This is a genomic window from Microcoleus sp. B3-D7 (assembly GCF_036705305.1).
In the GTDB taxonomy this organism is placed as follows: domain Bacteria; phylum Cyanobacteriota; class Cyanobacteriia; order Cyanobacteriales; family Microcoleaceae; genus Microcoleus.
Genome location: NZ_JAUBUE010000027.1, coordinates 1 through 57,671, shown reverse-complemented (window position 1 = coordinate 57,671; position 57,671 = coordinate 1). Strand labels below are relative to the sequence as shown.

At 46.9% G+C, this 57,671-nt stretch carries 47 protein-coding genes; 20 read left to right on the top strand and 27 right to left on the bottom strand.

Annotated elements, in window-relative coordinates:
• Positions 1–146 precede the first annotated feature (146 nt).
• The 5 genes from QUB25_RS18415 to QUB25_RS18395 all read right to left on the bottom strand — a co-directional run bounded on the left by QUB25_RS18415 (position 147) and on the right by QUB25_RS18395 (position 3,605).
• A complete protein-coding gene (locus QUB25_RS18415; protein WP_333061204.1) occupies positions 147–611 on the bottom strand; it encodes a hypothetical protein in 465 nt (154 codons plus the stop codon).
• 49 nt (positions 612–660) lie between these two features.
• The gene (locus tag QUB25_RS18410) at positions 661–1,584 is read right to left on the bottom strand and encodes a hypothetical protein (RefSeq protein ID WP_333061201.1); all 924 of its coding nucleotides are present in this window, start codon (positions 1,582–1,584) and stop codon (positions 661–663) included.
• A gap of 406 nt (positions 1,585–1,990) precedes the next feature.
• Positions 1,991–2,338 carry a DUF1036 domain-containing protein gene (locus QUB25_RS18405; protein WP_333037567.1) on the bottom strand — a complete coding sequence of 116 codons (348 nt, stop codon included), beginning with the start codon at positions 2,336–2,338 and terminating at the stop codon, positions 1,991–1,993.
• Positions 2,339–2,379: 41 nt separating this feature from the next.
• Positions 2,380–2,760: a hypothetical protein gene (locus QUB25_RS18400; RefSeq protein WP_333061199.1), complete on the bottom strand. Its 381-nt coding sequence runs from the start codon at positions 2,758–2,760 to the stop codon at positions 2,380–2,382.
• 113 nt (positions 2,761–2,873) lie between these two features.
• A complete protein-coding gene (locus tag QUB25_RS18395) occupies positions 2,874–3,605 on the bottom strand; it encodes a helix-turn-helix transcriptional regulator (protein ID WP_333184922.1) in 732 nt (243 codons plus the stop codon).
• A gap of 411 nt (positions 3,606–4,016) precedes the next feature.
• Here QUB25_RS18395 and QUB25_RS18390 point away from each other — a divergent pair, with 411 nt between their 5' ends.
• The 5 genes from QUB25_RS18390 to QUB25_RS18370 all read left to right on the top strand — a co-directional run bounded on the left by QUB25_RS18390 (position 4,017) and on the right by QUB25_RS18370 (position 8,734).
• Entirely contained in the window at positions 4,017–5,339 is a 1,323-nt protein-coding gene (locus QUB25_RS18390) for a 3-isopropylmalate dehydratase large subunit (protein WP_333184919.1), read from the top strand.
• A 281-nt stretch (positions 5,340–5,620) separates the two neighbouring features.
• Positions 5,621–5,761, top strand: a complete 141-nt coding sequence (locus tag QUB25_RS18385; protein ID WP_333061193.1) for a hypothetical protein — start codon at positions 5,621–5,623, stop codon at positions 5,759–5,761.
• Positions 5,762–6,314: 553 nt separating this feature from the next.
• Positions 6,315–7,073, top strand: coding sequence for a DNA-binding protein (locus tag QUB25_RS18380; protein ID WP_333061192.1), 759 nt, complete (start codon positions 6,315–6,317; stop codon positions 7,071–7,073).
• Positions 7,074–7,418: 345 nt separating this feature from the next.
• Complete coding sequence (gene aqpZ / locus QUB25_RS18375) at positions 7,419–8,117, top strand: aquaporin Z (RefSeq protein ID WP_333061191.1); 699 nt, start codon at positions 7,419–7,421, stop codon at positions 8,115–8,117.
• Between the two features lie 128 nt (positions 8,118–8,245).
• Complete coding sequence (locus QUB25_RS18370) at positions 8,246–8,734, top strand: gluconokinase (protein WP_333037532.1); 489 nt, start codon at positions 8,246–8,248, stop codon at positions 8,732–8,734.
• Between the two features lie 325 nt (positions 8,735–9,059).
• Here the strand turns inward: QUB25_RS18370 and QUB25_RS18365 are convergent, their stop codons facing one another.
• A complete protein-coding gene (locus tag QUB25_RS18365) occupies positions 9,060–10,037 on the bottom strand; it encodes a carbohydrate kinase (protein ID WP_333184913.1) in 978 nt (325 codons plus the stop codon).
• Between the two features lie 443 nt (positions 10,038–10,480).
• On the opposite strand from QUB25_RS18365, the gene QUB25_RS18360 reads away from it, so the two are divergent.
• The 7 genes from QUB25_RS18360 to QUB25_RS18330 all read left to right on the top strand — a co-directional run bounded on the left by QUB25_RS18360 (position 10,481) and on the right by QUB25_RS18330 (position 16,008).
• Entirely contained in the window at positions 10,481–10,756 is a 276-nt protein-coding gene (locus tag QUB25_RS18360) for a photosynthetic electron transport-dependent transcriptional regulator PedR (RefSeq protein WP_006633901.1), read from the top strand.
• 34 nt (positions 10,757–10,790) lie between these two features.
• Complete coding sequence (locus tag QUB25_RS18355) at positions 10,791–11,072, top strand: hypothetical protein (protein WP_333061263.1); 282 nt, start codon at positions 10,791–10,793, stop codon at positions 11,070–11,072.
• Positions 11,073–11,202: 130 nt separating this feature from the next.
• Entirely contained in the window at positions 11,203–12,477 is a 1,275-nt protein-coding gene (gene hisS / locus QUB25_RS18350; RefSeq protein ID WP_333184910.1) for a histidine--tRNA ligase, read from the top strand.
• A gap of 138 nt (positions 12,478–12,615) precedes the next feature.
• Positions 12,616–13,365, top strand: coding sequence for a Uma2 family endonuclease (locus QUB25_RS18345; protein WP_333184907.1), 750 nt, complete (start codon positions 12,616–12,618; stop codon positions 13,363–13,365).
• A 96-nt stretch (positions 13,366–13,461) separates the two neighbouring features.
• Positions 13,462–14,607, top strand: coding sequence for a DNA cytosine methyltransferase (locus QUB25_RS18340; protein WP_333184904.1), 1,146 nt, complete (start codon positions 13,462–13,464; stop codon positions 14,605–14,607).
• Positions 14,608–14,702: 95 nt separating this feature from the next.
• Positions 14,703–15,221, top strand: a complete 519-nt coding sequence (locus QUB25_RS18335) for a deaminase domain-containing protein (protein WP_333184901.1) — start codon at positions 14,703–14,705, stop codon at positions 15,219–15,221.
• Between the two features lie 139 nt (positions 15,222–15,360).
• A complete protein-coding gene (locus tag QUB25_RS18330; RefSeq protein ID WP_333184898.1) occupies positions 15,361–16,008 on the top strand; it encodes a hypothetical protein in 648 nt (215 codons plus the stop codon).
• Positions 16,009–16,059: 51 nt separating this feature from the next.
• Here the strand turns inward: QUB25_RS18330 and QUB25_RS18325 are convergent, their stop codons facing one another.
• Entirely contained in the window at positions 16,060–17,295 is a 1,236-nt protein-coding gene (locus QUB25_RS18325) for a class I SAM-dependent methyltransferase (RefSeq protein WP_333184895.1), read from the bottom strand.
• A 232-nt stretch (positions 17,296–17,527) separates the two neighbouring features.
• Entirely contained in the window at positions 17,528–18,712 is a 1,185-nt protein-coding gene (locus QUB25_RS18320) for an NAD(P)H-quinone oxidoreductase subunit H (RefSeq protein ID WP_333037518.1), read from the bottom strand.
• Between the two features lie 57 nt (positions 18,713–18,769).
• Here QUB25_RS18320 and rsmH point away from each other — a divergent pair, with 57 nt between their 5' ends.
• The 3 genes from rsmH (at position 18,770) to QUB25_RS18305 (ending at position 22,827) form a co-directional block, all read left to right on the top strand.
• Entirely contained in the window at positions 18,770–19,672 is a 903-nt protein-coding gene (gene rsmH, locus QUB25_RS18315) for a 16S rRNA (cytosine(1402)-N(4))-methyltransferase RsmH (protein ID WP_333184892.1), read from the top strand.
• 562 nt (positions 19,673–20,234) lie between these two features.
• Positions 20,235–21,908 carry a SpoIIE family protein phosphatase gene (locus QUB25_RS18310; protein ID WP_333184890.1) on the top strand — a complete coding sequence of 558 codons (1,674 nt, stop codon included), beginning with the start codon at positions 20,235–20,237 and terminating at the stop codon, positions 21,906–21,908.
• 496 nt (positions 21,909–22,404) lie between these two features.
• Entirely contained in the window at positions 22,405–22,827 is a 423-nt protein-coding gene (locus QUB25_RS18305; RefSeq protein WP_006633914.1) for an ATP-binding protein, read from the top strand.
• Between the two features lie 347 nt (positions 22,828–23,174).
• Here the strand turns inward: QUB25_RS18305 and QUB25_RS18300 are convergent, their stop codons facing one another.
• A complete protein-coding gene (locus tag QUB25_RS18300; protein WP_333037513.1) occupies positions 23,175–23,609 on the bottom strand; it encodes a nuclear transport factor 2 family protein in 435 nt (144 codons plus the stop codon).
• Between the two features lie 17 nt (positions 23,610–23,626).
• Here QUB25_RS18300 and QUB25_RS18295 point away from each other — a divergent pair, with 17 nt between their 5' ends.
• The gene (locus tag QUB25_RS18295) at positions 23,627–23,854 is read left to right on the top strand and encodes a hypothetical protein (protein ID WP_333184885.1); all 228 of its coding nucleotides are present in this window, start codon (positions 23,627–23,629) and stop codon (positions 23,852–23,854) included.
• A 102-nt stretch (positions 23,855–23,956) separates the two neighbouring features.
• Here the strand turns inward: QUB25_RS18295 and QUB25_RS18290 are convergent, their stop codons facing one another.
• A complete protein-coding gene (locus tag QUB25_RS18290; protein WP_333061169.1) occupies positions 23,957–24,919 on the bottom strand; it encodes an orange carotenoid protein N-terminal domain-containing protein in 963 nt (320 codons plus the stop codon).
• A 279-nt stretch (positions 24,920–25,198) separates the two neighbouring features.
• Between QUB25_RS18290 and queG the strand changes: the two genes are divergently transcribed.
• Together queG and QUB25_RS18280 are read left to right on the top strand one after the other, a co-directional pair.
• Positions 25,199–26,164 carry a tRNA epoxyqueuosine(34) reductase QueG gene (gene queG / locus QUB25_RS18285; protein ID WP_333061167.1) on the top strand — a complete coding sequence of 322 codons (966 nt, stop codon included), beginning with the start codon at positions 25,199–25,201 and terminating at the stop codon, positions 26,162–26,164.
• 174 nt (positions 26,165–26,338) lie between these two features.
• Entirely contained in the window at positions 26,339–26,977 is a 639-nt protein-coding gene (locus QUB25_RS18280) for an HAD-IA family hydrolase (protein WP_333061165.1), read from the top strand.
• A gap of 151 nt (positions 26,978–27,128) precedes the next feature.
• Here QUB25_RS18280 and QUB25_RS18275 read toward each other — a convergent pair whose 3' ends face one another.
• The 3 genes from QUB25_RS18275 to QUB25_RS18265 all read right to left on the bottom strand — a co-directional run bounded on the left by QUB25_RS18275 (position 27,129) and on the right by QUB25_RS18265 (position 33,321).
• Positions 27,129–27,956 carry an SWIM zinc finger family protein gene (locus tag QUB25_RS18275; protein WP_333061164.1) on the bottom strand — a complete coding sequence of 276 codons (828 nt, stop codon included), beginning with the start codon at positions 27,954–27,956 and terminating at the stop codon, positions 27,129–27,131.
• 219 nt (positions 27,957–28,175) lie between these two features.
• Positions 28,176–32,921 carry an SNF2-related protein gene (locus QUB25_RS18270; RefSeq protein ID WP_333184879.1) on the bottom strand — a complete coding sequence of 1,582 codons (4,746 nt, stop codon included), beginning with the start codon at positions 32,919–32,921 and terminating at the stop codon, positions 28,176–28,178.
• Positions 32,922–33,099: 178 nt separating this feature from the next.
• Entirely contained in the window at positions 33,100–33,321 is a 222-nt protein-coding gene (locus tag QUB25_RS18265) for a hypothetical protein (RefSeq protein ID WP_333184876.1), read from the bottom strand.
• 61 nt (positions 33,322–33,382) lie between these two features.
• Here QUB25_RS18265 and QUB25_RS18260 point away from each other — a divergent pair, with 61 nt between their 5' ends.
• The gene (locus QUB25_RS18260; protein WP_333037503.1) at positions 33,383–35,536 is read left to right on the top strand and encodes a polyribonucleotide nucleotidyltransferase; all 2,154 of its coding nucleotides are present in this window, start codon (positions 33,383–33,385) and stop codon (positions 35,534–35,536) included.
• A 359-nt stretch (positions 35,537–35,895) separates the two neighbouring features.
• Here the strand turns inward: QUB25_RS18260 and QUB25_RS18255 are convergent, their stop codons facing one another.
• From QUB25_RS18255 to QUB25_RS18215, 10 genes are all read right to left on the bottom strand, one after another.
• A complete protein-coding gene (locus QUB25_RS18255) occupies positions 35,896–37,206 on the bottom strand; it encodes a Rid family detoxifying hydrolase (RefSeq protein ID WP_333184873.1) in 1,311 nt (436 codons plus the stop codon).
• Positions 37,196–37,321: a hypothetical protein gene (locus QUB25_RS18250; RefSeq protein ID WP_333184870.1), complete on the bottom strand. Its 126-nt coding sequence runs from the start codon at positions 37,319–37,321 to the stop codon at positions 37,196–37,198. The genes QUB25_RS18255 and QUB25_RS18250 overlap by 11 nt, the downstream gene beginning before the upstream one ends.
• 148 nt (positions 37,322–37,469) lie before the next feature.
• Positions 37,470–42,782: a response regulator gene (locus QUB25_RS18245; protein WP_333184867.1), complete on the bottom strand. Its 5,313-nt coding sequence runs from the start codon at positions 42,780–42,782 to the stop codon at positions 37,470–37,472.
• A gap of 60 nt (positions 42,783–42,842) precedes the next feature.
• Positions 42,843–42,959: a helix-turn-helix domain-containing protein gene (locus QUB25_RS29850; RefSeq protein WP_445251963.1), complete on the bottom strand. Its 117-nt coding sequence runs from the start codon at positions 42,957–42,959 to the stop codon at positions 42,843–42,845.
• 22 nt (positions 42,960–42,981) lie between these two features.
• A complete protein-coding gene (locus QUB25_RS18240; RefSeq protein WP_333184864.1) occupies positions 42,982–43,737 on the bottom strand; it encodes an HNH endonuclease in 756 nt (251 codons plus the stop codon).
• A gap of 57 nt (positions 43,738–43,794) precedes the next feature.
• Positions 43,795–46,890: a methyl-accepting chemotaxis protein gene (locus QUB25_RS18235; protein WP_333184861.1), complete on the bottom strand. Its 3,096-nt coding sequence runs from the start codon at positions 46,888–46,890 to the stop codon at positions 43,795–43,797.
• Between the two features lie 147 nt (positions 46,891–47,037).
• Complete coding sequence (locus QUB25_RS18230; protein WP_039887356.1) at positions 47,038–47,571, bottom strand: chemotaxis protein CheW; 534 nt, start codon at positions 47,569–47,571, stop codon at positions 47,038–47,040.
• Positions 47,571–47,735: a hypothetical protein gene (locus QUB25_RS18225; RefSeq protein ID WP_333184858.1), complete on the bottom strand. Its 165-nt coding sequence runs from the start codon at positions 47,733–47,735 to the stop codon at positions 47,571–47,573. The genes QUB25_RS18230 and QUB25_RS18225 overlap by 1 nt, the downstream gene beginning before the upstream one ends.
• A gap of 534 nt (positions 47,736–48,269) precedes the next feature.
• A complete protein-coding gene (locus QUB25_RS18220) occupies positions 48,270–49,508 on the bottom strand; it encodes a response regulator (RefSeq protein WP_333037496.1) in 1,239 nt (412 codons plus the stop codon).
• Between the two features lie 220 nt (positions 49,509–49,728).
• Positions 49,729–50,019, bottom strand: a complete 291-nt coding sequence (locus QUB25_RS18215) for a hypothetical protein (protein ID WP_333184855.1) — start codon at positions 50,017–50,019, stop codon at positions 49,729–49,731.
• Between the two features lie 1,116 nt (positions 50,020–51,135).
• Between QUB25_RS18215 and hmpF the strand changes: the two genes are divergently transcribed.
• Positions 51,136–52,884 (top strand): pilus motility taxis protein HmpF, encoded by a 1,749-nt coding sequence (gene hmpF, locus QUB25_RS18210; protein ID WP_333184850.1) that lies wholly within the window; start codon positions 51,136–51,138, stop codon positions 52,882–52,884.
• On the opposite strand, the gene tilS is transcribed toward hmpF, so the two are convergent.
• From tilS to QUB25_RS18190, 4 genes are all read right to left on the bottom strand, one after another.
• Positions 52,881–54,026, bottom strand: a complete 1,146-nt coding sequence (gene tilS, locus QUB25_RS18205) for a tRNA lysidine(34) synthetase TilS (RefSeq protein WP_333184848.1) — start codon at positions 54,024–54,026, stop codon at positions 52,881–52,883. The two genes, hmpF and tilS, sit on opposite strands and share 4 nt — an antisense overlap.
• Before the next feature lie 127 nt (positions 54,027–54,153).
• Positions 54,154–54,579, bottom strand: a complete 426-nt coding sequence (locus QUB25_RS18200; RefSeq protein ID WP_333184845.1) for a KGK domain-containing protein — start codon at positions 54,577–54,579, stop codon at positions 54,154–54,156.
• A 272-nt stretch (positions 54,580–54,851) separates the two neighbouring features.
• Positions 54,852–55,922 (bottom strand): c-type cytochrome biogenesis protein CcsB, encoded by a 1,071-nt coding sequence (ccsB, locus tag QUB25_RS18195; RefSeq protein ID WP_333184842.1) that lies wholly within the window; start codon positions 55,920–55,922, stop codon positions 54,852–54,854.
• Between the two features lie 144 nt (positions 55,923–56,066).
• Positions 56,067–57,671, bottom strand: a 1,605-nt coding sequence (locus tag QUB25_RS18190) for a CHAT domain-containing protein (protein WP_333184839.1), incomplete at its 5' end; no start/stop codon positions are given.

Sequence of the window (57,671 nt, the reverse complement as noted above, 5' to 3'; positions counted from 1 at the left end):
TTTTTCTGACATGAATTTCTACTTTTTTTGATGCTGACTCGACTTATTTAGGACTTACGCAAAAGAGCAATTTTTACATTATTTGTGGGGTAAGGTGCGGTGTGCTGCGCCCTACAGATACACTTTGTGCGTAAGTCCTGTGCTGTTTACTCGGCTAATTTGCTAATTTGATGGTAAAGTTCGTCATCTAACCGTCCTTCTCCTGTCTGGATCAGCCATTTTTCTAAAGTACGGTTTTTATCGGTAAATTGTTGGGATTTACCATTGCGTCTAGCCACGATAAATCCATTACAAATCACAATTTCCCGATCGCCCTCTACCTCTTCACCACTTTCTCGGACAATCAAACCACGATACCCCAATCCTTCATTAACAGCTCCTTCTCCTTGATGTGTAGACAATGATTGAAGTCGTTGTGTAAACTGCTGAGATTCTTGCACTGTCAATTCCCAATGTGGGTTTGGTCTGCCACTAAACATATCCACTTCTACTTGCATCTTTTTGTCTCCTAAAGCTGTGACCGAACATCCAAGCAAAGTCACCAAAAACATTAAAAAACCCAAGCCAATTATCCTTTCTAGATATGTTGTGAGTGAATAAGCCCGTTGCATGGTCTTCTTCTCCAGTGTGGGGAACCCACATTCCGCAGTGCTATAGATTCTATTTAATCTTTTGGCTCTTACAAGTGTAAAAGTAGCCACAGAAGATGGTGTAAGGCCCACGGTTACAGGTAGCTGGGTTAGTGATGACTACGCCGCTGTTATCTGTATTCCGAGCCGCTGTCGAACCCGGTTTGTGACCCCAAAATCCTTCTCGCATTTTGCGATACCAGTGGAAATCAACAAAGCCCGGACCAGGGGCAATAACCAGTGCTACTAAATAGCGAGGGGCTTGTGAGGCGGGGAAACAATCGTAGCGTTTGTGCAATCCATCGCACAGAGAAGCTTTGGTAACTTCTACGCAATTAATTGCAGTGTACTGATGTCCGCATCCTTTTCCTGGTTGGGCAAAAGTATCTGTGCGCTTATTGCTCGCATAGTTATAGCAGTTGTTGTTCTGCCGGATTACGGGGTTGTTGTTCCAGAAGCCGGGGTTATAGGGCGAAGTATCATAAAAGCAGGTAGCAGCCACTTCACTTGAGGTTTCTACCGCCATGTTTGGTAAGTCTTCAACATCAGAGACTGAAAGTCGGCTGCTGGTTTCCAGTTGTTGTTGCAAGAAATTCTGCAACATTTCATCTAAAGGTAGTTCTTCTCCGAAAGCCGATGCTTCTGGAGATGATTCAGCACTGCTCATTAAGCCGATCAAACGCTCAGCAATCTCGTTCGCTTTATCGCTAGCAGCACTCGCACCTGCTGCCATATACATACTAGCGGGTAGTTCAAAGTCTTGGGCAAGCTCGTCAGAGAGGGGTTCAATGGTGAAACCGCGAAACCCTAATCCAGCATCAGCAGAAGCTGCTTCGGCTACAATGCTACGATTGTTAGCAATCTCTTTGAGCGTAGTTCGAGCTTCTTCCTCGTCCGTAATAATCCACTCTGGAGCGGGTCTTCCGGAAAATATATCGGCAGTAATCCGTAACATACTTAACCTCTTTTTTGAGTAGTTTTCAGCAAACAAACTCCACCTTAAAGTTGTTTAATAGCTAGAGAAGACAACCTTGGTCGTGAGTGTTATTTAAGCTGAGTTTCAAAACGGGATAACAGCTTTTGATCTAATAGTCCTCAAAATAAACTTGGAGAGCAATACGACGATCCGCGTATAGGATTATGAAGATATTGCAACAAAATTCCATAGAATAACCGCAACTTTTATCAAGAGATGTTGCTCCTTTTCTGTTATAGCAAGTAAAAAAAAATCCCATAAATGGGAGTCCGTGCAATAATATTGAGTAAATTCGAGTTAATAGTCGATTAATTCCGCTCCTATGTGGATTAAGTTGTCACGTTAAATTTAGAATTAAAATTTAACTTGACAACGCCACTCAGATTTATGCTGTCAAATTCAGCGTGAAATTGTCGTAACTGTTAATATCAAGCAACCGGAAGCCTACATTAGTTGCTTGGGTGCTGCTTGTCCACTCACACCAGTCAAATGCTTGTGGAGGGACAGGCCTCACGTAAGGCCCTGCCCAATTTGCTCCGTTATCAGCCTCAGCATAGTAGCAGTAGTAGCGATTCAGACTACGCAAACTACCCCCATATACCACTTTGCATTCGCCAGGATTGAGCCGCCACCAACCTTTTTTTGCCCAATTTCCACCATCTGGACAGTTGGGGCGATAGTACATAATAGCTACCCAAACACCAGATGTATATTTGTTGCAAATTGTGAGCATATTCCACCTCTTACAATGAGTAATTGCCAATGAATACGGTTCTATGTCTCTGTATTGGAACGGGTAAATTCAGGTAAAACTTCTTTGTTTTCTACAGAGGAGATTGATGATGCACGTAGTGTGTGAAGGAATGTTTGATTTTCGATGCCCGGTTTAGCATCAGATTGACCTTCGCGAGCTACCGAATCTTGTTTTATTGCACTGACATCCACAAAATCGACTGTTGCATGTTCTTGGCTTTTTTGAGGTAAAACTTCTTTGTTTTCCACAGAGAACATCGATGATGCGCGTAGCGTGTGAAGCAAGGTTTCATTTTCGATGCCCGGTTTAGCATCAGATTGACCTTCGCTAGCTGCCGAATTCTGTTTCTGAACACCGATATCGACAAAATCGACCGTTGCATCTACATTATTGGTTTCCATTTTTACCTCCGTAGTGGATTTTTGTTTGGCACAGTTTACAGACTCCGTATAGCGTTTGATCTCATAGTCCTCAAAATAAACTTGGAGAGCAATACGACGATCCGCGTATAGGATTATGAAGATATTGCAACAAATTCCCCGTTGAACAACCCCAATTTTTCCAGAGCAACCATCACAGCAGCCGTCCGGGTTTGTACGCTTAGTTTCCCGTAAAGATGCTCCAGATGTTTTCGCACTGTTCCTTCACTGCAACCGAGCACTTTAGCGATTCCTGCATTGCTTTTATCTTTGGCAATCCAGAATAAAACCTCCGCCTCGCGTTTGGTGAGTCCTAGCGATTCCAGGGTCGAAATAGAGAATGATTGCAGTTCTTCTTCCTCCAACAGCAAGAGATATTGCTGGTTGATTGGATCTGGAATCAGACGGACGATCAACTGTCTTCCTGCTTGCTGAATGTACAATGGTAAACAGCTAGATGGAATATCGCCGTTGAATGTGAGTCGCGATATCTGTTCCTTGAACCAATGTTGTAAGAGTTCTGGCAATGAGTGCGGGGCGCGGGATAAAAAATACTGGTTCAACAGTTGTTCGGCGCGTTGAGTCATGAATTGCACCTGCCCTGCAATCTCCACAACTATGGCTCCTACCCGATCCAAGATTTGCTTGACTAATACCTTAATGAAATTATCTGACTCTTTGTTAGTGCGATCGCCTAAAACTTCGAGAGTATAATGTTGGTAGCAATTTTCGTAACTTTTGGTATCAGCGTTTGTTGCTGGGAATTTATCAATACCTTCAGATGTCAACATAACTGCGCGCTGACGCTTTGGTGTCTGTGAATTCATGGGAAGTATCTCCATTGGCATACAGGGTGAGAATGACGAAACCAGATACCCTTGCGGTGGGGGTATCTAGCTCATTTCACTGTTGTTAAGATATACAAGTGTAGAAATGCACTCTGAGATTTTTTGACATTCCCTGATTTAAATTGCTTTTCTTAAGTAATCACTAACAATAACAGTCACTAGCTGTTAGTTACCAGTCGCATAATCGAGTGACTTGCATAAATTTTATTTTTGTGTTAATCGAAGTAGAGGCTATTGTAGAGATTAGTGGCGAAAAAGAAAGTGAAAGTCAACCGATTTGAGATTTGAGATTGAAGAAAAGGTTTAGTTGATAAATTACCTGTCAACATCAGGCGATGTTTCGCTTACAATTACACTATGTAGCATCTAACAAAAAAGAGCGATCGCACTATGGGAATGACTCTGACCGAAAAAATATTAGCCAAAGCATCAGGGCGCACTAAAGTCGAGCCCGGAGAAAACATCTGGGTAGAAACAGACGTATTGATGACCCACGATGTCTGCGGGCCCGGTACCATCGGCGTTTTCAAACGCGAATTCGGTGAGAATGCTAAAGTCTGGAACCCAGACAAAATCGTCCTCATTCCCGACCACTACATTTTCACCAACGACGAACGCGCTAACCGCAACGTCGATATTCTCCGCGATTTTGCCCAAGAACAAGGGATAAAATACTTTTACGACATCACGGATCGATCGGACTTCAAAGCAAATCCCGACTACAAAGGAGTTTGCCACATCGCCCTAGCACAAGAAGGGCACACCAGACCGGGCGAAGTGCTCTTCGGCACAGATTCCCACACCTGCAATGCCGGCGCTTTCGGACAATTCGCCACAGGTATCGGCAATACAGACGCGGCTTTTATCATGGGAACCGGCAAACTGTTAATCAAAGTTCCCGCAACCATGCGCTTTGTGTTCAACGGCGAACTGCCGGATTATTTGTTAGCAAAAGACCTAATTTTGCAGATTATTGGTGATATTAGCGTTGCCGGTGCTAACTACCGGACAATGGAATTTGCGGGCGATACAGTTGAGCGTTTGACGATGGAAGAACGGATGACGCTGTGCAATATGGTGATTGAAGCTGGCGGTAAAAACGGCACGGTTGCGCCCGACAAAACTACGTTTGATTACGTTACTTCGCGGACTGACAAACCCTTCGATTCATTTTACAGCGATGGGGATGCTAAATTTTATAGTGATCGCACCTACGATGTCAGCAAATTAGAACCAGTCGTCGCCAAACCGCACTCTCCCGACAACCGCGACTTAGCCCGCAACTGCCGCGATGTCAAGATCGATCGAGTTTACATCGGTTCCTGCACCGGCGGCAAAACCTCCGACTTTCTAAATGCGGCCCGTATTCTGAAAGGAAATCAAGTCAAAGTTCCGACTTATTTAGTACCAGCAACTCAAAAAGTTTACGAAGATTTGTTTGTCACAAAATACGACGGTCAAACGCTTTCGGAAATCTTCTTAGCTGCCGGCTGCATCGAACCCGCCGCGCCTTCTTGCGCCGCTTGTTTGGGCGGCCCGAAAGATACTTTCGGGCGGATGAATGAACCAGAAATTTGTGTATCTACAACTAACCGCAATTTCCCCGGCCGGATGGGGAATAAAGAAGCGCAAGTTTATCTAGCTTCCCCTTATACGGCGGCGGCTTCTGCCCTGACTGGGTATGTCACCGATCCACGGGAATTCCTGTGTTAGAAAGTAGCTGATGCAAGGTGCTCTTCGGCGCACCCGGAGGTCCCTGGAAGGTGCGCCGAAGAGTACCCTACGAGATGAATGTAATGTGTTCTGCGGCGCACCCGCAAAAATGCGTGTAATATCAAATTCGTTAGCATCGTAATATTAAATTCGAGTTGAGTGTTGACGGTTGACGGTGGACTGTTCACGGCGTCAACCGTCAACCGTCAACACTCAACATCATTCCGGTGTAACCGGAAATGATATAAAATGCCCTATAAAAAAGTAGGAGGACGATATTAATGCCAAACTATCGCCGATTTTACCTTCCTGGTGGAAGTTTCTTCCTAACGCTTGTTACCTACAATCGCACACCGCTATTTTCAGAGTCAGAAAATGTCTCGCAACTCCGCAAGGCTGTAGGGGCGATTAAATCAGAATAACCTTTTGAAATTATTGGGCTGTTGTATTGCCCAACCACATCCATTTTTGGTAAAAATTACTTCCTAATCATACTGCCTATGCCAAGCTTATTAGAGATATAAAAGTTGTATTTACACAATCTTTTCGAGGTCAAGTAACTGTGAGTCAAAATGTCTCATTTTCTGACCGAAAGGGTCTAGGATGGGATGTTTTGGAGCGGCGCTTTTGGGGATATCCTATTTCCAAACAAGATGATTTTGAACAGCATTTAAACTATATTCACTACAATCCTGTTAAGCAAAATTTAAGTTAGTGTCCGCATTTGTGGTATTATTCTAGCTTGAGCTTATGGTTAAAAAAGATGTTTATTCAGTTGATTGGTGCTGTTGTCGTCATGGCAGAAAGTCAAAAATACTAAATTTTGATGCCATTTCCTATAGACTAGGAGAATAAATTCACAGGGCTTACGTAAAAATTGGTTTGACAGGCTACTTATAGCGGTAAGGTGCGCCGTAGGGCGCAACCCTATCCTTGTGTAAGGTGTGCACTGCTTGAATTGAAAGGAGATTTGCTTTGAAAACACTATTTTTGGCTTGGCAAAGCCCGGACAGCGGTTCTTGGTTTCCGATTGGTCGATTGACATTTAACGGTAAAGAATACCAGTTCAATTATACAAATGGTGTTCTAGAAGCTAAACTTAAGTGCGGGTTTCAACCCTTACCATCTTTCCCGGATTTCAAGAAGGTTTACACTTCACAGAAACTGTTTGCGTTGTTTTCTAATCGAGTGATGGCCCGATCGCGCCCTGACTACCCTGAATTTGTACAGTGGTTGAATATCCCTGAACACGAACATGACTTAATTGCTTTATTGGCGCGCAGCGGAGGTAAACGGGCAACTGATAAATTTGAGGTGTTCCCTTGTCCCGAACCAGATGAAAATGGACGTTACTTTATCCATTTTTTTGCAGATGGACTGCGATACCTTTCAAAGTCGGCAATTGAACGGATTAATCGGCTTCAAGTGGGCGAACTTTTGTATTTAGCCCACGAATTTAAAAATCCGCGCGCTTCCCGTCTGCTTCTGTGTACTAAAGATCACTGGATTGTCGGCTATTGTCAGCGCTATCTTGTGGATGATATTTTTGAAATTATTTCGCAGCATCCAGAATTGATTCGCGTAGAAGTCGATCGTCTCAACCAACCCCCAACGCCGCTACAGTTCCGCTTGCTGTGCAAAATGACCGCCGATTGGCGAGACTTTCGCCCTTTCCAAGGCCCGATGTACCAGCCGGTTAGGAGTGATGTTTTAGCTGCAAGTGCGATCGGATAATCAGCAACAATAAGTAAAATTACAATTTCATAATTAGGGAAGAAGTCAAGTTAATTATTGTGAATTGAATACAGATTGAATACAGAAAATTGCACCATTTAGAGGAATAATTAGCTAAGTGTTGACATTTTTTACATAATAGAGTATGTTTGAGCTAATTTATCGATTCCCTATTTCGCATTCTCAGTTAAGCTCATACAATTTATGAAAATTAGAGCTATATGTTGCTAATGATTTTGATTAGTATTGTTGCGCTTAGTGAAACTAATTCTATTTATAGTTTTTATAAATAGAACTCGTATGGGTGTGAAATTGACCGATTAGAAACTTGAGATAATTGTGAGTATGAACAAAAGAATAAAGATTGGGGTTGCTGAAGCTTTTGGTACTTTTGTGTTGGTATTAGGTGGATGTGGCAGTGCGGTTTTAGCTGGAGACAAAATCGGCTTTTTGGGAGTTTCGATCGCTTTTGGTCTATCCCTCTTAATCATGGTTTATACGATCGGCCCTATCTCTGGATGCCATATTAATCCGGCGGTAAGCATCGGTTTAGTAGTTGCCAAACTGATCGATGCTGTTTTGCTTCCTTATTATATAGGCGGTCAGATTGTAGGGGGAATTTTAGGCGGTCTTGTTTTGTATATGATAGCATCAGGAAAACCAGGCTTTGATGCGGCTGCTTCTGGATTTGCATCTAACGGTTTTGCAGAACATTCTCCCACTGGTTACGGACTTTTGGCAGCAGCTTTGACGGAAATTGTACTGACTGCTTTTCTGTTATTTACAATCATGGGTACTACCCATCCCAAATATCCCGTCGGTTTGGGCGGAATTCCGATCGGCTTAATGCTGGTGTTGATTCACTTAATCGGAATTCCCGTAACCAATACTTCAGTTAACCCCGCTAGAAGTATCGGTGTCGCACTTTTTCAAGGCGGATGGGCAATCCAACAGTTATGGGCGTTTATTGTATTCCCAGTGATCGGTGGAGTTATCGGCGTTTTGGCTTATAATTTCATTAGACCCACTATGGAAGAAATTTGATCTAGAATCAAAAATAAACCGGGTTTATTGAATTTTTTAGGGTGGTAGAATTCATCCGGCAACTTAAGAAACCCGGTTTGTCGATCGCACAACTTGATAAAATTGCAAGTATTCGGTAAATAAGTGCCATGATTACGATCGTGATGGGAGTCTCAGGTTCTGGCAAAACTACTGTTGGCAAGTTGCTGGCGCAATCTCTCAACTGGGATTTCAGCGATGCTGACGATTTTCACCCATCAGCTAATATCGATAAAATGAGTCGGGGCATTCCTTTAGAAGATGCGGATCGCCTTCCTTGGCTATTACAATTGCAAGCCGCAATAGACAGGTGGCTGTTAGAAAATAAAAATGTGGTTTTGGCTTGTTCTGCTTTAAAAGCATCCTACCGCGAAATGCTCTACCGAGACCAAAAGCGAATGAAGATAGTTTATCTCAAATGTTCTTTTCAGCTATTAGCCACAAGGTTAAAAAATCGCGAAAATCACTACATGAAAGCAGACTTGCTGTTAAGTCAGTTAGACAGTCTCGAAGAACCTGAAGATGCAATTATCATAGATGCTTCGCAGCCGTTAGAGTTAATCTTGCGCCAAATTAGAATTCATCTGATGTGCGGTTAATTGCCCACAATAAAACCTGTGATACCAAATCTGGCTTCAATACCCCTTGATTTCTTAGTTTCTCTCAGCTAGAAGGAGAGTTTGTATAGAAATCCTCGCATCATTTGTGAATTTCTTACTCCCGAGCGAGCTGGTTCGGGGAGGGTTGCGCGGGGGGGAAAAATTTACTACTCCTGCAAAAATTGCTATAGAGTATGGATTTCAAACAGCCGGATTGAGGTTTTTTAAGGCGGATTTAGTATAAAAGTTATTTTTTTTCTGATAAACCGAGTTTCTGAACCAAATTTAGCCCCCTCTCCGTTTCCATGCTGATAGGTTTGCGGCCTTAATTTTTGTACAAATATAAGAAAGCTTCTACTTCAGCCGCAGTAGGTTGAGATCTAATTGCGCCCGGTTTCATCGCTGTCATGGCACCTACCGCACTGGCATAAGTTACAATTGTTTGGGCTATTTTGGGATCGGCTAAATTCTTAATTCCCTGCTTGCACAACTGTCGCACAAAACCAGCTAGAAATGCGTCGCCAGCCCCTGTTGTATCCTCAACATCTACTGTAAATGCGGGGATTTTTCCTTCATTTTCCGAGATACAATAAGCGCAACCTTTTTCGCCCGCAGTCACCAAAACGCCTTCTACAGAATCGAGACGGTAGGTAATAGCTCCAGCATCGGTAGTGTCAAACAACCATTCGGCTTCTTCCTCAGATAACTTGACAAAATCAACTTTTTTTAAAATTTTTCTAATGCGCGCTTTTGCTTCGTCTGGATTTTGCCAAAACACGGGACGCCAATTGATGTCAAGTATAATTTTAACGTCATACTGTTCTGCTAGTTCGATCGCTCGGACGATCGCCTCTCGACTTTCAGGATAAGCTAATTCTAAAGTACCTAGCACTAAATATTCGGCATTTTCAAACAACACTTCGGGTAGTTCTCCAGCAAGGAGGCGGGTGTCTGCAAAATCCGCAGTATCAAATTCGCCAAAACCTGCAAAATTTCGATCGCCCGCTTCATTCCGCAAGACATAAACTTGCCGCGTCGGCGCACTTGGATGTCGCTGCACTCCAGCGATATCAACCCCTACTTCTTGCAATACCTGCACTAGGGAATTCCCCAATTCATCCCCACCTACAGCACCGATAAATCCCGCCGCCGTCCCCAATTTAACCAAAGCACAGGCAACATTAGCAGGAGCACCGCCGGGATATGCCGTCCAAGATTCTACCTCTTCGAGAGATACTCCTGGTTTGTCTGCTAAACAATCAAATAAAACTTCACCCAGACACAGAACGCGAGGATAAGTCATAGAAATTTTAGATTTTAGATTTGAGATTTTAGACCAGCAGTAGACAGGTCAATAATGATTTTTAACCCATCCCAGAAAAATTGCAAGCTATTTTTTTATGGCTGCTCCTATAATATCAGACTTACTGATATTGGCAGTTACTCCCTAAAGGCTGAAATATAGTGCGGTCTTATAAGTTAGTTGTTTTACGCGCAAACATCTGCAGGTTGGGCCCGGATGTCAGATGCGCGTAGGTAAAGGCAGCATCTGCCACCCGACGCACAAGCAGTGGTGGCTGCGCGTCTTGCCGTGTGCGCGCTGGGTTTGCACTCCTGGCCATTCTACAAGCGAGTTTGTGCTTCGGACCCGAAAGAGTAGCACAGGAAATTTAATTTTCTCTTCATACTCGATCCCTCATCCTTTAGAATTGTAGATAGGTAAATATGCAGACATAGGAAAAATTTATGAGTGGGATTGTCTCTGGGACCCCTGTCACCCTGTCGGACAGAGAATTGCAAGTGGTAGAGTTAGTAGCGGCCGGATTGACTAATGAGAAAATCGCCGAAAAGTTAGAGATTAGCAAGCGTACAGTTGACAACCACATTAGCAATATCTTGAACAAGACGCGCGCTGACAATCGAGTTACGCTTGTACGCTGGGCATTGCAGTGGGGAAAGGTATGTTTGGACAATATTAACTGCTGTCCTCTACCGCGGCCGATCGATAAAGAAGTATCTTAAGTAGGGATTTTGGTTGGGGACAGGCAAAGAAATGATGCAAACGGCACAAGAAAAACAACTCCGCTATCAAATTCAATGCCCTGGATTGCCACTGGCGGTGTATCGCGAAGTGGCGATCCATTTGCGTCAAGTTGAAGGGGTGGAAACCGGTTTAATTCCGCAGCAGTCGCAGCGGTTTGATTACTACGACAGCCAAGTTGGGGGTTTGTGGATACAGTATCCTGAAGGGTTCGATTTGGCAGGTCGCGAGCGGGTCGATCGCATTTTGGCTTATTATGGCGATCGTTACGGAGCGTGGGAATTATTAAGTCATTAGTTATTGGGAATTGTTAGTTGTTGACTGTTAACTGTTAACTCTTGACTAATAACTAATGACTCATGGCTAATGAGTAATGACTAATTACTAATCACAACTGACAACTGCCAACTGACAACTGACTAACAAAATGAGTGCAATTAAAACTTTACCGGGAACGCGGGATATTTTGCCCGCAGAAATTCAATATTGGCAAAATATAGAAGAAGTCGCTAGAACCATTTTAAAAAAAGCGGCTTATCGAGAAATTCGGACGCCAATTTTTGAACAGACATCTTTATTTGAACGTGGCATCGGCGAAGCTACCGATGTTGTGGGCAAAGAAATGTACACTTTTAAGGATAAGGGCGATCGATCGACTACTTTGCGTCCAGAAGGCACCGCCGGAGTAGTCCGAGCTTTTATTCAAAACAGTTTGTACGCGGCGGGAGACGTGCAGCGTCTGTGGTATGCGGGGCCGATGTTTCGCTACGAACGCGCGCAAGAAGGAAGACAGCGGCAGTTTAATCAAATTGGCGTGGAAGTCTTGGGGAGTGCGAATCCTCGTGCGGATGTCGAGGTAATTGCCATCGCCTGCGACATCCTGCAAACTCTCGGTTTAAAAAATTTGCGCCTCGATATTAATTCTGTCGGAAATAAGGAAGACAGACAAAATTATCGGCAAGCATTAATAGATTATTTTACACCGTACAAAGACGAATTAGACGCCGATTCTCAAGACCGCTTGACTCGCAATCCGCTGCGGATTTTGGACAGCAAAAATCAGCGCACTCAAGAAATTGTAGCTGGTGCGCCGAGTATTTTAGAATATTTGGGAGAGGAATCGCGATCGCACTTCGAGCAAGTGCAGCAAATGCTCACAAATTTAGGAATTAGCTATCAGTTAAATCCCAGATTAGTGCGCGGTTTAGATTACTATACCTACACCGCATTTGAAATTATCTCCGACGATTTGGGAGCGCAAGCCACAGTTTGCGGAGGCGGCCGCTACGACGGTTTAGTAAAGGAATTGGGTGGCCCAGATACGGCGGCAGTTGGTTGGGCAATGGGTATCGAAAGGTTGATTATCCTGCTGCAAAAGTTGCAACCTTTGCCCGTGCCAAAGTTAGATTTTTATTTGGTATCCAGGGGCGAAAAAGCAGAACAGCAATCGGTATTGTTAGCTCAAAAATTGCGAAGTGCGGGGTTTAGTGTCGAGATAGATTTGAGCGGTAGTGCTTTCGGGAAACAGTTTAAAAGAGCCGATCGCAGCGGTGCGGTTGGGTGTTTAGTTTTGGGAGATGCGGAAGCTGAAAACGAGACGGTACAATTGAAGTGGTTGGCGAGTGGTGAACAAAGTGCGATCGGGCAATCAGAACTACTAGCAATGACTGGCGAACTACAGCACAAAATTAACAACCCTTAAAACTCTCGGTTCCTCGTTACCAGGCTCTGCCCGGTAACGCATACCCAGAGGCTCTGCCTCGTGATTAAGCCATTAACATTAATCCCAAAAACCAAGAGATATAATTTAAGCATTAAAACATTTAACCTCTGATAAACTATGTCGGTAGGAACTAAAAACCTAGAAACAAAACTCAAAATCACTTGGCCGCTACTACCAGAAGATTTTCAACTACCAGACGACCCCGTGGAAGACGAAAGCCAACCATTATTAGCCGCAGCTTTGCGCCAGCCGCTAACAGCATTTCCAGAATTAATGCAGGATGCCTTAATTGTTTCCAACTTTGCATTGTGTGCCGGCCTAAGTTTCCCAGGTTCAAGCAGCGACGAACAGCGCATTATCTGCAAAGCACCCGATTGGATGTACGTGAAACCCGTCAATCCAAAAAATGTCTCGCAAGTCCGCCGCAGTTACACGCCACACACAGAAGGAACCATCCCCCAAATTGTGATGGAGTTTCTTTCAGAAACCTATGGAGAAGAATACTCCGTTGAATTTACCTCGCGGGTGGGAAAGTGGTATTTTTACGAGCGAGTAATCAAAGTACCGAGATACGTCATATTCCGAGCAAAAACAGCTCATTTAGAAGTTTACGATTTAGAATCAGAGCACTACAACTTGCAAAAACCCGATGAAAATGGACGTTATTGGATACCGGGATTAAACTTGTTTTTAGGAGTTTGGGAAGGAACCCACGAAGGAAGGACAGGCTGTTGGTTGAGGTGGTGGGATGCAGAAGGCGAGTTATTGCTGTGGTCGGAAGAAAGAGCCGATCGCGAAAGAGTGCGCGCTGAAAGATTGGCAGAAAAACTGCGTCAAGCGGGGATCGAGTTAGATGATGAAGAGTGAAATATCAATTGATGAGTCGAGTTCGATCGGGTTTTGGTATGATGACACTCTTGTGGTGCGGGCATCCAGCCCGCCCTTGGCTAACTTTACACTCCTATGTTAATCGAACCTCTCCAGCCGATCGCCTGGACAAAAAAACCGCGACTCATATCCTTATTTTCTGGTTGCGGCGGCATGGATTTGCCATTCCACCAAGCCGGATTTGAGGTAGTTTGGGCGATCGACTCCAATCAATACGCCTGCAAAACATTCAGGAGAAACATCGCCGATGTCATCATCAACGACAGTATAGAAAATATAGACATTGGACAAGTTCCAGAAGCGGAAATATGTATAGGAGGGTTCCCCTGTCAAGATTTCTCCCTAATTTGGAAACGTCCCGGACTTGAAGGAACCAGAGGTAATTTATATACATACTTTCTCGATTTTGTCAATAAAAAAAAGCCCAAAGCTTTTGTAGCAGAAAATGTTAAAGGCTTATTAAGTGCCAATAATTATCAAGCAATAAAACAAATAATTTCTGACTTTGAAAGTATCGCTCCCGGCTACTTAGTTAAACCTAAACTTTACAACTTTGCTGATTACGGAGTTCCGCAATTTCGCCAAAGAGTGTTATTAGTTGGCATTCGGATGGATACAGGATTTAACTTTGTGCATCCTCAGCCAGAATACGGTCAAGATCGCAAAAATCCTTATCGAACTGCGGGCGAAGCACTCAAAAATGTGGAAGCAGTTCTTGACAATAACAAACATCATAAAATTCAAGCCCGCACCGTTGAAATTTTAAATCGAATTAAACCGGGAGGCAATTTCTCTGATATTCCCAAGGATAGTCCATACTATGTCAAAGGCATGATCAGTCACGTTTATCGGCGAATTCATCCAGATAAACCATCATCAACAATCATTGCTGGTGGAGGTGGCGGAACTTGGGGTTATCATTATTTAGAACCGCGTTCTTTGACAAATCGTGAAAGGGCAAGATTGCAAACATTTCCCGATGATTTTGTTTTTGAAGGTTCTACGACTGAAGTGCGGCGGCAGATTGGCAATGCAGTGCCGCCGCAGGGAATCGCTGCTGTTGTTGAGGCTTTAATTCCGCTATTTAAGGGGGATTATCCCCAAGTTGATTTATATGAAATGAGTAAAAAGTTGCAGGGGATGTCTATTCAACAACGATTAAAATGGGCTGAATCCGAGGGATTCGAGCAGAGTTTGCAGTTAATCGGAAATGTGCTATAATTAAAATAACTGAGTCAGAGGAGGCTGTAAGCTTATGTCTAAGTCAGGTTAGATAGGTTAGATATAAAATACTCTATAAAAATAAAATTAATCGCGTGAAACAAAACTTAACTACAGGCAACCCCTATAGAAACGCACGTCATTACCAGTATCCCCAAGAGATACTTGATTGCCATTTGGATATGGTAGAGGAACTGCGGACTAAGGCTAAAGATGTTCGATCGAGAGATATTGGAAGACCCAGTGGTGGTAATGCTGCGGCTGCCGTACTAGAACTCGCAATAGGTAGAGTTTATAGCGAAGAAGCTACCAGCAAGAAAAAGCCTCTCAATATTCCAGGCCAAGACAATGGGCCAAAGTTGTGTTTTCCCCAAAGGATTGACAGAGCAGCAGCCTCTGAAAATTACAACGAAAAACACGCTGAGTACAAGCTCTTCAATGCACTTGCAGCAGAGTTGGAACGAGATAGTGTACCTTCTGAGGCGATAGGAAGGCTTTACATTTACACAGAGAGAGATATGTGTTCGGGCTGCAACACTACCTGCGATGAAGACTTTGCTAGGCCGTTCCCCAACATTGAAGTGATTATCTTCTACGAGGAGCCATATCCGTAGAAATATAGGATAAAAAGCCAGTAGAGCCAAGGAAGGCTTTACTGGCTTCTCTGGGCAAGGTAGAATGGAGGTGATATGAAGCTTAATATTACCTTGCTCCTAGTTTACAATTAAGAAAAATACATAAGGAGGGAAGTCAATGATACAGTTTGATAGAGGTCATTACACCGATTTCAAGTTGCCCAACAATTCAGATATTCCAAAGCAATTACAGCAAACACTTCAGACGGTTTGGGACAGAAAATATGACGATTTATACGAACGAGGTGGAAAGTGCAATGTAGAAGAAGCTTTTGTAGAAGTAATGACAGCCTTGGGAATGCCTAACGATCCAATATCCCATCAGCGATACGTCTATATGGCTTATGGAATAGCATTAGCAGCTAAACCGACTATTAAACATTACTTTCCTGAAGAACATAAAGCTGATATCGTTGAAGGAATTGTATCTTGTTGGCTGAAGGATAGTTGTGAAATCCCAGAAACTTGGGCTGATACCTTGTTTCCTAATATCAACAAAATTGGAAAATATCAAGCTACTGACGAAGCTTATAATATCTTCTACGGCTTGCTGCAAACACTCAACACCAAAACAGCCTACAATGCCATCTTAGATATTCTGTACAATGCCATTACTGGGGATGCTATTTCTGGTTTTGCTGCGGCCCAACGAGATATGTTTAATTGGTGGTTGATCGAGGTGATTCCTGCTGCCTATTGTTTAAAGCTACCATCTACTTTATATTCGGGAAAATGGGAATTTCCGCCGCTGAGTCAGTGCGCTTAAGTGATGACAAAAGTAATTGGAAAAGAGTGCGTGTTGCTGATTCTAGTTAACTTAAGGCACCGTGAAACCTTTGAGCGATTCCCTATGGGATAGCTTCGCTCGCGCGGACTTTTCCTCCTCCCTCAACCCCTTTGACTGCACCAAAACCCCAAAACCCCCCAAACCCATCGGATCGATCCACTGATGCAAAGCCTCCCGGCGCCGCAAAAACGTTGCCAAATCCAATACTTCGGCATCCTTTGTAGACAGAGAAGCAATACGATCGCCCAAACCCAACGCCATCAAAAACAAAGCCTGCTGAGTAAACCCTACCACATCCAAACCGCACAATTCACCCTGCCTTTCTAGGGCTGTAAAATTAACATGAGCCGTTAAATCTTGCCGCCCCACATTAATATAAGGATTATTGTGATATCGGTGCAGATAATAACACTGTAGCGTCCCCTCTCTGCGCCTCGGATTGTAATAGCGGTGCGCCGGATAACCATAATCAATAGTTAACAAATATCCCCGTTGCAACTTTTGAGCAACTGTACTCATCCAGTCCAAAGCCGCCAAATTTACCTCACTGCGATAACTATTCCCATAAACACTCGCCGACAAATCGAGTCCCACCAAATCAAAATATTCAGCAATTTTAGGCGTAGAAACTTCGCCAAATATCTCAACAAATTTTATTTCTTCTTGCTCATTTTTTGGTGTTTCTGCGGCAACATAAATCTCCCTAACTTGCCCTTCTTCCAGAATGAATTGATGCACGGGCAAAGCATCCACTAACTCATTAGAAAAGAAACAACCGATTATTGAATTATTAACTATCTCATCCCAATTGCACCACTTAACGCACTTGATATCACCTAACTTTTGGCGTTGTTCCGCTTGAAGTCTTGGCGAAATTTCAACAATTATGTATGTTAAATTTTTAAATAAGTCGGGATGTTGCCGTTGCAGATATTTCAGCAAATTTTCGGCAAAAATTCCCCGCCCAGCGCCCATTTCTACGATCGCGAAATTGAAAGGGCGATCGAGCAATTCCCACATTTCCACAAACTGCTCTGCCAAAACCTCCGCAAAATCAGCCCCCCAATGAGACGACGTGATAAAATCGCCTTGTTTGCCGATCGACTGGCGATCGCTATTGTAATAACCGTGCTGCGGATGATATAATGCCAAGTCCATATATTCAGCAAAAGTAATACGCTGCTGGGGACTGGCGGCAATTCTTTCGCAGATTAAAGCGCAGAGCTCCGGGTTGCTGTCATTGATATCTGGTTGCTGGACTTTCATAATTTATCGAATCAAAGTTGATGTTATTTCATTTGTGAAGGAGAGATTTTTTTTATTAACCGCAGAGGGTGCAGAGGGCACAGAGGAAGAGAGAAGAGAGAAATCAGGTATATTTTAGCTACCTTAACAGCAAAATTAATCGATATCTATCCGCGTTTATCTGGGGTTCAAAAAAATCAACCCGGTTCCCTAAAAAAACCGGGTTAATTTCTTAGATAAAAATCGACAAAACCTACCTGTCAACCGAACCCATAATAATGTCGATACTCCCCAAAATTGCCACCAAATCCGCAATCTTCACGCCCCGCACAATGTGAGGCAAAATCTGCAAATTATTAAAATCTGCAGCCCGAATCTTCCAGCGCCAAGGAAACACACTATCATCCCCGATAATATAAATCCCCAACTCACCCTTGCCGCTTTCAACGCGGACATAATGTTCGCCCTTGGGAATCTTAAAAGTCGGCGCTACTTTTTTGCCAATAAACTGATAGTCAAAACCATTCCATTCAGATTTGGGACCGCTTTCGAGTCGCTTCGCTTCCAAATTCTCGTAAGAACCGCCGGGGAGTCCTTTCAAGGCTTGATAGATAATCTTAACAGACTCGCGCATCTCCCGAATCCGTACTAAATACCGGGCTAAACAATCGCCAGCAGCTTCGGTACAAACTTCCCAGTCGAAGTCGTCATAACATTCGTAATGGTCAACTTTCCGCAAATCCCAATTTACGCCGGAACCCCGCAACATAGGGCCGGATAGTCCCCAGTTAATCGCTTCTTCGCGAGAAATAGTACCCAGGCCTTCAATCCGGCGACGGAAGATTGGATTGTTGGTAATTAAACGTTCGTACTCGTCAATTTTGGGAATGAAGTAATCGCAGAAATCTTCGCACTTATCTACCCAACCGTAGGGCAAATCTGCGGCGACTCCGCCAATGCGGAAATAGTTATTATTCACCATGCGATAACCTGTGGCTGCTTCCCACAAGTCGAGAATTGGTTCGCGATCGCGCATAGTATAGAAAAAAGGAGTTTGCGCGCCCACGTCCGCCAAAAACGGTCCTACCCACATCAAGTGGTTAGCAATCCGGTTCAACTCCAGCATAATTACCCGAATATAACTAGCCCGTTTCGGGACAGCAATATTTGCCAACTTTTCCGGTGCATTCACTGTCACCGCTTCGTTAAACATCCCCGCAGCGTAGTCCCAGCGGCTCACGTAGGGCACGTACATCACGTTGGTGCGATTTTCGGCAATTTTTTCCATCCCCCGGTGCAGATAGCCCAAAACAGGCTCGCAGTCCACCACATCTTCCCCGTCCAGGGTGACAATTAACCGGAGTACCCCGTGCATGGATGGGTGGTGCGGCCCCATGTTGAGCACCATCGGTTCGGTTCTAGTCTCAATTCTTGACATAATTAAATGAATTAATGATTACTGACTATTGTTGATTTTTGTTTCGCTTTATAGATTATGAAGGATATCGAGCTCTCTGAGAAGGATACCCCTGGATCAGATGTCAGTATTGACACCTATCACGTTCCAGTTTTGGGTCAAGAATTAATTGCGGGTTTGGCTGTGCGTCCAGGCGGGCACTATTTGGACGCGACGCTTGGGGGCGGCGGACACACGAGTTTGATTTTAGCGGCGGCGCCAGATGTTACAGTGGTGGCGATCGACCGCGATGAACAAGCCATCCGTTTTTGCCAAGCCCGATTTGCCAACTCTCCCGTTGAGTTTTGGCACGGCAACTTTGCTGAATATCAGTCCCCAGAGGCCGAATTTGATGGTATCATAGCAGACTTGGGCGTCAGCTCTGCTCAGTTCGATACACCGGAACGAGGATTTAGTTTTCGCCACCCAGCTCAACTAGATATGCGTATGAACCAGCAGCAATCTTTGACGGCAGAAGAGATTATCAACCACTGGGAAGAAGTTAAACTAGCAGATATTATTTACAAGTACGGCGAGGAGCGACTGTCGCGGCGCATCGCAAGGCGGATTGTGCAAGGGCGTCCTTTTCAAACAACAACAGAACTTGCAGGGGCGATCGCCTCCAGCTTCCCCCCCAAGCAGCGCAACGGCAGAATCCATCCGGCCACCCGTACTTTCCAAGCTTTAAGGATAGCTGTCAACTCCGAACTCGCTTCTTTAGAAACTTTCCTCAACCAAGCCCCAAGGTGGTTAAAAGCCGGTGGGAGAATCGGAATCATTACATTTCACAGTCTCGAAGACCGACCAGTCAAGCACCAACTCAGAGGAACACCCAATTTGCAGGTACTGACAAAAAAGCCGATCGGGCCACAATCCGAAGAAGTCGCTAGAAATCCCCGCTCTCGTTCTGCTAAGCTCAGACTGGCAGAAAGAATAACTTGATTCGGCAGTAGTAATATGCTTGCTGCAAAAAGTTCAGAGATTAGGGAGACTTGCATGCAGCAATCAAGTACGATGCGGCAAAGATGTAGGGAATAGCGCCAACAACCCACCACTAACCCTCCGGGTACAGTGGGGCTTGAAATACAGCCGGTGTTGACCAGACTTAGGTAGCAATACCTGCGTTAGTAGTAAGTGTTAAAATTCACACCGAGGACAGTGCCGAGCTAGTTAAAAACTCTGCAATCAGAGCATTAATTAGCAGTTTTGAATGCTGGTGTGTTTAGAAAAGTACCGACTGCTAACAAGGTCATTGCTCGTATCACAGCGTGAAAGCTGACTCGGGAATTTTCCCTATTGAAGCGGCCTACCGAGGCGGGTTACAGTATCGAAAGCCTCTCATCTGTGCGAACAGATGGTGCGAAAGGAATGCTCACCTTGAGGTAAAACGGGTTTCTTTAACTCAACTTGACGTAACTGATATGTTGCATATATCCAGCCCCCCTTTTCCTCCCGCCACCTTGCTGATTACAGCTATGGTGGGGGTTTTCAAGGGGGAAGAAAGATGAGTCGGGGAGATGGAAGCAAGCTGAAACTGATGGTAGTCGATGACGAACCCGACAACTTGGATTTATTGTACCGGACGTTTCGACGCGACTTTCAGGTTTACAAAGCAGATAGCGCCCTCAGCGCCCTGGAAGTTCTAGACGAACAGGGTGAGATGGCGGTGATTATATCTGACCAGCGGATGCCAGAAATGAATGGCACCGAGTTTTTGGGGAAAACAGTCGAGCGATTTCCCGATACGATTCGGATTCTGCTAACGGGATACACCGATGTTGAAGATTTGGTTGAGGCCATCAACTCAGGTCAAGTTTTCAAATACATCACCAAACCGTGGAATCCAGAAGAACTCAAATTGGTGATCAATCAAGCCTCAGATACTTACAAATACTACAAGCAGCGCAGCGTTGCATTGCGCCGCGCTTTACGCAAGGAATCTCTGTTCAATGAGGTAATGAGCGTCATTCGCGGGTCGCTAGATTACTCTAGTATGGTACAAACTATTGTTCAAACCGTAGGTCAAACTTTTGAGGCCAACTATTGTATGCTGCGGCCGGTAGAGAGCGATCGACTATTGCCGAGTACCTTCCCCTACCAAGCCCAAACCGACGATGCCAGTAACTTTTCTTTTGATGAAAATTTGCTGGTTCAAGCTGTAGCAACCCGCCAAACTCAAGTGAACTCAAACAGTGGGGCGAATGGTAACTCGGTTGAGATTGCCGTGCCCCTGACTTACCAGCAAGAATTGCTGGCGGTACTGGCTTTGTCCCAGATTGGCGGCACTAACCCTTGGTCGGCAGAAGATATAGAGTTAATAGAAGGTGTAGCAGCTCAAGCTGCTCTCGCCCTGTCTCAAGCTAAGCTCTACCAGCGCACTCTGGATTTAGCCAAGCAGATGCAAAACGAGTTGGAAGTGGCTCGCCAAATCCAAACAAACTTGTTGCGCCAAAGTTGGCCGGATTTTGAAACTGTCAGAGTGCAAGCTTGCTGCTATCCCGCGCGGGAAGTTGGTGGCGACTTTTTTGAAGTCTACGTCCACTCCCAAGGAGATATTTGGATAGCGGTGGGAGATGTTTCGGGTAAGGGAGTTCCGGCTGCTCTATTTATGGCGAGCGCGATTTCGGTGATGAGGCGGGAACTTTCCCAAGAAGTTTCTCCAGAACCCGCTCAAGTTATGCAGAACATGAATAGCAGTATGTCTGACGACCTGATCGGCAACAACCATTTTATTACAATGGTTGTAGCTCGTTACACTCCGTCAACCGGACACCTCGCCTTTGCTAATGCCGGTCACATTTACCCGATTGTTTGGTCTCACTCGGAGGTGAAAGCTCAAGCCGCTAGCGGTAAAACGCCAGCCGAGCCGAATTTCCTGAAAGCTCGTGGCATTCCCTTGGGGATACTACCAGTTTGGAGAGGCAAAGCAGGTACGATCGAATTAAAGTCAGGAGATGTATTTCTGCTGACGAGTGACGGAATTACTGAAGCTAGCGTGACCACTGAAGCGGTCGCAGGGGGTGTACCAACCCGTTCTATGCTACAACAAGAAGGGCTTTGGCAACTCTTGATTCAGGAACCTGGTTCTTTCAACTTGGACAATTTGTTGGCTCACATCCGAGCCGATAATCCCGTTCAGGAAGACGACCAAACCATACTCTCTCTGGAGGTTCTTTGAATCTGTCAGCGACTCCCGACCCATAGTCGGGGGTGAGAGCCGAAAAAACTTAAGCCCTGCTGGTTGACGGTTCACAGAGTAGTCCTGCAAAGGACGGCGTTATCGTCAACAGTAAAAAACCTAGCCGGCGATGGCGCAGCTAGTTTCCTGAATCGCTTTCCTGGGGGATTAAACACCTGTAAAAGGTTAAGGTAGAAGGCATTGGTCAGAAAAAACCAAAGCTTAAAAGCCAGGGATTGAAACAAAGATTTTTTATACCTCGCTGCTTGCAGTCTCGGTATAATTATCAATTGTTAATGGGCTTTAGACCCATAACTAAAGTTTTCAACTATACTCTTAACTTCTGCCTTCTACCGAATCATGAATGCCTGATTTTTAAACAGAAAAGGCTAGTATCCCCCAAGTAGCGGCAAGTATTGAGGCCGAATCCATTCGGCGCGTCGTGTTTCATACCTGGTGTGAATACACAGGGTTTTCAAACTTACGGGATTTTTTTATGAATACTGAGCTTCATGTGCCAAGCGACTTGCGGTTTTTAACAATTGTTGAAAATTGGTTGCTGAGCAGTTTGGAAGTAGAGCTAGGAGAGCACGTCGATTGGCCGCGTCAGTCGAATCGTTTGCGCTTGGTGTTAGCAGAAGCCTATTCTAACGTGATCCGCCATGCTCACAAAGATCAACCCAATTTGCCCGTGTTAATTCGCTTGAATTTAAAAAATAGGGATATTGGTTTAGAAATTTGGGATTACGGTAAAGGTTACGAAATGGATACTTACAATCCCCCGAGGCCGGAAGCTAAACAGGAAAGCGGCTACGGCTGGCTGATTATGAGCAGACTTATGGATCGGGTGGACTACACTTTGCAAATAGACGGTCGCAACTGTCTAAAGTTGGAAGCGAGTTTGCCGGAAAAATCTTAATTAGTAGTTAGTCATTAGTCATTAGTCATTAATGATTGGCAATGCACTTTTAGACTCGCTTTGGCTGTCTGTCGCACGCGCTGCGGTGACAGCCAATTTTCCGTGCAGTAGCGTCAGCCCAAGGCGAGACTGTAAGATTGTAGGGGTAAAGTTACGCTCGCACAAATAGCCACGAAACCGATTTTTTATACCGTGAGTGGCACTTCACCAAAGATTTGGATCAAAACCCGGTTTCTGCCTTATTCTGGCGATAAAAAGCCGATTAACCTGTCGATCGCACGACTTTAGCTATTACGTGCGATCGACAGGTCAAACCAAAATAGAGAATTTAAATCTGAAACAGCTTATTAAGCATCAAATTTTTTCTGTGACCGCAGACTTAGCAATTCTTGGGGAGAAGCTAACAGTTTGACGGTGACAGAAAGGATTTTTTGGTCAGAATTGAGCAAGAATAGCCATCCGACATTAACACCAAATGCGGAAGTTTGCACTCGACCGCTGACCTGAACTTCTACTTTGCCATCTTCTAAAATTTGGCTGACACCTTTCTGGGGTTCTAGCTGCATTCCTCGTGCTTCTTTTTTTAGATAAGTGGCGATCGAGATGCTGCCGATAATTGGATCTTCAAACGGCGCGTGCAGAACCCCGTCATCGGCAAATAAATTAGCCGTCGCTTCAAAATCGCCCGCGTTTAAAGTTTCAAAATATTGCACTATCCCTGGCATTGTGATGCCTGCAATCTTTATAGAGGTAGTTAAAATAGGTCGAGTTGTTGCGGTCATAAAACAAGTGATTTCAAATGAATGAGTATACTGTAATCATTCTCTTTGTCGCAGCAAATCCCTCAAAAGATATAAGTAGGGGTAGGAAAATAATTCTCCGAAAAAAGGAGGAATCGGGAACCGCAGAGCGTCGATCGCCGCTTTCAGAGCGATCGACCAACATCAATCCTACTTTCAAAAAATACAAGTGTAGCCAAGCTGCAAACCCTGATACCATCAGTCATTTCCCATCCTTCAATTCTTGAATCTAAAATTTAAAATCTAAAATCTAAAATGATAGAAACCCAGATGCCTTTAGGCATCTGGGTTTCTGGCCAAGTCTGTTTGACTGACCGAACCAGAATATTCTATTTACGCATCAAATTGAGCAATTCTTTAGGAGATGCCAACAAGTCGATCGCCACAAAGAAAATTTGACCTTGGGGATCGAGCAAAAACCGCCACGCGATGTTCATACCCACATTCGATCCGAACCAGGGAGTTTCGACTTTGCCAGTGACTTTCACTTGGCGGTAGCCATCTTCTGCGGGTTCCGATACGCCTCGCTCGGGCATCATTTTCAGTCCGACGCACTCTTCCCGCATATAGTTGAGGATAGCTTCGCGACCGACGATCGGCTTTTGGAAAGGTGGTTGCAGAGCACCTTCTTCAGCAAATAAACCTACCGCTGGGGTGAAGTCGAAGGCGTTCATGTAGTCGATGTAGTTGAGGACAGTCTGCTCGCTGATACCCTCAATTGTGGTTTTTACCCGCTCTTCTGGAGCGGTGGGAGTGCTGCGCGGGGCAGAGCGTTTGCCGTACTCTTGGTTAAAAGCAGGGTCATAGCCCATGTTAACTACGGTATTCCGAAGTACGGTAATTTGCTGGCCTGGATCGAGTTTCTTGATGGTTTCGAGAACTGCGGTGGCTTCGGGAGACATTTGATAGCCAGCGGGGATCGGAGCGACAAGGCCCTGTTTCATCAACTGCCCCAACTCGTACCAGAAACCGAGTTTGGTGTTGACGCGCAAGGAAGTGTAAATCCGACCAATCGTTGTGTCGGCGTTGCTGGCTAGGTCAAACATGGTTTTGCTTTGAGCAGCAGGCGACATTTGCTTGATTTCGCTCAGAATGCCTTCGACAAGCGCCATGCTGGCTACTCCCGGAGCTGCTGCGGTGATGGAAACACCCATTTCGGTGTAGGCATACCAGAGCAAGGCTAGTTGGTCTTCAACGCTGAGTTTGTAGAAGGCTTCGGTGGTAGCCGGAACAACGCTAGCAATCTCGGTGTTTGAGAAGATAGATTGAGCGGATTGAATGCTAACTGCCATGTGTATGCTGTGGGATTTGTGGTTTTAGTGAGGTACTTGAGTTAGGAAACCTCAAGCTCCCTTAATTAACATCATGTAACGTTTTGTTAATTTTTGCAAATATAAATTACATATAGCTGAGTTATAAAACTATGATCAATGGTTTGGTAAATTGCGATCGCCGTCACTAGACTGTGCGCCGAATTAGGTTATTTAGGAAACCGATCGTTAAAAATTGCTTGACATATCATATAAACTCAAAATAGTCAATACAAAAGGTAAATATTTGCCTGGTATCAAATGAAAGCGCCAATTAGCAGCATTTTGGTGAAGCAAAAAGCCCTTGAGTTGGGATTTCACAAAGTCGGGATAGCCTCAAAAGACACGGATTTCGATCTAGAAAAACAAAGATTGCAAGCTTGGCTGGACAAGGGTTATCAGGCGGATATGGCATGGATGGCAAACCCGAAACGGCAGGATATTCGATTAATAATGCCAGAGGTGCAGTCATTAATATGTGTCGCCATCAACTACTACACACCTCACCAACGCCCCTCAAATCCCCCTGGTGAGGGGGGGGTCGAGGCAGGGATCGAATATGCTAAAATCTCTCGCTACGGTTGGGGAAGGGATTACCACAGAATTTTGCACAAAAAACTGAAGGTTTTGGCAAATTGGGTGCGATCGCAAGGCGAGGGAATTGAAGCGCGGTATTATGCTGATACCGGGCCGGTTCAGGATAAAATGTGGGCGCAGCGTGCAGGGATTGGCTGGATTGCCAAAAATGGTAATGTAATTTCGCGCGAATACGGTTCTTGGATGTTTTTGGGCGAAATCTTGACTAATTTGGAGTTAGCGCCCGATGAACCCCATACGGAACATTGCGGTACTTGCACTCGCTGCATTGAGGCGTGTCCGACGGGGGCAATTACTGAGCCTTTTGTGGTGAATGCCGATCGATGTATAGCCTATCACACGATCGAGAATCGAGCCGAAAAATTGCCCGATGAAATTGCATCTAATTTACAAGGTTGGGTAGCAGGTTGCGATATTTGTCAGGATGTTTGTCCTTGGAATCAGCGATTTGCTAAACCAACAGATGTGGCAGAGTTTGAGCCTTATCCTGAAAATATAGCACCGACACTTGCAGAATTAGCCGACATTTCCGACGAGGAATGGAACCGCAGATTTACAGCTTCGGCGCTGCGGCGCATAAAACCCGAAATGCTGCGCCGAAATGCGAAAGCAAATCAAATTAACCCTTAAAAGTTGAGAGGTTCGTCAGGGTGCTTAGGGGGCGCATTACCCTATAGATAAACCCTAGGCTATGTACTGAATCGCCAAGAGTGAATACATTATGCAGTAAGTCATTTCCATCTAAGATCTAAAATCTAAAATCTAAAATTGTATGCTCCCCCGTTCCTTATTTGCTATTGTCCAATGACCAAAGTAATTATTTTTGATTTTGACGGTACTTTAGCAGATACAATCGATATTCTTCTGAGCATCACCAACCGTTTGTCAGCAGAATTGGGGTTTAAGTCTGCGACCAAAGAGCAAATAGCTCAACTGAGCAATTTAACTTCTTGGCAACTCCTTCAGTATTCGGGCATTTCTATCTTCAAATTCCCGCTGTTAATTAGAATGTTGAAAGCAGAGTTACGCAGCGAAATTCCCAATATTCAATTATTTCCGGGAATTAAAGAAGTTTTACTGGAGTTAAAAAAACTGGGATTTCAACTGGGCATTATCACATCTAATTCCCGAGAAAATGTCTTGGCATCGCTGGAAACAAATGGTTTGCAAGACACTTTCACATTTATTTACTCTGGTTCAACTTTTGGCAAACATAAAGTTATTAATAGCTGGCTAAAAAGAGAAAATATAAATCCTAAACAAGTCGTTTATGTGGGAGATGAGATTAGAGATATAGACGCTGCTCGAAAAACAGGAATTAAGGTAATGGCTGTAGCTTGGGGTTTTAATTCTCAGGAGGTTTTGGCTGCACACAATCCCGATTTTTTGATTAAACGCCCCCACGAATTGATAGAGATTATGAGTAATTTGCAGGAAGTGTAAACTGAAATTGCAAAAAGTAAGACTCGTCGGTTGACATCTATTCTAGACAAACTCTCGTTCCAGCAGAGAGAGACTAAAGCATAAAAGAGGTATGAAAGCCTGATTTGTTATCAGCCAGAGTCCGTAATATCATCTCTGCGAGTAAATTATGTTAATCTCCTTCGCCCCGTTTCAGTGCTGCTAGAACTGCTTGCTGGCTAACTGCTTGGTAGATTTTGCTAAAATGCTGCTTGAGTGCGTCAGATGCGGGGGAGGATTTGCTAGCGGTTCCTTTTCCGTCGGTTGCTAGCGGAATTGGACCTAAGATATCTAATACTGTTTCGCTGCTGGGCGGCGGTACAATAACTACTAAAGATGATTCTAGCTGTTGGTTATATTCCCAAAAGCGATCGACCTTTGGCAATTTAGGATTCGTAGTGGGAGAATTTTCGCCGGAGTTGATTTGGGAATTTTCCTCTCCTTGCGTACCTCGTCTCTGACGGAGCGCTGTCAAGATTTGCTCTTTGGTTCTCCCCCGCAATTGAAAGAGTACGAAGGGGTCTTCGCTGAAGCGATCGCCCAATAAGTAGTATACTGCACTGATGTGTTTGCAAGGGTTTTTGGGGTCAGGACAGCTACAGCGCGATCGAATATCAGATAAGCTTAACGGAAATAGTGTTTTGCCTGCTGCTGCAAATACATCTTCAATATTGTGCGGCATTTCTCCTGCTAGTAATTTAGCTGAAAAAACTGCTCTTTGCGACATATTTTCAATCACATAATCCCAATCTTCATCGCTTAAGGTATCAAGTCCTAAAGAAACTTGATATGGTTTTGGATCGGTTCCTTGAACTATGGCAATTACTTCTTGATTGGGAAATTTAATGCTGAGAACTTTACCTTCGCGCGCATACTGCCAGCCACGTTCTAAGCGCTTTTTGAAGCGGTAGGTATTGATTAAATCTAACCACTGTTGTGTCCACCATTCTCTGTCAATCATTTATTTGGGAATTGGGAATTGGGCATCGGGCATTGGGCATCGGGCATTGGTAATTGGGATGTTGACTTCAGAAAGAAAAAAACAGCTATCCGTGTATTCTTGACTTCCGTGTCATGCTGTTGGGAATGGGTCATATAGCGGTTCTCAAGCGTGGTGAGGTATGCCCTATGCCCTATGCCCTATGACCGATAGCACCTCATCTTTCTGAGAAATGCTATATTATTCTTCTTCGTTTTCTATAATAGCATTGCGATCGAGGATTAGTAAATTCCGAAGTTGGTCTGTATCGAGTTCGGTGAGCCAGTTTTCGCCGGCGCTGACTACTTGTTCGGCTAGAGCTTTCTTACTTTCGATCATATCGTGTATTTTCTCCTCTAACGTACCAGTGCAGACAAATTTGTGGACTTGCACGTTACGAGTTTGACCGATGCGAAATACGCGGTCAGTTGCCTGATTTTCTACTGCGGGATTCCACCATCTGTCATAGTGAAAAACGTGGGTTGCTCTGGTTAAGTTCAAACCTGTGCCGCCTGCTTTTAAAGATAAAATCATAATTGGCGGGCCTTGGGGGTCGTGCTGGAAGCGATCGATCATTTCTTCCCGCTGCTGTTGCCGAATTCCTCCGTACAAGAACAAAACTTCTCGCCCTAAATGCTGTTCTAGATGCGGTTTCAGGAGTTTTCCCCATTCGGCAAATTGAGTAAAAATTAAAGCCCGATCGCCCTCAGCGAGCACCTCTTCTAACATTTCCACCAACCGCTGCAATTTCCCCGATTCCTGACTCTTAATCTCCAATTCTTTCGGCTTAGTTTCTGCTTTCACAAGAGCCGGATGGTTGCAAAGTTGCTTGAGTTTTACCAGCAAAGCCAGAATCATTCCCCGGCGCTGAATGCCTTCGGCTGACTCTAATTCCGCTATTGACTCTTCGACTATTTTCTGATACAATACCGCCTGTTGAGCAGCCAGCCCGCAAAATACAGTCATCTCCTGTTTTTCTGGCAAATCTTGGATGATTTCTTTGTCAGTTTTCAGGCGGCGGAGGATGAAAGGCCGAACGAGCGATCGCAAAGTCTGCAATGATTCTCGATCTCCGTATTTCTCTATCGGAATTGCAAATCGGCGCTGAAAGAAATTGCGCGGACCCAAATAGCCTGGATTCAGAAACTCCAAAATTGACCACAATTCTTGCAGTCTATTTTCCACCGGAGTTCCTGTCAGCGCAATTCTAAAAGATGCCTCGATTTGCCGCACCGCTTGCGACTGCTTCGCCTCGGAATTTTTAATATTTTGCGCTTCATCCAAAACCAATCCTTGCCATTTAATTCCTTGAAATTCCTTCGCATCTCGAAACACCAGCGCGTAACTGGTAATGATTAAATCCTTTCCTTTAACTGCCGTCGCAAATGCTTTGGCTTTAGCGCGTTTGTCTCCGTGATGAACTAACACTTTCAACGTCGGGCCAAATTTCTTGACTTCCCGCTCCCAATTGCCCAATACTGATGTTGGACAAACCAGTAATGTTGGCGCTTCTAGAGAATTTTGTTCTTGTAAATGCAGGAGAAAAGTAATTAGCTGAATAGTATTGTGGCACAAGATATTATTAGCAACAAAATTGTGATACTTGCTCACCTCAAAATCATAAACCCACCCGCTGTACTCAAAATCCTCAATTTGCTCTATCCGGCAATAAAATACTTCTTGGTCTAGAAAAAGTTGTAAGCCTTCTCTGATTGTATCTAGCTGTTGTGTGTCTAAATTTGCATAAGCTTCTAGAGTCTGATTCGTCCACTTTGAAGGCTTTAGCTGACGGTATTCTTGTTCGGCAGACCCATTTAAAATATTTTCCATCCCAGCGACTACCCTTGCCAGACTCCTGTGGGAAAACTCCTGAGAACCGTTGATGTAAACGGGGTTGTGCATTCCAAAATGGCGCAATGGTAATTTTGTAATTTCCACTGCACGAGCGACGATATCGGAAGCAGGAATTCCCTCAACATTGGTGTTGCAAGCCGATTCGCAAATCTGCTCTAATTTACGCTGTTTTTCGGGAGAACCGAAGCCAATTTCCTGCAAAAATATGCGCGCTGAGTTACCGCCGAAAGTACCGATATAATAGGTGCGAAAAATCCCGCTGCCATTGGTGGCGCATTTCTGTCTGGTGGCGATACGCAGCCAAATTCCAAAGCGCCGCAGCAATGTAGAAAGTTGTTGGATGATTAAAGGCGAAGCGGTGCTAATTTCGATAGTCCGCATTTTAGGAATGACAGAACCTTCAGCATCAAAGTAGTTTCTGAGAAAAATCCGAATGCTATCAAGATTGGCTTGCATGATGAATTGCGGGAAGCTTTTTTCGGCTGACAGCTTCCCCCACTCGTAGCCTTTAGCCTCAAGAAAGCTTTGGTACGATCGACTGCACACAGCTAAATATGCTGCTCTTTGCTTACCGGGAGTACGAACAGCAGGATTATTTATTTCTATCCCATACTTTTTGCTTAAACGGTGAAGTGTGAAACGCAATTCTTCAATAACTGCCACATCTTTCTGCGTTATTGTGAGGATTGCCCGATCGCGCTGCTCATATCCCTCAGCAATCTGCCAAGCCAGAAACTTGACCAAATCGGGATCTTCCGGCTTTCCTTCCCAATACAATTTAGCAGGAACGCAAACATAATCTCCAACCTTGAACTCCTTTGTCCAGCCATCGCGTCCTAACAATTTGTGGCGGCGGGTAATTGTGATGCTGCTACCGTCTTGGAGTTTGATGGTTCGCAACTTTTCTTGCACTTGCTGGCGGTAAAGCCGCCGAACAGTCGCCTGTACAATTTTGCCTGTTTCCTGATTTATGGAATTTACCAGTAATTGCTCGTTCGGTTCAGACCAAAAGCCCTCACCGTCGAATTCTGTTTTTCCGGCATAAGCTTCCCATATTTTTTCAGCTTTTTGTAAAAAACCATTAATAAAAAGCAAAGAATGTGGTAAAATGCACTTCCCTAATCCCATATCGTCCGCGAGACAAGCACCTAAACCCCAGCGTTCTAAGAATGCTAACCAGCCTGCTCCTAGGGCTTGATAAGGCCGCAATTGTCCTCGGAAACTAGCCGGAGTTGCGATCGCACTTACCGCTTGATTATCGCTCAAAGTATTCAACAATTCCTGAAGTTGACCCGTAGCCTCAAAATTCACCACAGGCAATTTTTCGATCATCTGAGTATCGCCGGACGCCAAACGCAAAGCATCCTCCAAAGAAAGAGTCATTTGCTCTTTGCGGCTGGCAAAAAAAGTTTGAGCCGCTTTCACATCCGGCGCGCGCAACTCCACCCACTCGCCGTTAATTTCCACCAAAGGCGAATTCAACGCGGTCAATCTGTCAAATTCTGCCTTAGAAATGCGCTGTCCGCCGATCGTCAATTCCCACTTAAAATTTAGCAGACTTTGCAATCCCACCCCACCTTTCGCCGGAGTCACTTTCGGAGTTTCCGCTTGAATGCTCAAACCCAAACGGCTCGCCCAACCCTCACTCTTTGTCAAACTCGGCGGCAAAACTACGCCCAACCCGCTATCAGCAAACCGCCAAGCTACAGACTTAATAAACTCGTAAGCTTGCAGCGGATTTAATTGGCAAGATTGAGGCCGCTGTGCTTGCAAACTCGGTTCAATTAACGGATAAAGTTTCGAGGCTAAACCCAAGCCGCTAAGTAAAGTTTCTTGAGGTAATTCTATTGTCCGCCCCGCATAAGCCAAACGCTCGACAGAGTTGTTCCAAACAGTTGTCGCGTCCACCAAAAATTCGGTTTCATCTGCTGCTTGCAAGCAATAATTTAAACTCCAGTTGGCTTTACCGGGCGCTGGTGGTATGAGTTGAAAACAAGTGCGAAATTGACTTTGTTGAGATAATTGGTTTTGCAGCGGTGCAGTCCAAGCACTCAGCTTGGTTGCCAAGTTTTCCAATGCTGCTGTTTCTACTTGCACAATCCCAGATTCCTGCTGCAAAGCTTGCAGCCAGTCGCGCACAGGAGAAACTGCTTTGATGTCTAAAGTAGAGCTACCAGCCGATCGCACTTGACTATCTACAATACTGCTCAAAAAACCTAACACCAATTCCTCCGCCCCAATAGGCAAATCCACCGCTAAAGGCAATGGGCTGGATTCTTCTTCCTTTTCCCCTCTTTCTTCTTCTTTTTCCCCTCTTCCTTCTTCCTTCTTCCCTCTTCCTTCTTCCTTCTTCCCTCTTCCTTCTTCCTTCGATTGATATGTTCTGCAAGCCGTCGGCATTTGCTTGACAAAAGTGGCGAGGCGGAGTGTATCTGTAGAACTATCTAACAGGGGTTGCCATTTGGCAATAGCAGAACCGTCGGACTGTTTCTCCAACCCAGGCAAAAATTTGCATCTTGCCAACAAATCCAAACTCCACCTAGCAATATGAGACCAAAAACGCAAATCTGAGCCGACAAAAGAGTCTGGTTCCGTGCTGTTAAGCGGTAGTGATTGCAAGAAAACAAAAGCGGCTTGAGGGTTGAGACAAAAACCCTCGACTTGCCAGGGATAAAGGTAAATTTCCTCGATTTTTGCCGGTTCCTCAAGTGCTGCTGCTGAGTGCTGCGGCATCAGATTTGCGTTTGATTCTGAGATTTGGGTGGGAAGCGCGATCGCCCGAATTTCCCTTTGAATTGACGAGTTGGGTGCGGAAATTTCTACGGCGCTTTGAGTTTTGGGCGATCGCCTAGTTTTTTTGCTTTTTTCCGGTAGAGTTTCTGCGGTTTCCGGTAATTGCCAATCCAGTTTTCCCGACTGCCGCAAGGAATTTAGGAAAGTCTTAAATTCCGATTCGGTCATTGCTAAGGGATGCGGTAGATTTATGCCCGATTCTATGGTGTCAATTGCCCCTATTTTTCGCCAAGTTTCTCCCCAAATAAATAAGCCACTTTTTTCATTCTCTAGTACCCAACTGCCGTGTAAAATTGCCATTTTTAAAATCCTGATATTTTTATTTAAGTGGGATGTTGACTACTACATTTATATGGAATTTATGAAAAATTTATTTAAAACAAACCGAGGATATTTTGAGCCAGACATGAATTAGGTAAAACCTGGATATGTAGGGTGTACCATAAGCACCTTACGGCTTATTCCGTGTCCTAGATAACTAAATCCCTTTTCCTTTTTCCTTCAACGTCCCAATTCCCAAACGAAAATTCATCGTACCATCTATGGAAGGCGTTTGGCGGGCGATCGACCGGAGAATCGATCGGAGAATCGACCCCAGACTGCAAAAAATAATTATCGAGTATAAATGCTTACAATCGAGACACAGACAGTCGATCGCGAGGCGATTATCCCTGTCTTTTGGCGTCGGACTCTCAAACATCCTGTGGTAATGTTACGATCCCGACAGAGAAAGAATGTGGTAGATAAGGAAGCAGTGCTACATGGTAGAGATAGACAAGTCAATATCCTTCGATGGACGGGATATTAGACTGAAGATTGGTTTACTAGCGCCTCAAGCAGGCGGTGCAGTTTTGATTCAGTCGGGTGACACGGCGGTTTTGGTGACAGCGACTCGATCGCAGGGGAGAGAAGGAATTGATTTCCTGCCCCTGTTGGTGGATTACGAAGAGAGACTCTACGCTGGCGGTAAAATTCCCGGTGGATTTTTGCGGAGGGAAGGGCGTCCCCCAGAAAAAGTAACTTTGACTGGCCGTTTGATCGATCGACCGCTGCGTCCGCTATTTCCAAGCTGGCTGCGAGATGACATCCAAGTTGTAGCCACAACGGTTTCGATGGACGAACAAGTGCCACCGGACGTTTTGGCGGTGACGGGGGCTTCCGTAGCGATACTGCTGGCGAAAATGCCGTTTTACGGGCCGATGGCGGCGGTGCGAGTCGGTTTGGTAGGGGACGATTTCATCATCAACCCCACCTACAGCGAAATCAAAGAAGGCGAGTTGGATCTCGTGGTAGCTGGTTCTCCTGACGGAGTAATCATGGTAGAAGCCGGCGCCAACCAATTGCCCGAACAGGATATCATCGAGGCGATCGACTTCGGCTATGAAGCAGCCTGTGACTTGATTCAAGCCCAGCGCGAAATTATGGCGGAATTGGGCATCGATTTGGTGGTAGAGGAACGGCCATCGCAAGATTCGGCCCTGGAAACCTTCATTCGCGATCGCGCCCAAGAACCCATCCGCATCATTTTGTCAAGATTTGAAAAAGACAAAACAATACGGAATGCAGCATTAGACGAAGTTAAAGCAAATGAAGTCGAAGCTGCGATCGCCGAACTCCCGGAAGAGGACCCGGTAAAAGTAGCCGCCACTGCCAACAGCAAGGCGATCGGCAACGTTTTCAAAGACGTTACCAAAAAAATGATGCGGAAGCAGATCCTCGAAGATGGCATCCGCGTAGACGGTCGCAAGCTTGACGAGGTGCGACCCGTTTCTTGTCGCGTAGGCGTGCTGCCGTCGCGAGTACACGGCTGTGCGTTGTTTAATCGGGGGTTAACCCAAGTCTTGTCCGCAGCTACCCTGGGAACCCCAGGCGACGCCCAAGACTTAGGAGACGACTTGCACCCGCAGCAAGACAAACGCTACCTGCATCACTACAATTTCCCGCCGTTTTCGGTAGGAGAAACCAAGCCGATGCGATCGCCTGGACGCCGAGAAATCGGTCACGGAGCCCTCGCAGAACGCGCTTTACTGCCAGTTTTGCCATCCAAAGAAGATTTCCCCTACGTGATTCGCGTAGTTTCAGAAATCCTTTCTTCCGACGGTTCCACCTCAATGGGTTCAGTTTGCGCCTCAACGCTAGCATTAATGGATGCAGGCGTTCCCCTTTCCCAACCCGTCAGCGGCGCGGCAATGGGCTTAATTAAAGAAGGCGATGAAGTCCGAATTTTGACTGACATTCAGGCAATTGAAGACTTCTTAGGCGACATGGACTTCAAAGTAGCCGGTACCGACACCGGGATTACTGCTTTGCAGATGGACATGAAAATCAAAGGTTTGCCCTTAGATGTGATTGCCACCGCCATCCGCCAAGCCAAACCGGCCAGACTGCACATTTTAGAAAGAATGCTGGCAACTATCGACACTCCCCGCAAGGAAATGTCGCCGTTTGCACCACGTTTGCTAACCCTGAAAATCGATCCAGAATTTATCGGTTTGGTAATTGGGCCTGGTGGCAAAACGATCAAAGCCATCACCGAAGAAACCGGTGTCAAAATTGACATCGAAGACGACGGAACCGTGACAATTGCTGGCAACGACAGCGAAAAAGCTCAGCGGGCTTACAACATTGTCCAAGGCATGACGCGCAAGTTGAATGCAGGAGACGTGTATGTCGGCCGCGTAACTCGAATTATTCCGATCGGCGCTTTTGTGGAAATTTTGCCCGGAAAAGAAGGAATGATTCACATTTCCCAGTTAGCGGACTACCGCGTTGGCAAAGTGGAAGACGAGTTAGCTGTGAACGATGAAGTGATTGTCAAAGTGCGAGAAATTGACAATAAAGGTCGAATTAATTTGACCCGCTTGAATATTCATCCCGACGAAGCGGTAGCCGCCCGCGAAGCGCTGAATAAATAGTTTACGGTTGGTAATTGGTAATTACTTGTAGAGTAATTGCTAATTGCTAATTGCTAACTGGTGATTAGTAATTGCTAATTGCTAATTGAGATTAAATCTGATTGTTTCAGATTGATTTGGGAGTAGGTGCGCGACAGCGACAGATCGACAAAAGTGCGATCGGCTGTAGAAGTTAATAAAGTCGCGCACTTTACCCTCGGCGGTTGCTATAAGTAAACCTTGGAATTATTCATCTCTCTCCCCTCTTCCTCTGCGCCCTCTGCGCCCTCTGCGGTTAAATCGCTCATAAATATTAAAAAAAACAAACTATCCAGAAACCAGACTTATTGAAAAAGCCTGGTTTCTCAAAGAAGCTCTAATCAAATCACAGCAATGCAGTCAATTTCAACTAACACATCTTTCGGCAAACGCGAAACCTCCACACAAGCGCGCGCCGGTGCTGTTTCCGCATCAAAATATTTTGCATAAACCGCATTCACAGCGGCAAAATCATTCATATCTTTGAGGAAAACCGTAGTTTTTACCACATCCAACCAAGTAGCGCCGGCTTCTGTGAGAATGGCTTCGAGATTTGCCATAACTTGTTCGGTTTGTTTTGCCACGTCGTCGGTGTAGACAATATCGTTTAGTCTAATGTCGATCGCAATTTGACCAGCTACAAACAGCATAGTGCCCGTAGCGGCGATCGCTTGATTGTAAGGGCCCACGGGTGCAGGTGCTTTGTCAGTACGAATAATTTTGCGTGTCATAGATGTCACTTTTTGAGATTCTTCTTGAGAGGTTTCTTTGCTGTCGATTTCTGGTTCTGAGATTTCAGGCTGGTAGATTTCTCCATCGGGCATTATAGCATCAGTGAAGTCAGCATTTTTAATATTCCAGCCATAGGTTATTGCTCCTGTCAAGTCAGATCTTCTCAAATTTGCTTCATTTAGATTGGCCCTGCTCAAATTTGCCCACCTTAAATTTACTTTCTCTAAGTTGGCGCCTTGAAGACAGGCTTTTTTTAGCTTTGCACTTTGAAGACAGGCTTCTTTAATATCTACCTCAGCCAAATTTATGCCTGACAAATCAACTTTATAAAGATTGGCTCTATCGAGTTTAGAGCCTTGAAACTTTGCATTGTGGAGTGTTGCATCTGTCAGATTTGCCAGAGTCAAGTCTGCTTCAACCAAGTATGCTTCATCCATGTTAGCCTTGCTCAGATTGGCTCTATTTAGGCTTGCCCCATGTAAAGAAGCTACACTCATATCTGTGCTACTCAGATTTGCCCCACTCAAGTTTGCATTGTCTAGTCTGGTATAAATCAATTTAGCGCTAGTTAAGTTTGCTCCTGTTAAATTTGCCTTCTCTAGGTTGGCATTACTCAATATCGCATTACTAAAATTCGATCGACTCAAATCAGAACCTCTTAAATCAGCCCAGTTGAGATTCGCTGAGCCAGCAATGGCGCCACTTAAATTAGCACCTATCAGCGATGCTTTAGTGAGGTTTGTACTTTGAAGGTATGCACCTGTGAGAATTACCTCACTCAAATCTGCACCTGAAAGATTTGCATTGTCTAAGTTGATGCCACTCAAATCTGCACCTTTAAGGTTTTCTTCACTTAAGTGTGCACTCTTAAATGCACGTTCGCCTTTAGCGTATCTTTCTAAAAGTTCTTCAGCTTTCATAAATAACCGATCGCCCTTCCGCTACACCCCACTTTCCCAGCCTACCACCAAAACCGAAAGCGCGATCTAAATCTGCGTTAATCCGCGTCAATCCATTTTCATCTGCGGTTAACAAATTTCATTTTTTAACCGCAGATAGAGGCAGATAAACACAGATAAACGCAGATAAATTAGAGATTATCTGCGTCAATCCGCGTCAATCCATTTTCATCTGCGGTTAACAAATTCCCTTTTTCAACCGCAGATAAAGGCAGCTTTACACATTACACACCAACCGGAGCACCAACAACCTCACCTTTCAACATCCGAGAAGCAGCATCAAGCAATTGCTCCTCCAAATAAGGCTTAGTGAAATAACCTTTGGCGCCCAAACTGTAAGCCATTTGGCGGTGTCTGTCAGCACCGCGAGAAGTCAACATCGCGATCGGCAATTCACACAAAACCGCATCCTTCTGCATCCGAGAAAGTAGTTCCAAACCGTCCATTCTCGGCATCTCAATATCGCAGAAAACGATATCGCAAGGCAGACCAGATTTCATCTTTTCCCAAGCTTCCTTACCGTCGCGAGCTTCTTCCACACGATAGCCAGACTTCTCGAAAGTAATCGACAATAGCGATCGCACCGTAATCGAGTCATCGACAATCAGCACAGTCGGCTCAGTCTTCTCGATTTCCGCCTCCGCAGCAGCCCGATCGCCCTCATCCCAAAGCGTACCGCCAGTGTCCTTCCGCAGCCTTCCCGTAGCCAAATCGATCAGCTCCAGAACGTCCGCAATCGCCACGATCCGACCGTCCCCGAGCACGGTGGCCCCAGCAATCCCGATCGGCTTCGGCACCGGCCCTTCCAACGGCTTGATCACAATTTCCTGTTCCGTCGAAACCTGATCCACCTGCACCGCCAAGAAATTGCCAGCAGAGCGCAGCACGATCACCGAAATCATGTCATCGTCAGTATTAAACCCGTAAACACTGCCCCGACCCAAATGGCGGCTGTAAGCCAGCAGATCCCGCAGCGGCCGGAACGGCAAGCTTTGACCCCGCCACTCAATGCAAGGCAAACCGTCCGCCCCCGTCGTCACCTGATCGCGAGGCACATCGATCATATCCTCGACCCCATCCATCGGGAAAGCAATGCGAGCTCGATCGCTAATGCAAGTCAGAGCCTTAGAAATGCTCAACACCAGAGGCAAACGGATCGTAAACACAGTCCCCTTGCCGATGGTTGAATCGATCGACACAGTGCCCCGAATTTCCTGCAACGAAGTCTGCACCACATTCATACCGACCCCCCGGCCGGCGTACTCCGTCGCCTGTTCCTGAGTGCTGAAACCCGGCATAAACAGCAAATCGTAAACTTCCGAGCGAGACATCCTCTGAGCCTGAGCCGCCGTCAGCATACCCTGCTTAATCGCCTTCGCCTTCACCCGTTGCGGGTCAATCCCCGCCCCGTCATCAGAAACCGAAACCACGGTTTGGTTCCCTTGGTGGAAAGCGCGAATCGTAATCCTGCCGACAGCAGGCTTCCCAGCCGCCAGACGCACCTCCGGCGGTTCGATCCCGTGAGTAATCGCATTGTTCACCAAATGAGTCATCGGGTCATATAGCTGATCCACAATCATCTTGTCGATCAAAATATCCTTACCCTCAACCTGCAACTGAGCCTGCTTGCCGCACTTAATCGCGATTTCCCGCACTGCCCGGAACAGCCTGTCCGTCGTCTCCGCAAACGGCTTCATCCGGGCGCGAGTCAAACCTTCTTGCAGTTGAGTAGTGACTTGTCGCAGTTGGCGAGTCACCTGATCCGCCTCATCCACCAAAAACTCAATGTCCGCGGCCGACTCCCGCACCCGCACGATCAGCTCAATAATCTCTTGAGCCAAACTGTGGAAAGGAGTAAACCTGTCCATTTCCTCCGGTCTCCAGGCACTTTCCCGGGTGTGCGCCGAATCCTCAGAGCGCCAGGCCGATCGGTGTCCCTGCCGGTTTGCCAGCAAAGCAATCTCCAAAAGACTCCGCTCGTAGAAATCCTGAGTCCGCTGGCTCACATCGCTCAGCAGCGCAACCTGGTGCAGCAAATTGTCCAAAAACTGCCGCATCCGTTCTTGGTCTTGCTCCAAACTGTTGCGGTTTACCACCAGTTCGCCCATCAAATTGCTGAGGTTGTCCAGTTGCTTGACCGGCACCCGCATCGTCTGGTCGCCGAACCCGCCCGCGCGGGCATTCCGCCTGGGTCTGTTGAGCGCCGACTGCCCCATATTGCCTTCTCCTTGGCGGCCGCTGTCCTTTGGATCTTCCAGCAGTTTTTCTAAATCGCCAAATTCGTCGTCGCTCTCATCGGCAGCAGTGCGCGGAGCTTTACTAGCAGTTGTCGCCGGTAGCCCGTGAATTTCCGGCATAGTTGCGCTCTCGCTAAGGAGTTCTTCGAGATCCGAGAAAACTTCTGTATTTACCGGACTCTGATTTGTGCTTCCAGAAGCTGCTATGACAGCTCCAGCACCCCCTGCAATTAACAGTGCTTCTAAATCGTCAAAATTGCCTTCGGCATCCTCATCGCCTGATTCGTCCTCGCCAAAAAAGTCTGCCAGCGACCCCTCATCTAACTCCGAGGAATCGCCCTGGGCAGACTCGTCCTCAGCGTCCCAAAAGCCCGTCGTCAGTTCCGAAGTCACCAGAACCTCAGCATCGATCGAATCCAACAAATCATCAAAACCCTCCAACTCTTGGTTGTTGAGAGTAGCCCCGGTTTCCATCGCCGAGAGCAAGTCAGCATCGCCCTCAAACATACCATCGAGAGATTCTGCTGGCAGTGGCTCTAAATCCGCACTTAAAAAATCCGTTTCCAGGGCATTAAACAAATCATCTTCGCCCTCAGACTCCCCGGCGGCATCTGTTGCGGCTCGATCGAACAAATCCGCACTCGCCTCGTCGAACAAACCATCGGCAGGTTGGGCAGACAACTCCTTCACATCCGCAGCGCCGTCATCTGGCGCCGATCCAGCATCGCCTGGGTGCACCATGCCTTCCCCAAACATATCCTCCAAGAAATCGAAAGCTGCGCCCTCATCAGATTCGACATTGGAAATTTCCGACTCAGGACGATCGTCGGACAAAGCCCCAAGTTCAACCTCTGCCGAATTTGTCAAGCCTTGGTCGGAAACAGCCGCACCATTGTTCTCGAACAAACTCCCCAAGTCGCCCTCCTCAACTCCCACATCCGCACTCAGCAATTCTGAATCCCCATCCTTCAGCCAAGCCCCACGGGCTTGCCCCGAAGCTTCTCCGTCATACTCAGTACCCGTAGGTACAGAACCGAAAAGCTCAGCCAAATCGGCAGCTTCTCGGGAGGTAGCCACTCCTTGCCGATCCCGCACAGTCTGTTCATCCTCAGAAATCGCGTCTGAGGTCATATCCCCAAACAGCGCATCTAAATCCGTATCGTCCAGCTCCAGGTTGAGCGATTGCACAGACTCGTCTTCCATGCCGAAAGCATCTTCTAGCCAGTTTTCATCCGCAGAGATATCTAAATCAGAATTTGATGTCATGTTAAGAACGTTGCCCATTTCCTCATTTTGTGCGGTGCCTGCAGCTTGATCTCGATCGCCCCCGTTCTCCCCACCTTCGTCTTCTGAAGAAAGGAAATTAGAAGTAATCCCCATCAGCTCGCTCAAATCCGAATCCTCGCCAAGCTCAGAGAACAAATCAAAATCATCCATTTCAGGCAGAGCAAGCGCTTCGGCATCCGCTGAATCATTATTGCCCCCCCCTGCTGCAGGCTCCTTCGATTCTCCGTCTAAAGCCTCAGACTTCAGGGAATACTCCGAAGAGACTGCCGGCCCACCTGTTGCCTCAGATAAGCCTAAATCACCGAACAAGTTCTCGAAATCAGCATTGTCCGTACCACCAGCAGAAGTTTGGGCAGCCACTTCGTCCAAAAGCGTACCGAGAGCATCTTCGTCCCCTTGTCCCCTGGCTGGGGCCACCGTGTCCTCTCGCCGCTCCAAACCGCCCCTACCGTTACCCGTTTTAACCTGTTTGCGAGTTAACCGCTGGCTCGAACCCCCATTTTTCTGACCGGCAGCCAATGCCGATCCCTCTGCCTCTTCTCCAAACAGCAAATCCTCCCCAAACAAACTCGTCAGGTCATCAATCGGAGGCTTCGTGTTCGTTTCGGAACTTTCGGCATCGTATTCGTCAAACAACAAATCAGTAAAATCGCCGGAATTGTCATCGTCTGACCCCAGCATTCCCGCCGCCGATATCCCAGAAGACTGTGCATAGTCGAGGTCTTCTTCTTCTTCCCAAGCGCCGTCGAGCTCCGGGGACTCGCCGTCAAACAAGTCAGCTAAAGTGTTGAGTTCTGCCGCGCCCACTTCCGGGCCGGTGCGGGTCGAGCCTCTAAAAGCACCCGTCTCCATATCCGATTCTGCGAAGGCGGAATCCTCATCGAACTGGGACGATCGAATGCCACTGTCATCGTTGCTGTCGCCGCTGTCGAGTTGGTCGAACAGCTCGTCTATACTCAGCCCAGAAATAGTCGGCAGCAACTTGTTCAATCCATCCGTGGCATCGCCCGATCCCACCAGATCCCAGGCCTCATCCTCAACAGAAACCACATTTGTCCCGGATTTACTCGGTTGAGCGAAGGCCAGCAAATCTTCAAAATCCGTTTCTGGAACCAAAACAGCCGGCTGCAGCGCCAGAAGTTTTGCGCTTGGTGCGATCGACGATTCTAGACCAGAAATTACCAGTTCTTGCGCTTGTTTGATGTCTTTGATCACCGTTGGGGCTAAGGTGCGGTAGGTATTTTCTGGGTTGGCGATCGCCTTGGATACAGCTTGGATCAATTCTATCCAGCAGGGCAGTTCAAATTCTTCCCCTGCCCTGAGCAAGTTCCGACAAATGTTCTTGAGTTGCCGCCTGCTTTCTGGCCCCTCGGGCTGTTTGAACTCTTGCAGGAGTTCCCGCATCCTCGCCGGCACGTCGGAGTCAAATACTAGCTGCAGCGCGCTGTCTTCTGTTGCTCTGGCATCAGGTGCGTAAACTGACCGCGAATCTGGAAAACTCCTTGATGAGGCAAACGTCCCCACTCCCACCCCCGCCATAACTTGTTCGGGTACTGGCATCGCGTAGCTATCGTCTGCATGGTATTCTCCGTGTCCGACGAGTCCCCCCAAGTGCCCGTTGAGCTCTTCAAATACTGGTTCTAATTCTCGAACCATCTGTTCTCCCAATTCTTCTGTCAGTCCAAAAGGTCCCGACAGTTGCTCTAACAGCCCTTGCAATGTGTCAAAAATTCGCAGAAAAAGGGACTCTAGCTGTTGGTCTACTTTAACGCTGCACTCTTTTAAAACTTTAAAACTATCTTCTAGTCGGTGAGCTGTTTGCTGAATGCTCGTCAGCCCCAGCATTGCTGCTCCTCCTTTGACAGAGTGAGCGGCCCTAAATACTTCGTTGACCAGTTCTGGGTCTTCGATCGTGGTTTGCAGATTCAGCAAGCCTTGTTCGATCGTATTGAGGTGGTCTTTTGCCTCCTCAATAAAGTAGCCCATTATCCTCTGTTGTTGCTCCGGCAGCATAGTTTTATTCCTGATTTTAAGCGTTATTGTATTGGGTCTATGTTAGTAGTTCTAGAGAAGCTATCTGTATATCTCGCCCCTTGCCAAGAGAATAATCTGACTGCGAGATATGGCAAATGTCCTGGCTATTTTTGCTTTCGATATGCCCTCACTTAAAAGATAGCGAATCTCCCGCACTTGTTCGGTTTGGAGTTTGCGGTTAGGACATATCTAGCCGGGAACGCAAGGAAAGCGGTTTTTTTCGCTTGGCATCGCGGGAGTTATCGGCGGGGGTTCCTTCCCACAAATGGTCGGGATGGATACAATCGCGATCGTAGCAACTATGACCCGCAAAATAACCGGGTTTGACAGGCCTTCCCAGTTTGTGTTCCCGTACAAGTCTGTGACCGTAGAAACTTTTTGTTTTGCCATTAATTTTAGTACCTTTAATGGCGTCACCATCACTTCTTTTAGCCAAGGTACAAATCATGCTGCGGTTCGGCTGTATTTGGGTTCGAGTACCGGGAATTATTTCTTGGTCTAGCAGTTGTTTTTGATGTTTCGGTGCAGATGTACTTCGGACATCTTTAATATGTTCTTTTTTAAACCGATATTGAGAATTTTCCCGCCGATAAACTTCCCACAAATGGTTAGGATTAATGCAGGTGCGGATATCGCAAGTATGGCAAGCAAAGTCTTCGGGTCTGATTTGCAGATCTAATGAATGTTCTAATACTAAACGATGGACAGTAAACGTTTTCCATCCACCGTTAATGCGAAGCCTTTTATTGGCATAGCCCCAGCTATTTTTTGCTAGACTAGAGATAATACAGCTCATCGGCTGAATCTCGCCAAATATGCCGTAAATTACCTCTACTATGTTATCCTCCATCTGTGCAACTCCTACTTTGTTTAGGTGTTGAATTAGCAGCCCCGCAGCGGTTTCAAGACTGCGAGGTTGCTTTTTTTCTGCCATCCTTGCCCGACCAACTTGCTTGTAAATCAGCCAGCAAAACAAGCATTAGACACTTAATTATTGTCTTTCTGCTGTTTCTACTCGGAATCTTTCCACCGATGTCAAAAGGTCGCGAGCAACGCCCACCAAGTTTTGCAAAGCACCGGAAACTCGCTGCGCTTCTTGGGATGTTTCCTGAGCAGTTAATTCCACCGCTTGCATCACACTGGCGACCGCGCGAGCTGTTTCGTTTTGCTCTACAGTGTCGGCAGTAATCGATCGCACTAACACGTCAATTCGATTAGTTACTTGAATGATATCTTCAAGCGATCGCTTCGCCTGTTCTGCCAATCTTGTCCCCTCAATAACCTGCTGCGTCCCTTCTTCCATCGCCGTCATTACCGCGCCGGTTTCGCTTTGAATTTGCATCACGATCTGTTCGATTTCTTTCAAAGACTTAGCCGATCGGTCTGCCAATTGTCGCACCTCGTCTGCCACGATCGCGAAACCCCTGCCCGCTTCTCCAGCTCTCGCCGCCTCAATACTGGCGTTGAGGGCCAACAAATTCGTCCGGGAGGCGATCGTCGCAATTAAAGCCACAATCTTAGAAATTTCTTGAGAAGCTTCCGCCAACCTCTTGACTTTTCTCGTGGTTTCTGCTACCGTTTCTCGAATTTCCAAAATCCCGGCCACCGTCCGCTCCACAGCCTCGCCTCCTTTCAGAGCCGTTGCCGCCGCGCCCCGGGCCACTTCTTCCGCCTCTCTAGCGCTCTCTGCGACCCGCTGAATCGCATCGGTGAGGACTTGCACCGAATTCAGCGTTGCCGCCAGTTCCTCAGCTTGCCGCAGCGCGTCGGAAGACAAATCGCCCGCAAACTTAGCACTATCCGTAGCGCCTTTGCTGACCTCCCGAGCCGCCTGCTTCACCTGATGGACAATTTCGCGCAGATTTTGAATTGTCAAGTTAAACGAGTCAGCAACAGCACCCAAAACGTCTGCGGTCACTTCCGCAGTGACCGTCAAGTCACCCCGGGCCGCTCCTTCCACGTCGTCTAGCAAGCGAATCACTTGGCGCTGCAAGTCTTCTTTTGCCTGTTCCTGCTCGTCAGACTTGCGCCTGGTATCGCTAATCGTGGTTTGGATAACCTTCGCCATGTGGTTGAATTTAGCAGCCATTTTGCCAAATTCATCTTCCGAGTAAACCGTAGCGCGAGCGTCCAAAGTTCCTTGAGATACCGCATCGAACTGAGCTTGCAAATTGTCCGACGACTTGCGTACCTGCTTGGCGATCAACTGGCCGATGCCCCAAGAAGTTAAAAAGCTGGTAAAGCCTGCGGCTGCGGTCATTACCCAGCCTGTTTGGCGCAGGTAAACGATCGCCTCGGGTTTGTCTTGCCGCAGAGCTTGATAGGAGGCAATGTTGGTGACGAAAGCCACAGCTACCAGAGAAACCAGTCCCGCCCCGATAGCCGTGTACAACTGTTTTGTAAACAAAGGGGCATTTTCCAAGAAAGCCAGTCCCCCCTGTTCTACTGTTACCGAAGTATCGACCGCTTCTGTTTCGGTGGGAGAAAAATTCGACACAGACGCATCAGCCGGGCCGCTTATGCTAAATATTTCGTCATCCCGAATTGCTGAGCCATCGCTGTTGTCAAAGTCCAGGCTGCTGCCGGTCGTTCCCATCATGCCGCTGGTCGAGTTGCCGAAATTGGTGTTACCTCTAGTCAAGATCGAACTGGTGGCATCTTCTGAGATATCAAAGTCCGGCAAATTCCCCAAATCGTCAAATTCGTCAAATTCGTCTAAAAAGTCGCTGTGTTCTTGAGCGTTCCCAGTTTTTGACGACCAGGCGCTGTCGTTCTTGTCGGACGCCCCGAAAGCTGTCGCTTGTTCGTTTTCGTCGAAAGAGAAAGAATCGCTAAAAGCGTCGTCTTCAAAAGCATCTAACTCGAAGTTGTCTCTAGAGCTAAATGCTGGGGGTTCCGAGTCGCTGTAACCGTTGCTGTTGGCGGAAGATCGATCGACTGAATTAAATTGTCCCCGGCTCGACCTTTGACTTTGAGAGTTAGGGACAGCACCTCCCATCAACAGCGTTTCGTCTTCCGCCAGCGAATAGTTTGATGAGTAGTCCGACCCGTTATTCGGCTGCTTGTTTTGAGGCCGAGAAGACCCGAAACCCGACGAGGGCATCGCCTCGGCAAACGGGTCTTCCTCTTCGGCCAGAGGTGCGTTATTACCGTAATTTTGGCCGCTCTGGGGCGGGGCTTGGAAATCGTAGTCGGAGTTCTCGTCGAATTCGTCTGGCAAATCGAGCCCAGCAAAAGGTTCGCCAAAATTGTCCGAGGGCCCGATGGGGGACTCTAGTTGGTTCGAGTCGAAGGAATTCCCGGTTTCTGAAGAGGCAAAACTTTGACCGTTGAGCATCTGAGTCGGAGCTTCTGAAAACGAATCTCCTGAGTAAGGTGCGCTTGAACCAGACACTTTGCTGCTAGACACGTCAGCAGCATCAAACCCTCCATCATCTAAGGCAAAAGGGTCTCCAAAGTCCGAGTCGGCAAACTCGTCTATGTCGTCTAGCGAGTCGGAGGTCTCAGCATAAGCTGCCATTCCGCCGCTGTCGCCACCAAACGGGTTAGAATGTGAGGCTAAATCTGGGACTGAGCCGGCGCCATCGTCGTCTTCTGCTTCCCACCCCAAGCCACTCATGCCCAAGTCTGCCAAGTCCTCGTTTTCCAGGTCCTCTGAGGATTGACTTCTATAGGAAAGGGATGGGGAATTGCCTTGGAAAAGTCCCAAATCCGGGTCTTCTAACCCTTCATCAAGAGATAAGTCTGGGTAGAATTCTAATTCAGTTTCAGCAGACAAAGCCTCGAAATTTTCCGTTTGCAGCTCTCCAGATAAAAATTGGTCTGTGTAGGTAATTCCGTTGTGAGCGTGTTCCACCAAACTCGGGTCGTCACTCAGGCCTAGCACAACTGTGTACTGTTCCCGCGCCACCTCATACTGTTGCAGCCCGTAGCAGTAAATGTGTCCGCACAGCAGGCGAGCGCTGGGGTCTTCGGGAAAATCTTCTACTAATTGATAAACTAGGGCTGCGGCTTCTGAATAATTGCCATCCATGTAGGCCGCTTCTGCCCGTTGGTAGTCCTGCTGAAAGTTGGTACTTGTTGCCATTTGCCGCCCTCTTTGGATTTTAGATTTTAGATTTGAGATTTTTGATTTTTATCTTGAATTGAATGTTTAGATGCGCGCCTCAAGTCGTGTGACTGTTGATGGTTAGACCTCAATCGAAAATCGCAAATCGCAAATCTAAAATCGATTTCACGCTGCCCACCGCGCCGAGCGCAGAATTTTCACTTGATCTAGCAGTCGGAGCACTTTCTGAGCTGGTGCACCTAACATCCATTCTCCCCTCAGAAATGGAATCATGCCGTCTGGTGCATTGTTCTGAGAGTGCAGTTGCTCTACGTCGAGCCAGTCCATCCCCACAATTCGATCGACTGCTAGCCCCAAAATCGTGTCTTGGTCTTCCACAGCCACGATCGGGATTTCGGGTCTATCTGTGTTCAGAGGTGTTTGGTCTCCCAGAAATTGGCCGAGGTCTGCCACCCAAATCACTCGTCCTCTCATATTTAGCGTACCTAAAAGCAAAGAGGAAACGTTGGGGATCGGTGTCATTCGGTCTGGGGAAGGGGATAGTACCTCTCTAATCCCTGTCGCCGGCAGTGCGAACTCGTTCCCCGAAGGAACGTAGAACCGCAGGTGCAGCTCGCCTTCGGGAGTTTCTAGTTCTTGGAATTCCGGAGCCGGATCTACGCCTAGTCCTGGTAATATAAAGTCTGGGCTACCGCTAATCATAATTCTGACACCTGCATTTCTAGCAAATTGTTGAGGTTTTCCGCCAAGAAGAACTCGATGGAAACTTCGATGGTCGAAACTTGACACAGCCAAGCTTGACACAGCCCAGGGGTGAATGGCGCGACTTCCGGAGGTCCTTGGCAATAAATTTGCTCCGTCAATAATTGACTGCCATCAATAAATTCGCGCGACCAATGCTGACAAATTAGCTCAAATCGACTACGAACAATTAATTTGAAACCCCTAAAGCTTCACTTTGTACTCCCACCGCCGTCTCAATTGGTAAAACTCTGGGTAATTTCTGCGATGAATGCTAAACCGATACTCGGATTAGCGAGGAGTTGTTGACATGGCTGGTGTCGCGACAATCATGAACGGAGTCACTTAAGAGTGAGAATTGGACTCTCTGACTTTGTACAGAAATACCTAGCAATAAGTAGCTCTGTACATCAGTTTTTCGGAGCGGCTGCAAGTGGAGAACAAGTATATTATATTTGCACTTTGAGCGTGTTAGACCCACTTGGGCCTAGAAATTGAACAGAGTTTTACCGACGCCCTTATGCCAGCGCGCGGATTAATACATTCTAGTTTATGGTGCGATCGCCAATAGTACCCCCAGCTTTCTCTTTGTGGCGGCCGAGACTCGATTTAACCGCAGGTACAAAAAAGCTCCCATCAAGGTATGGGTGCAAAATTTATTTTTCTTCTAATTGGTCTTCTAGCGAGCGGTCTAATAATCTTTCCGAGAGATTGAGCCGAGGGTAGCCCGGGCCCACATATTTTTCTACCAGCATCAATAACTCGCTTTCACCAAAAGGTTTCGTGTAAAAGTCTGTAGCTCCAGCCATGCGGGCTTTAACGCGATCGATAAATCCGTCGATGCCCGTCAGCATCACGATCGGCGTCTGCCGGAAAGCGCTAGAACTACGCAGCATAGCGCAAATTTCGTAGCCGTCGAGTTCCGGCATGGCGATGTCACACAGAATTAAATCGGGTTTGAGTGGAAACACCAAACTCAGGGCTTGGAGGGGATTGCCGATCGTAGTAGCTTCGTAACCGTGTTCATTTAAAATTGACTCGACTGTTTTGCGAATAGTATTGTCGTCGTCAATACAGACAACTCTAGGAACCTTAGTTTCTGGGGACGACCATTCTTTTTTGTTGTTGGTGGGGGCAACAGAGGGTTCGTAAAATACTTGCACCAATCCCTGCTGCACAAAGGGGTAAATCGCCTTAGCGACAGTGAGCACGTCTCGGTTGAGGTAGCGCGCCATTTGGCGGATCGAAGTATGCCCGTCAGCCCAGCGTCTGAGAGTATTAAAGGTATTGACAGGCAGCGCGACTCGCAGCTCGGAGGGGTCTGAAATCACCGGGCATTGGTTGGGTGACTGAATGTGAGGGTGAAACTGCTTCCACTGCTGCACCTGTTTGACAATTTTGGCCAGCAGTGAGCTAATTTCTAAGCTGGTCAGTTGAGGAGCCAAAGCTGGGCCCATTTCAAAAGTGAAGGAACCTTGGTGGAGACTGAGTAAGTCAAATAGGGTTTCGTGGATCATGCTCTGGATGATGTTGCGCCCTTGAGCTGGGGTGAGAATGTGGTTTTCTAGCAGGGCCCATAGGTAGCCGTATTCTGGGGCATTGGTAGATGCCATATAGGGAACTTGGATTTTGTCGAGGGCGGTATCTGCTTTGTAGCGGCGCAGGTAGTCGCGCAAGCGAAACAAACTGCCCGCACTCTGGGTAGCGTAAATAATCTGACCGTTGAAGCAGAAGACATACCAGGATTGTCCTGCAAGGGAGCGCAGGGTAGGTTGAGTACCCGTGCTGCTGCCGGTGGAGGTGTAGGCCTCTACGAACAGTTCTCCGGTTCGCTGACCTAACTCAATCAATTGCAGGATGCTGCGGATGTCTATTTCACTCAAATTTCCCTGCATGCAGCTAAAGTATCCTCCTTAAAACCGTTGGCGTCTGAGCTCGGAAAGACTGTGTGCTGGCGAAAAGATTGACTTTTGTTTCCGTCAATAATTTACGCGCTGATGCCGATCTCACAATTGGGAATTGACGAAAGGGCGATACTTGCTGTCGCTCCTCGGCCGGGCTACCAGTCCACAAGCTGAAACCGCGAAACTCGCGGCATTCTCTAAGTGTAGAGTTTCACCTTGTATTCCCACGGCGTTGCTTAAACTCGTAGAATCCACACCGCACGATTGCACGGGTTCTTCGAGTCTGCAACGCTGGCATTCCCGACTGGTTCAAGTCTTCGATGGCTAAAGTTTTGAAGTTTTTGGCTGAGTATGCCGTCAGTTTATCCAACACATCTTGGCGTAGGTCAACTTCAAAATAGCGAGGATTCTCTGGTTTTACCGCTGCTACCAGCAGCAAGTGCCGAGCGAGGCCCGATGGCAACTTGAGGCTAGTCTGTTGGGTTGGATGAGTTGCGATCAAGGTTTTTTTGGGTTTGCCACAGCCCTAAAATCAGGTGCAGTCAAAATGAACCTTTGTTGGCAATTGTCAGGAAAAACCTCAGTGCCGATCGACCTTTTGGCTCGCCTGCAGCGAGCGTCATAGGCTCGCGTCATTACCCTATTCTAAGGCAGCGCGGCTCAAATCCCTAGTCCGCCGGAGGAGGGCGCCGGCTTGGGGGCAGCGAGGGCTTTTGTGGCGATCGACCCCTAACTAAGTTGTGAAATCAATAGAAAGTTTTTTATCGAAACGCCAGAGACCAGCCCTGGGCTAAGGACATGGGGATTTAGGCCTGGGGCTTAGTTGGTAGGGACTTTTAAGTCTCGTGAAACGATTGTGTTGCTAAAACCAGAGTGGTATAATCGGCACAGAGCAATTCGCCAGAGTAAGAATAATTTTCAAGCCATTGAAATATCCTAGAGGGCGAGCAACCCCGGTAAGGCACTAATCCGATTAATTCGGAATAGTTAAAGGGCAAATAATTGCAGCATAGGTCACGTTCAACCTTAAAAATATGAAGGACTCAGCAAGTATGCGCTCCGGGATAAGTAAAGTTCTTTGAGTCAGTAGAGGGATATTTGAATGTCCCGTTGTCGTCTTAAAGGTGGGCAAGAATCCCCGGCTTTAGATGTGGGGAGGTTCAAGGACTGACCTTTTTCAGGTTTGGCCTATGGCAGTCTCCGCAGTGAGAGCTAGTCTTTAATCAAGCGGCATGGGTACTGCTGTCTCATTCCTCCAGACAACTGGCAGCGGCCGTACTTTATGGAAGTTCTCCCGTGAGAACGTGCTATGCGTGAGTGCTGCTAAAGTTAGAAAAAAATGCTATCCCCCGATTGGGCAAACGATACCAAAAAGTAAGACTTAAGTGGCAAAAAGTTATCCTTACTTGCCTATACTTGTTTACTTTAGGTAAGTTGACTAAAAATCACACGCAGTGTTATCTTTAGTCAAGAACCTTTGGCTTAAGGGGGATAGCCTACTTATGTTGGAATTAGCCGTCTACCCAACAGCGTAGGAAGTAAACACCACTTATCTTTTAGGCCTTTAAGTAACTTAAAGTAAGTTGGGATAGGTTTTACGAAGCAGAGGACTATTAGTGTGCTGTATCTAGCGGAAGTACAAAAACAGAGAAGCGGCTTTGGTCTCGGTGGCGGTAAGGCTGAGCTGAAACTGCTAGCTTGTCAGCGAGGCGAACATAACTGGAGCGCCGTACCAGGCGATGACGCGATCCCAGTTGAGGAAGCTAATAAGTTTAACGACGGCACGCTGGTGCTGGTTGAGTTGAGCGCTAGCAAGCAAGTGCAGCGGATTCAGGAGGCGGCCCGCCAGTTGGTGAGCATTCTGCAAAATTTCTCGCGATTGCAGGATAAGTTTAAGGATAAGGAAGAGGAAATTGAACAGTGGAAGGCTTCTCTGACGTTTTCGAGTCAAGAACTCAATCGCCGGGAAATGGAAATGCAAGCCCGCGAAGAGCAGTTGGCTCAAATGGAAGAGGAGTTGGAGCGACTGGAGGCTCAGCGCTCAGAAATTGAAAATACTCGAGATGAAGCTAACCGACTGCGAGAAGAAGTCGATCGCAGTCGTGTGGAAATTGAGACGGCTTGGGAACAGTTGCGAGGCGAGCAGCAACGGGTGGCCCAGCAGCAGTCTGAGGTTCCGCAGGGGGCAGTAGTTGATGAGCAGCAGACCCAGAGGATTCAGGAGTTGATGCAGAAGCTGGGAGGGGCAATTGCTTCTGCCAAAGGGGTGCGGGAACAACTCAATCAGTCTTTTAGTGCCGTGGGCGCCCAACAGGCAATTCTGGATCAGCACTGGCAGCAGTTGGAGCAAAAACAAAGCATAGCTCAACAGCAACAAGAAGAGGTCGATCAACAAAATCAGAGCCTCCAAAACCGCTGGCAAGAGTGGTACCAATCTCAAGATGCTTTGGCCGGGGCTCGGGCGGAGCTTAAAGGGCAGCAAAGTACCCTCAGCGCTAAGCAGGACCAGGCTCAGTCCGTGTCTTTGCAGGTGCGGGCTGTTGAGGATCTTTACCAGCAAGTTTCCAGGCTCGCATCTGCTTCGGGTGCTGCTGCAGGTACGGAGCAGAAAGTAGATGTGTCAGCTTTGGAGAAGATGCCTGTTGATGAGTTACAGGGGCTGGTGCAACACCTGCAACAGGATTTGGAAAAGGTGTTCCGGTTTGTTAACGATCAAGAGGAAGAGTTGACTCTGCAGCGGGAGACAATCGAGGAACTGCAAGGGAAAATTCAAGCTGCTAGCGAGTACGATCGCATGGCTTTGGAAAATGAAATGGCAGATGAACTCGAAAGTTATCAGATGTTAAACGAAACTCTGGTGGGACAGCGCCTCCGGTTGCAGGAACGGGAAGATGTTTTAAAGCAGCATCAGGCGGTGCTGTGGCGGCGGCTGGGTACTGCTAATGCTCCAAAACAAGAGCGAGGAGATATTGATTTGGGACCGATTGTCGCACAGCTCAATACTCAGCGCCAGCAGCAAAGCCAAGAATTGCAAAGATTGGAAAACGAAATTCAGCAGGTGCGGGAAGGCATATCCAAAATTGAGGCAAATGTCAACCGCCAAAATGGGGAAAGTGAGGCGAAACGCTACGAACTCAAGCAGTTAGAGCAGAATTTGTTCAACCAGAAAGGTGCAGTGGCGCAACTCTGGGGCAGGCTGAATGTTTATCAAGAAATGTTGCAGCCGGTGCAGGACAATTTGAATGCGCTACGGCAAAAGCTGGAAGCGGTGGCGGGGGAACTCGATCGCGTGCAGGAGACGGGAGACGAGCAAGATCGGGTAGTTTCCGAGTTGCGGCAAGTCCTTTCGGGTTTGATAACAGCTTAAAATTTAATATCTAAAATTATCGAAGGGTGTTCGACTCGACCGATCGCTCCTCCAGGAAATGGATCGGTTTGCGATCGGTTGGGCGCTACGATTAAGCTGGTTAGTTTTTCTACGCTTTCAAAACTCGGCGCCGAGGGCAATATTTGTTGCAGTAGTTGCCGCATTGCGCGTCGCTGCAAGGCCAGGGGTGCTTCACGCAAAATCGGGCGATTTAACTTGACGGGAAGTTGAAAATTCATCTGCGGGCTGTCTCCAATTGGAGACATTGCTCGCTGTAGCAACTCGCTGGCTGCAAGTTCGAGATATTCTACGTCGGCGCGGAGGAGTTCGGCTGTTTGAGCTAGCGCTTGTTGGGCTTTTGGGTTGAAATGAGTTTCCAAATAAGGCAATAATTCCGATCGAATCCGGTTGCGACTATATTGCAAGTCTTGATTTGTGGAATCTTCCCAAATGGGTAGTTTTTGCTCTTGACAAAATTGACCTGTTTGCGATCGAGTTATTTCGAGCAAGGGACGAACTAAATAGATTTTAGATTTTAGATTTTGGATTTTCGATTGGGAATTTTCATGCAGATTTTCCCATCTAAAATCGGCAGATATTTGGGAGTTGGGATTTTCGCCGGAATTCCCCAATCTAAAATCGGCAATCGGCAATCTAAAATCGAGCAGGGGCCGTGTCCAGGTGAGGGCAGAAAGTCCGTCGGCGCCGCTGCCGCGAATCAGGTTGTAGAGGAGTGTTTCGGCGCGATCGCTGGCTGTGTGGCCTGTAACAATGTAGGGGTAGTTGTGGGCGATCGCAATTTCGGTTAAAGCTTGATATCGCCACTGTCTGGCGGCTGCTTCTGTTTTGGGGATGTCCGAGGCTGTTTCCAAATAATAGGATATTCCCCAGTTTCTAGCTAATTGTTCTACATGATTGGCCGAGGCTTGCGAGTCAGAACGCCAACGATGATCGCAGTGAACAATCGCTAGGTTCCACCCCCATTTTGGCTGCAAATCTAGCAGTAATTTAATTAAACACAGAGAATCTTGTCCGCCGGATACTGCTACTAGCAAGCGCTGATTCGATGGCAATATTTGTCGGTATAGCAGCGTCCTGTGAACTTGAGCGTGCAGGTGCGTCCAATTGGAAAATTCAGCCATGAGAGCAGTTTTTCATTAAGCAAAAATAAGGAAGTTAGACAACGATCAGTGTACGGAATTTAACCGATGGATTTTGAGCAAAGAAGGGGAAGCATCCCCCTCTCCCAATCTCTCAGTCTTTGCCTTCCTAGCTCCACATTCCTATACTTTGGGGGTCGCGGTCTGGATACCTAGAAATAGGAAAATGATTACTTATTTCTGTTGAGTCACATTGATTTAATGGCTCATCTATATCGGTTTGATTTGAGCTATCTACGGCGTAGTTTTGCACGGTGTCTGATCTTTCAGCAGCGGCAGGAAGGGCTTTTTGTTCTTTGATTTCAGGTTCCAGCGGAATGAACTCCAGACGCATTCTAAGTTTGCCTTTTGTCCAGTCCTTACCAGCACTTAATAGCTCGCAATCCAGACCGTCTGAAAATAATTTTTCGTCTACCAATTTTGCCTGCATAATTGCCATAAATTCGCTGACTTTAAATGTACATTGATACATCAAAGCGCTGGTAGGGGCAGACACAACATCGTCTTCTTGGGGAAATATTGGCGATTCGTCCATATTAATTGTCCTTATTTTAATGAATGAAGGAAGTTCGGCAACGGATTTTGTAACGGATGTAACGGATGTCAGGAAGACAGAAGTTAGAAGCAGGAAGAAGGGCCTTCGGCGAAGCTGAGCGGGTAAAAAAAGGGAAGAAGGAAGATGGAGTTAATTATTAGAATCTCGCTGGTTGAGTAAGGTGGGAATTGCCCACCCTACAACTGGAGATGATATTAATCCCGATTCTTTGACTTATCCTGTTCTTCTTTGGTCCATTGGTGGATCAGGAATTAGAAAAACCAACCGTAGGAATGTAAACCTTTGCCTAACAGATTGACGCCTAGATAGCAAATCCAAACTACCACAAAACCTGTGGCGGCTAAAATTGCTGGGCGTCTTCCCTGCCAGCCACGAGTAATGCGGGCGTGCAGGTAGGCAGCAAATACCAACCAAGTAATTAGCGCCCAAGTTTCTTTCGGGTCCCAACTCCAGTAAGATCCCCAAGCTTCGTTAGCCCAAACCGCACCGGCAATAATGCCAACTGTCAGTAAGGGGAATCCTAAACCGATGATGCGATAGCTAATGTTATCAAGAGTTTCTGCTAGATTCAATCGCTGGGGCGAGAGAAGTTCTGCGGTTTGAGTTGGGGCGGTTGATGAGGTTTGAACGGTGGCTAATTCGAGCACTGCGGTGGTGCCCAAACCGTTATTGTTGGAGTTGAAAGAGGGTTCGCTGAAAGCTAATGCGTTGTCGGCGCTGGTTTCTGCATTTTGAGGTTCGGGGTTTTGAGGGCGTTGGAGGCGGTAGTTGCTGTTGCGGTTGCTGTTGGTGCCGAAGGAACTACCGGTGAGTTCGATTTTTTGGCCGCGGGTGACGATTAAAAAGGCGATCGCCAGTAGCGCTCCTACCATTAAAGTTGAGTAACTGAGCATCATGACGCTAACGTGCATCATCAGCCAGTTGGATTTGAGGGCGGGTACTAGGGGCTCTGCAGATTGCATGGTTTCCGGCAGAGTCAGGGCTGCAAAGGCGGATATTGCCATTGCTACGGGGGAGGTGGCTACTCCAACTAAGCGGGAACGGCTCATGTTTTCCGCGACTAGGTGGATGGCGGTGATTCCCCAAACTAGGAAAAATAGGGATTCGTAGAGATTGCTTAAGGGGAAGTAGCCGGCTTCTATCCATCGAGAACCGAGTAAAGCGGCGATGGATAGGTTGGCGACGGCCATTCCTGCGGTGCCTAGGGCCGACAGATAGGGAATGCCGGGGAATGCTGCGCCAACCCAGTAAATGAGCATTGTGGAGAACAAAACGGCAAAGGAGATGTTGTCCAGCCAGTTCTGGAGTACGACCAGATCCATAAAAATTACTCCGGTAGTGTTTTTACTTATTTTTGCTAACTAGATCGATCGTACTGGGGTTGGGCAGTTTTGGGTTTGGGATTTTGAATTTTTGTGGCAATTATGAGTGATTGGCGGTTGTTTATGTGCGAGTGGGCGATCGACTTACCAAGGATTGCCAATCATTCTAAAAGCAGACCAATAATAAGGATGAGAGAAATTCTGACTCCGCACGTTTGCCAATTCCGGAGGTACCGGCAGATTCCCACCAGAAGTGTGCAGCATCCCCCCTTCAATTCGCACCTCTTGGCGCAACATCGCTAATTGCGCTTGCCGCAGCGCTTCTGCTTTAATCGGAGCAGTTTTTAACTGCGCGTAAAACTCCGACATCAATCCCAAACTGCCCTCGTCGCTGACATACCAGAGAGTCGCCATAGCCGATTTAACCCCGGCTTGCACGGCTAACCCGCCAAAGCCCAACTCGGCTTCTCGATCGCCCACAGCAGTTCTGCAAGCGCTCAAAACTAACATTTCAACTTGCGGGCTGTGCCAATTCATTTGCCGCAACTGATCCAAACGCAATTTAGTATCCCACAATTGAATAAATGATTCGCTGGGATCTCCCGATCGAAATTCGGCGTGAGTAGCCAAGTGAATCATTCCAAAAGGCTGCTGCTGGCGCTGCGATTTCAAATTGGCCAGGGTGAAAGCTTCATTCAAAAAAGACTTACCCGGCCACTGCTGCGGCGTGATTGTCGATACTTCTATTTCCACCGCAGGTAAAGGACTCATATCTGGAAATTGCGACGCCCCCATGGCCAGAACTTGGGTATTTTTGAAATTGGCGGGGCCGGTATCGGTCAAAGTGAGACTCGGCATCGAGCCAACACTGTAACGCTCTACCAGGAAGCCTTTGCCGTCGTGCAGGGCACCCATCGGTATCGATCGCAACCCTATATCTGAGATAAAAGATAAATTCTCAATGCCTTTGGCTTGCAGTTCTGCTTCGAGCGGCGCTACCATCCACTGGTAGAGTTGCTGAGCCAAGGGCAAATAACTTTTAGTGTTGCGCTTTACCGGATTAGTCAGTTCATCGCGAAATTTCCGAACAGCTTCCATTACCTGGGCGCGAGAGGTTCCAGGGATGCGCTGGCGAACGGGCAAACCTTCCGGGGTAATCACCATCATTTCCAGTTCGTCAGAGGCTTGAATTTGCTGTTCTACCCGCAAGATGGGGGAACTGCTGTAAGGCCGAGCGACTGTAGAGCCCCTGGGTACAAAGCTGATATAAATGAGAGCTGGTTTGATGCCTGTGGCTTGTTGGACGCTGCGAAGGGTATCTTGGGCATCTTCTAGGGTGGCGATCGCATTTGTTGATGGCAAATTTAGGTAATCGGCAAACTCCCTGGTAAATCTCTCCTCCACGGGAAAAATAACGGCATCGACGTTAGTTGGCAAATTGGAAGCGTCAAGATTCGCAGACGCGGGAGGTGAAATGCGCTGTTGCAAGGAATTAGATATCTGGTTTTGCTCTTGCAAGCTGGGAGAAAATAAACGATTTGTGCTGGGTGGCTGGTTGGCTGCGATCTCCGGTCTCGGTATCGGTGCGAGATTTATGGGCGCAGCAGCAGGCGCAACCACTGGATTTTGAGTAATGGTCGGTGCTGGTGGCAAATTTGAGACTGGCGCTGGGTTTTGAGTAATGGTCGGTGCTGGTGGCAAATTTGAGACTGGCGCTGGGTTTTGAGTAATGGTCGGTGCTGGTGGCAA

Bases quoted from the DNA above. Each gene is read 5' to 3' on its own strand.
- QUB25_RS18415 (WP_333061204.1), bottom strand. From the start codon at position 611: ATGCAACGGGCTTATTCACTCACAACATATCTAGAAAGGATAATTGGC.
- QUB25_RS18410 (WP_333061201.1), bottom strand. From the start codon at position 1,584: ATGTTACGGATTACTGCCGATATATTTTCCGGAAGACCCGCTCCAGAG.
- QUB25_RS18405 (WP_333037567.1), bottom strand. From the start codon at position 2,338: ATGCTCACAATTTGCAACAAATATACATCTGGTGTTTGGGTAGCTATT.
- QUB25_RS18400 (WP_333061199.1), bottom strand. From the start codon at position 2,760: ATGGAAACCAATAATGTAGATGCAACGGTCGATTTTGTCGATATCGGT.
- QUB25_RS18395 (WP_333184922.1), bottom strand. From the start codon at position 3,605: ATGAATTCACAGACACCAAAGCGTCAGCGCGCAGTTATGTTGACATCT.
- QUB25_RS18390 (WP_333184919.1), top strand. From the start codon at position 4,017: ATGGGAATGACTCTGACCGAAAAAATATTAGCCAAAGCATCAGGGCGC.
- QUB25_RS18385 (WP_333061193.1), top strand. From the start codon at position 5,621: ATGCCAAACTATCGCCGATTTTACCTTCCTGGTGGAAGTTTCTTCCTA.
- aqpZ (WP_333061191.1), top strand. From the start codon at position 7,419: ATGAACAAAAGAATAAAGATTGGGGTTGCTGAAGCTTTTGGTACTTTT.
- QUB25_RS18370 (WP_333037532.1), top strand. From the start codon at position 8,246: ATGATTACGATCGTGATGGGAGTCTCAGGTTCTGGCAAAACTACTGTT.
- QUB25_RS18365 (WP_333184913.1), bottom strand. From the start codon at position 10,037: ATGACTTATCCTCGCGTTCTGTGTCTGGGTGAAGTTTTATTTGATTGT.
- QUB25_RS18360 (WP_006633901.1), top strand. From the start codon at position 10,481: ATGAGTGGGATTGTCTCTGGGACCCCTGTCACCCTGTCGGACAGAGAA.
- QUB25_RS18355 (WP_333061263.1), top strand. From the start codon at position 10,791: ATGCAAACGGCACAAGAAAAACAACTCCGCTATCAAATTCAATGCCCT.
- hisS (WP_333184910.1), top strand. From the start codon at position 11,203: ATGAGTGCAATTAAAACTTTACCGGGAACGCGGGATATTTTGCCCGCA.
- QUB25_RS18345 (WP_333184907.1), top strand. From the start codon at position 12,616: ATGTCGGTAGGAACTAAAAACCTAGAAACAAAACTCAAAATCACTTGG.
- QUB25_RS18340 (WP_333184904.1), top strand. From the start codon at position 13,462: ATGTTAATCGAACCTCTCCAGCCGATCGCCTGGACAAAAAAACCGCGA.
- QUB25_RS18330 (WP_333184898.1), top strand. From the start codon at position 15,361: ATGATACAGTTTGATAGAGGTCATTACACCGATTTCAAGTTGCCCAAC.
- QUB25_RS18325 (WP_333184895.1), bottom strand. From the start codon at position 17,295: ATGAAAGTCCAGCAACCAGATATCAATGACAGCAACCCGGAGCTCTGC.
- QUB25_RS18320 (WP_333037518.1), bottom strand. From the start codon at position 18,712: ATGTCAAGAATTGAGACTAGAACCGAACCGATGGTGCTCAACATGGGG.
- rsmH (WP_333184892.1), top strand. From the start codon at position 18,770: ATGAAGGATATCGAGCTCTCTGAGAAGGATACCCCTGGATCAGATGTC.
- QUB25_RS18310 (WP_333184890.1), top strand. From the start codon at position 20,235: ATGAGTCGGGGAGATGGAAGCAAGCTGAAACTGATGGTAGTCGATGAC.
- QUB25_RS18305 (WP_006633914.1), top strand. From the start codon at position 22,405: ATGAATACTGAGCTTCATGTGCCAAGCGACTTGCGGTTTTTAACAATT.
- QUB25_RS18300 (WP_333037513.1), bottom strand. From the start codon at position 23,609: ATGACCGCAACAACTCGACCTATTTTAACTACCTCTATAAAGATTGCA.
- QUB25_RS18295 (WP_333184885.1), top strand. From the start codon at position 23,627: ATGAATGAGTATACTGTAATCATTCTCTTTGTCGCAGCAAATCCCTCA.
- QUB25_RS18290 (WP_333061169.1), bottom strand. From the start codon at position 24,919: ATGGCAGTTAGCATTCAATCCGCTCAATCTATCTTCTCAAACACCGAG.
- queG (WP_333061167.1), top strand. From the start codon at position 25,199: ATGAAAGCGCCAATTAGCAGCATTTTGGTGAAGCAAAAAGCCCTTGAG.
- QUB25_RS18280 (WP_333061165.1), top strand. From the start codon at position 26,339: ATGACCAAAGTAATTATTTTTGATTTTGACGGTACTTTAGCAGATACA.
- QUB25_RS18275 (WP_333061164.1), bottom strand. From the start codon at position 27,956: ATGATTGACAGAGAATGGTGGACACAACAGTGGTTAGATTTAATCAAT.
- QUB25_RS18270 (WP_333184879.1), bottom strand. From the start codon at position 32,921: ATGGCAATTTTACACGGCAGTTGGGTACTAGAGAATGAAAAAAGTGGC.
- QUB25_RS18265 (WP_333184876.1), bottom strand. From the start codon at position 33,321: ATGTTTGAGAGTCCGACGCCAAAAGACAGGGATAATCGCCTCGCGATC.
- QUB25_RS18260 (WP_333037503.1), top strand. From the start codon at position 33,383: ATGGTAGAGATAGACAAGTCAATATCCTTCGATGGACGGGATATTAGA.
- QUB25_RS18255 (WP_333184873.1), bottom strand. From the start codon at position 37,206: ATGAAAGCTGAAGAACTTTTAGAAAGATACGCTAAAGGCGAACGTGCA.
- QUB25_RS18245 (WP_333184867.1), bottom strand. From the start codon at position 42,782: ATGCTGCCGGAGCAACAACAGAGGATAATGGGCTACTTTATTGAGGAG.
- QUB25_RS18240 (WP_333184864.1), bottom strand. From the start codon at position 43,737: ATGGCAGAAAAAAAGCAACCTCGCAGTCTTGAAACCGCTGCGGGGCTG.
- QUB25_RS18235 (WP_333184861.1), bottom strand. From the start codon at position 46,890: ATGGCAACAAGTACCAACTTTCAGCAGGACTACCAACGGGCAGAAGCG.
- QUB25_RS18220 (WP_333037496.1), bottom strand. From the start codon at position 49,508: ATGCAGGGAAATTTGAGTGAAATAGACATCCGCAGCATCCTGCAATTG.
- tilS (WP_333184848.1), bottom strand. From the start codon at position 54,026: ATGGCTGAATTTTCCAATTGGACGCACCTGCACGCTCAAGTTCACAGG.
- QUB25_RS18200 (WP_333184845.1), bottom strand. From the start codon at position 54,579: ATGGACGAATCGCCAATATTTCCCCAAGAAGACGATGTTGTGTCTGCC.
- ccsB (WP_333184842.1), bottom strand. From the start codon at position 55,922: ATGGATCTGGTCGTACTCCAGAACTGGCTGGACAACATCTCCTTTGCC.